The sequence below is a fragment of the Mesorhizobium sp. M1342 genome (assembly GCF_040317955.1).
Classification (GTDB): Bacteria; Pseudomonadota; Alphaproteobacteria; order Rhizobiales; family Rhizobiaceae; genus Mesorhizobium.
This window is the reverse complement of record NZ_JAMYLI010000026.1, coordinates 54,155-105,983: the sequence shown is the minus strand read 5'-3', so window position 1 is coordinate 105,983 and position 51,829 is coordinate 54,155. Positions and strand designations below refer to the sequence as shown.

Annotated in this window: 57 protein-coding genes (1 of these 57 only partly in view); 30 read left to right on the top strand and 27 right to left on the bottom strand. The window is 62.8% G+C overall.

Annotation, left to right across the window (positions count from 1 at the left end):
• Positions 1-145: 145 nt before the first annotated feature.
• The 3 genes from NKH06_RS24775 to NKH06_RS24765 are packed head-to-tail and all read right to left on the bottom strand — an operon-like array spanning position 146 to position 4,737.
• A complete protein-coding gene (locus NKH06_RS24775; RefSeq protein ID WP_352440018.1) occupies positions 146-1,297 on the bottom strand; it encodes an efflux RND transporter periplasmic adaptor subunit in 1,152 nt (383 codons plus the stop codon).
• Between the two features lie 15 nt (positions 1,298-1,312).
• A complete protein-coding gene (locus tag NKH06_RS24770) occupies positions 1,313-4,489 on the bottom strand; it encodes an efflux RND transporter permease subunit (RefSeq protein ID WP_352440017.1) in 3,177 nt (1,058 codons plus the stop codon).
• Positions 4,483-4,737: a hypothetical protein gene (locus NKH06_RS24765; RefSeq protein ID WP_023808708.1), complete on the bottom strand. Its 255-nt coding sequence runs from the start codon at positions 4,735-4,737 to the stop codon at positions 4,483-4,485. Before NKH06_RS24765 ends, NKH06_RS24770 begins: the two co-directional genes overlap by 7 nt.
• A gap of 243 nt (positions 4,738-4,980) precedes the next feature.
• Between NKH06_RS24765 and NKH06_RS24760 the strand changes: the two genes are divergently transcribed.
• A complete protein-coding gene (locus tag NKH06_RS24760; protein WP_023808707.1) occupies positions 4,981-5,571 on the top strand; it encodes a TetR/AcrR family transcriptional regulator in 591 nt (196 codons plus the stop codon).
• A gap of 329 nt (positions 5,572-5,900) precedes the next feature.
• Here NKH06_RS24760 and NKH06_RS24755 read toward each other — a convergent pair whose 3' ends face one another.
• The 5 genes from NKH06_RS24755 to NKH06_RS24735 all read right to left on the bottom strand — a co-directional run bounded on the left by NKH06_RS24755 (position 5,901) and on the right by NKH06_RS24735 (position 11,447).
• Positions 5,901-6,923 (bottom strand): LacI family DNA-binding transcriptional regulator, encoded by a 1,023-nt coding sequence (locus NKH06_RS24755; RefSeq protein WP_128302452.1) that lies wholly within the window; start codon positions 6,921-6,923, stop codon positions 5,901-5,903.
• Between the two features lie 190 nt (positions 6,924-7,113).
• Positions 7,114-7,905: an ATP-binding cassette domain-containing protein gene (locus tag NKH06_RS24750; protein ID WP_023808705.1), complete on the bottom strand. Its 792-nt coding sequence runs from the start codon at positions 7,903-7,905 to the stop codon at positions 7,114-7,116.
• A 3-nt stretch (positions 7,906-7,908) separates the two neighbouring features.
• On the bottom strand, positions 7,909-8,895 hold the full coding sequence (locus tag NKH06_RS24745) for an ABC transporter permease (RefSeq protein WP_128302453.1): 987 nt from the start codon (positions 8,893-8,895) through the stop codon (positions 7,909-7,911).
• Positions 8,896-9,009: 114 nt separating this feature from the next.
• On the bottom strand, positions 9,010-9,945 hold the full coding sequence (locus tag NKH06_RS24740) for a substrate-binding domain-containing protein (protein ID WP_013532868.1): 936 nt from the start codon (positions 9,943-9,945) through the stop codon (positions 9,010-9,012).
• A gap of 344 nt (positions 9,946-10,289) precedes the next feature.
• Positions 10,290-11,447: a fumarylacetoacetate hydrolase family protein gene (locus NKH06_RS24735; protein ID WP_023808702.1), complete on the bottom strand. Its 1,158-nt coding sequence runs from the start codon at positions 11,445-11,447 to the stop codon at positions 10,290-10,292.
• 236 nt (positions 11,448-11,683) lie between these two features.
• Between NKH06_RS24735 and NKH06_RS24730 the strand changes: the two genes are divergently transcribed.
• From NKH06_RS24730 to NKH06_RS24705, 6 genes are all read left to right on the top strand, one after another.
• Positions 11,684-12,964, top strand: coding sequence for an NAD(P)/FAD-dependent oxidoreductase (locus NKH06_RS24730; protein WP_023808701.1), 1,281 nt, complete (start codon positions 11,684-11,686; stop codon positions 12,962-12,964).
• A 102-nt stretch (positions 12,965-13,066) separates the two neighbouring features.
• Positions 13,067-13,951, top strand: a complete 885-nt coding sequence (locus NKH06_RS24725; RefSeq protein ID WP_023808700.1) for an ABC transporter permease — start codon at positions 13,067-13,069, stop codon at positions 13,949-13,951.
• The gene (locus NKH06_RS24720; RefSeq protein ID WP_023808699.1) at positions 13,948-14,817 is read left to right on the top strand and encodes an ABC transporter permease; all 870 of its coding nucleotides are present in this window, start codon (positions 13,948-13,950) and stop codon (positions 14,815-14,817) included. Before NKH06_RS24725 ends, NKH06_RS24720 begins: the two co-directional genes overlap by 4 nt.
• Entirely contained in the window at positions 14,802-15,872 is a 1,071-nt protein-coding gene (locus NKH06_RS24715) for an ABC transporter substrate-binding protein (RefSeq protein WP_023808698.1), read from the top strand. The genes NKH06_RS24720 and NKH06_RS24715 overlap by 16 nt, the downstream gene beginning before the upstream one ends.
• 69 nt (positions 15,873-15,941) lie before the next feature.
• Complete coding sequence (locus tag NKH06_RS24710) at positions 15,942-16,550, top strand: cupin domain-containing protein (protein WP_128302457.1); 609 nt, start codon at positions 15,942-15,944, stop codon at positions 16,548-16,550.
• Complete coding sequence (locus NKH06_RS24705; RefSeq protein WP_128302458.1) at positions 16,540-17,625, top strand: ABC transporter ATP-binding protein; 1,086 nt, start codon at positions 16,540-16,542, stop codon at positions 17,623-17,625. Before NKH06_RS24710 ends, NKH06_RS24705 begins: the two co-directional genes overlap by 11 nt.
• A 205-nt stretch (positions 17,626-17,830) precedes the next feature.
• Here the strand turns inward: NKH06_RS24705 and NKH06_RS24700 are convergent, their stop codons facing one another.
• Entirely contained in the window at positions 17,831-17,992 is a 162-nt protein-coding gene (locus NKH06_RS24700; protein ID WP_352894376.1) for a hypothetical protein, read from the bottom strand.
• 85 nt (positions 17,993-18,077) lie between these two features.
• Between NKH06_RS24700 and NKH06_RS24695 the strand changes: the two genes are divergently transcribed.
• Together NKH06_RS24695 and NKH06_RS24690 are read left to right on the top strand one after the other, a co-directional pair.
• Positions 18,078-18,329 (top strand): hypothetical protein, encoded by a 252-nt coding sequence (locus tag NKH06_RS24695; protein WP_352894374.1) that lies wholly within the window; start codon positions 18,078-18,080, stop codon positions 18,327-18,329.
• Positions 18,330-18,441: 112 nt separating this feature from the next.
• Entirely contained in the window at positions 18,442-18,795 is a 354-nt protein-coding gene (locus tag NKH06_RS24690; RefSeq protein ID WP_023808694.1) for a nuclear transport factor 2 family protein, read from the top strand.
• A 103-nt stretch (positions 18,796-18,898) separates the two neighbouring features.
• Here the strand turns inward: NKH06_RS24690 and NKH06_RS24685 are convergent, their stop codons facing one another.
• Both NKH06_RS24685 and NKH06_RS24680 read right to left on the bottom strand, forming a co-directional pair.
• Positions 18,899-19,378, bottom strand: coding sequence for an SRPBCC family protein (locus NKH06_RS24685; RefSeq protein ID WP_023808693.1), 480 nt, complete (start codon positions 19,376-19,378; stop codon positions 18,899-18,901).
• Positions 19,375-19,731 (bottom strand): ArsR/SmtB family transcription factor, encoded by a 357-nt coding sequence (locus NKH06_RS24680; protein ID WP_023808692.1) that lies wholly within the window; start codon positions 19,729-19,731, stop codon positions 19,375-19,377. Before NKH06_RS24680 ends, NKH06_RS24685 begins: the two co-directional genes overlap by 4 nt.
• 159 nt (positions 19,732-19,890) lie before the next feature.
• On the opposite strand from NKH06_RS24680, the gene NKH06_RS24675 reads away from it, so the two are divergent.
• A complete protein-coding gene (locus NKH06_RS24675) occupies positions 19,891-20,238 on the top strand; it encodes an ArsC family reductase (RefSeq protein WP_352894369.1) in 348 nt (115 codons plus the stop codon).
• 222 nt (positions 20,239-20,460) lie between these two features.
• Here the strand turns inward: NKH06_RS24675 and NKH06_RS24670 are convergent, their stop codons facing one another.
• Genes NKH06_RS24670 through NKH06_RS24660 form a run of 3 tightly spaced genes read right to left on the bottom strand, consistent with a single transcriptional unit; the run spans position 20,461 to position 23,082 of the window.
• The gene (locus tag NKH06_RS24670) at positions 20,461-20,817 is read right to left on the bottom strand and encodes a DUF488 domain-containing protein (RefSeq protein WP_128302461.1); all 357 of its coding nucleotides are present in this window, start codon (positions 20,815-20,817) and stop codon (positions 20,461-20,463) included.
• Between the two features lie 19 nt (positions 20,818-20,836).
• On the bottom strand, positions 20,837-22,093 hold the full coding sequence (locus NKH06_RS24665; RefSeq protein WP_023808689.1) for an aminopeptidase: 1,257 nt from the start codon (positions 22,091-22,093) through the stop codon (positions 20,837-20,839).
• The gene (locus tag NKH06_RS24660; protein ID WP_352761224.1) at positions 22,090-23,082 is read right to left on the bottom strand and encodes a LysR substrate-binding domain-containing protein; all 993 of its coding nucleotides are present in this window, start codon (positions 23,080-23,082) and stop codon (positions 22,090-22,092) included. The genes NKH06_RS24665 and NKH06_RS24660 overlap by 4 nt, the downstream gene beginning before the upstream one ends.
• A 94-nt stretch (positions 23,083-23,176) precedes the next feature.
• On the opposite strand from NKH06_RS24660, the gene NKH06_RS24655 reads away from it, so the two are divergent.
• The 3 genes from NKH06_RS24655 (at position 23,177) to sbmA (ending at position 26,048) form a co-directional block, all read left to right on the top strand.
• Positions 23,177-23,398: a hypothetical protein gene (locus NKH06_RS24655; protein WP_128302464.1), complete on the top strand. Its 222-nt coding sequence runs from the start codon at positions 23,177-23,179 to the stop codon at positions 23,396-23,398.
• A 113-nt stretch (positions 23,399-23,511) separates the two neighbouring features.
• Positions 23,512-24,672 carry a YbfB/YjiJ family MFS transporter gene (locus NKH06_RS24650; RefSeq protein WP_352894365.1) on the top strand — a complete coding sequence of 387 codons (1,161 nt, stop codon included), beginning with the start codon at positions 23,512-23,514 and terminating at the stop codon, positions 24,670-24,672.
• Between the two features lie 113 nt (positions 24,673-24,785).
• Complete coding sequence (gene sbmA / locus NKH06_RS24645) at positions 24,786-26,048, top strand: peptide antibiotic transporter SbmA (RefSeq protein WP_352609399.1); 1,263 nt, start codon at positions 24,786-24,788, stop codon at positions 26,046-26,048.
• Between the two features lie 22 nt (positions 26,049-26,070).
• Here the strand turns inward: sbmA and NKH06_RS24640 are convergent, their stop codons facing one another.
• On the bottom strand, positions 26,071-27,069 hold the full coding sequence (locus NKH06_RS24640; RefSeq protein ID WP_352761254.1) for a polysaccharide deacetylase family protein: 999 nt from the start codon (positions 27,067-27,069) through the stop codon (positions 26,071-26,073).
• A gap of 214 nt (positions 27,070-27,283) precedes the next feature.
• Between NKH06_RS24640 and NKH06_RS24635 the strand changes: the two genes are divergently transcribed.
• On the top strand, positions 27,284-27,949 hold the full coding sequence (locus NKH06_RS24635) for a tetratricopeptide repeat protein (protein WP_023808683.1): 666 nt from the start codon (positions 27,284-27,286) through the stop codon (positions 27,947-27,949).
• Positions 27,946-29,382 carry a ribosome biogenesis GTPase Der gene (gene der, locus NKH06_RS24630; protein ID WP_352440008.1) on the top strand — a complete coding sequence of 479 codons (1,437 nt, stop codon included), beginning with the start codon at positions 27,946-27,948 and terminating at the stop codon, positions 29,380-29,382. The genes NKH06_RS24635 and der overlap by 4 nt, the downstream gene beginning before the upstream one ends.
• Before the next feature lie 28 nt (positions 29,383-29,410).
• Here der and NKH06_RS24625 read toward each other — a convergent pair whose 3' ends face one another.
• Positions 29,411-30,334, bottom strand: coding sequence for a LysR substrate-binding domain-containing protein (locus NKH06_RS24625; RefSeq protein WP_352894360.1), 924 nt, complete (start codon positions 30,332-30,334; stop codon positions 29,411-29,413).
• Positions 30,335-30,453: 119 nt separating this feature from the next.
• On the opposite strand from NKH06_RS24625, the gene NKH06_RS24620 reads away from it, so the two are divergent.
• The 7 genes from NKH06_RS24620 to NKH06_RS24590 all read left to right on the top strand — a co-directional run bounded on the left by NKH06_RS24620 (position 30,454) and on the right by NKH06_RS24590 (position 36,036).
• The gene (locus NKH06_RS24620) at positions 30,454-31,752 is read left to right on the top strand and encodes an MFS transporter (protein ID WP_352609403.1); all 1,299 of its coding nucleotides are present in this window, start codon (positions 30,454-30,456) and stop codon (positions 31,750-31,752) included.
• A gap of 144 nt (positions 31,753-31,896) precedes the next feature.
• Positions 31,897-33,081, top strand: coding sequence for a cell wall hydrolase (locus NKH06_RS24615; protein ID WP_023808679.1), 1,185 nt, complete (start codon positions 31,897-31,899; stop codon positions 33,079-33,081).
• 254 nt (positions 33,082-33,335) lie between these two features.
• Positions 33,336-33,743, top strand: coding sequence for an AtpZ/AtpI family protein (locus NKH06_RS24610; protein ID WP_023808678.1), 408 nt, complete (start codon positions 33,336-33,338; stop codon positions 33,741-33,743).
• Positions 33,744-33,802: 59 nt separating this feature from the next.
• Positions 33,803-34,561, top strand: coding sequence for a F0F1 ATP synthase subunit A (locus NKH06_RS24605; protein WP_023808677.1), 759 nt, complete (start codon positions 33,803-33,805; stop codon positions 34,559-34,561).
• 85 nt (positions 34,562-34,646) lie between these two features.
• Positions 34,647-34,871, top strand: a complete 225-nt coding sequence (locus tag NKH06_RS24600) for a F0F1 ATP synthase subunit C (RefSeq protein ID WP_006206606.1) — start codon at positions 34,647-34,649, stop codon at positions 34,869-34,871.
• A gap of 63 nt (positions 34,872-34,934) precedes the next feature.
• Positions 34,935-35,534: a F0F1 ATP synthase subunit B gene (locus tag NKH06_RS24595; RefSeq protein ID WP_352894355.1), complete on the top strand. Its 600-nt coding sequence runs from the start codon at positions 34,935-34,937 to the stop codon at positions 35,532-35,534.
• A 10-nt stretch (positions 35,535-35,544) separates the two neighbouring features.
• On the top strand, positions 35,545-36,036 hold the full coding sequence (locus tag NKH06_RS24590) for a F0F1 ATP synthase subunit B (RefSeq protein WP_352894352.1): 492 nt from the start codon (positions 35,545-35,547) through the stop codon (positions 36,034-36,036).
• Positions 36,037-36,170: 134 nt separating this feature from the next.
• On the opposite strand, the gene rnhB is transcribed toward NKH06_RS24590, so the two are convergent.
• Together rnhB and NKH06_RS24580 are read right to left on the bottom strand one after the other, a co-directional pair.
• The gene (gene rnhB, locus NKH06_RS24585; RefSeq protein ID WP_352894349.1) at positions 36,171-36,866 is read right to left on the bottom strand and encodes a ribonuclease HII; all 696 of its coding nucleotides are present in this window, start codon (positions 36,864-36,866) and stop codon (positions 36,171-36,173) included.
• A gap of 151 nt (positions 36,867-37,017) precedes the next feature.
• Complete coding sequence (locus NKH06_RS24580) at positions 37,018-38,172, bottom strand: PA0069 family radical SAM protein (RefSeq protein WP_023808673.1); 1,155 nt, start codon at positions 38,170-38,172, stop codon at positions 37,018-37,020.
• Between the two features lie 149 nt (positions 38,173-38,321).
• Between NKH06_RS24580 and NKH06_RS24575 the strand changes: the two genes are divergently transcribed.
• Both NKH06_RS24575 and NKH06_RS24570 read left to right on the top strand, forming a co-directional pair.
• Complete coding sequence (locus NKH06_RS24575) at positions 38,322-38,846, top strand: glycosyltransferase (protein ID WP_023808672.1); 525 nt, start codon at positions 38,322-38,324, stop codon at positions 38,844-38,846.
• A gap of 143 nt (positions 38,847-38,989) precedes the next feature.
• Positions 38,990-39,964: a hypothetical protein gene (locus NKH06_RS24570; RefSeq protein ID WP_023808671.1), complete on the top strand. Its 975-nt coding sequence runs from the start codon at positions 38,990-38,992 to the stop codon at positions 39,962-39,964.
• A 7-nt stretch (positions 39,965-39,971) separates the two neighbouring features.
• Here the strand turns inward: NKH06_RS24570 and NKH06_RS24565 are convergent, their stop codons facing one another.
• From NKH06_RS24565 to NKH06_RS24535, 7 genes are all read right to left on the bottom strand, one after another.
• Positions 39,972-40,394, bottom strand: coding sequence for a GFA family protein (locus tag NKH06_RS24565; RefSeq protein WP_352894346.1), 423 nt, complete (start codon positions 40,392-40,394; stop codon positions 39,972-39,974).
• Between the two features lie 137 nt (positions 40,395-40,531).
• Positions 40,532-41,086: a molybdenum cofactor biosynthesis protein B gene (gene moaB, locus NKH06_RS24560; RefSeq protein ID WP_352440004.1), complete on the bottom strand. Its 555-nt coding sequence runs from the start codon at positions 41,084-41,086 to the stop codon at positions 40,532-40,534.
• Positions 41,073-41,972, bottom strand: coding sequence for a 4-(cytidine 5'-diphospho)-2-C-methyl-D-erythritol kinase (locus NKH06_RS24555; protein ID WP_023808668.1), 900 nt, complete (start codon positions 41,970-41,972; stop codon positions 41,073-41,075). The genes moaB and NKH06_RS24555 overlap by 14 nt, the downstream gene beginning before the upstream one ends.
• 20 nt (positions 41,973-41,992) lie before the next feature.
• Entirely contained in the window at positions 41,993-42,178 is a 186-nt protein-coding gene (locus NKH06_RS24550; RefSeq protein WP_352894343.1) for a hypothetical protein, read from the bottom strand.
• A 128-nt stretch (positions 42,179-42,306) separates the two neighbouring features.
• A complete protein-coding gene (locus tag NKH06_RS24545; RefSeq protein ID WP_023808666.1) occupies positions 42,307-43,170 on the bottom strand; it encodes a S49 family peptidase in 864 nt (287 codons plus the stop codon).
• 79 nt (positions 43,171-43,249) lie between these two features.
• Complete coding sequence (locus NKH06_RS24540; protein ID WP_352772275.1) at positions 43,250-44,050, bottom strand: tRNA1(Val) (adenine(37)-N6)-methyltransferase; 801 nt, start codon at positions 44,048-44,050, stop codon at positions 43,250-43,252.
• Positions 44,050-44,274 (bottom strand): putative signal transducing protein, encoded by a 225-nt coding sequence (locus NKH06_RS24535; protein WP_063167652.1) that lies wholly within the window; start codon positions 44,272-44,274, stop codon positions 44,050-44,052. Before NKH06_RS24535 ends, NKH06_RS24540 begins: the two co-directional genes overlap by 1 nt.
• A 221-nt stretch (positions 44,275-44,495) precedes the next feature.
• Between NKH06_RS24535 and NKH06_RS24530 the strand changes: the two genes are divergently transcribed.
• Positions 44,496-45,512, top strand: a complete 1,017-nt coding sequence (locus NKH06_RS24530) for a polyprenyl synthetase family protein (protein WP_023808663.1) — start codon at positions 44,496-44,498, stop codon at positions 45,510-45,512.
• Positions 45,513-45,533: 21 nt separating this feature from the next.
• On the opposite strand, the gene NKH06_RS24525 is transcribed toward NKH06_RS24530, so the two are convergent.
• Entirely contained in the window at positions 45,534-46,970 is a 1,437-nt protein-coding gene (locus NKH06_RS24525; RefSeq protein WP_352894337.1) for an MFS transporter, read from the bottom strand.
• 100 nt (positions 46,971-47,070) lie between these two features.
• Here NKH06_RS24525 and NKH06_RS24520 point away from each other — a divergent pair, with 100 nt between their 5' ends.
• The 5 genes from NKH06_RS24520 (at position 47,071) to NKH06_RS24500 (ending at position 51,593) form a co-directional block, all read left to right on the top strand.
• Complete coding sequence (locus tag NKH06_RS24520; protein WP_352894334.1) at positions 47,071-47,673, top strand: TetR/AcrR family transcriptional regulator; 603 nt, start codon at positions 47,071-47,073, stop codon at positions 47,671-47,673.
• 77 nt (positions 47,674-47,750) lie between these two features.
• Complete coding sequence (locus NKH06_RS24515; protein ID WP_352891074.1) at positions 47,751-48,419, top strand: GntR family transcriptional regulator; 669 nt, start codon at positions 47,751-47,753, stop codon at positions 48,417-48,419.
• Between the two features lie 107 nt (positions 48,420-48,526).
• Positions 48,527-49,120 carry a biotin transporter BioY gene (locus NKH06_RS24510; protein ID WP_352761236.1) on the top strand — a complete coding sequence of 198 codons (594 nt, stop codon included), beginning with the start codon at positions 48,527-48,529 and terminating at the stop codon, positions 49,118-49,120.
• Positions 49,117-49,560, top strand: coding sequence for a DUF1284 domain-containing protein (locus tag NKH06_RS24505; RefSeq protein ID WP_352894331.1), 444 nt, complete (start codon positions 49,117-49,119; stop codon positions 49,558-49,560). Before NKH06_RS24510 ends, NKH06_RS24505 begins: the two co-directional genes overlap by 4 nt.
• A gap of 257 nt (positions 49,561-49,817) precedes the next feature.
• Entirely contained in the window at positions 49,818-51,593 is a 1,776-nt protein-coding gene (locus NKH06_RS24500) for a tetratricopeptide repeat protein (RefSeq protein ID WP_127290928.1), read from the top strand.
• A gap of 78 nt (positions 51,594-51,671) precedes the next feature.
• Here the strand turns inward: NKH06_RS24500 and NKH06_RS24495 are convergent, their stop codons facing one another.
• Positions 51,672-51,829, bottom strand: the 3' portion of a protein-coding gene (locus tag NKH06_RS24495; protein ID WP_023808656.1) for a GNAT family N-acetyltransferase. It continues 304 nt past the right edge of the window; only the last 158 of its 462 coding nucleotides appear in the window; its start codon lies beyond the right edge, outside the window; its stop codon occupies positions 51,672-51,674.

Below are 51,829 nucleotides of genomic sequence, written 5' to 3'. Positions count from 1 at the left end.
GTGAATCCCTACTTTGGGTTTATTCCGCGGGCAATGGCCGACCTCGCGGATGTTTCCGGTCTGGTGTAACTGCTCAGTCTTGCGGCGCCGGCTACCTGTGGGAAGGTCGGGGCGCCGCGCTGAAGCCGGGTCCTGACGGGGGTGTTCAGGTGGCCGGCTTTTCCGGTATCGGCGATACAGGCGCTCCGGGTCCGATCTTCTGCAGATTGCCCGTGATCACCTGGTCGCCCTCGGCGACGCCGCTGAGGATGGCGACCTGATCGCCGCTCGTCGGTCCTAGCGAAACCAGCCGCTGGTCGACGGTGTTGCCCTTGCCGACGACATAGAGATATTTGCCGAGCTGGCTCGAGCCCAGCGCCGTCTGCGGCACCATCAGCGCGTCGGCCTGCTCTCTCACATGCAGCCGGACACGAACATATTGGCCCGGCAGCAGCGTGAACTTGCCATTGCCGATCGTCGCGCGCGCGGTGATGGTGCCGGTCGAGCGGTCGATCGAATTGTCGATGAAGGTAAGCTCACCCTTTTGGCTGGCCTCGGTCTGGCCGGGGAGCAGGACCTCCACTTCGATCGGGCCGTTGGCACGGGCTTGCTCGATCTCGGCCAGATCCGTCTCGCTCGGGTTGAAGGTGACGTAGATCGGGTCGAGCTGCACCAGCGTGTTGAGCACGGTACCGGCAACGCTGACCAGCGTTCCGACCGAGGCCTGGTTGCGGCCCAGGCGCCCGCCAAACGGCGCGCGGATTTCGGCATAGCCCAGATTGAGCTCTGCCGTGCGGACCGCCGCCTGGTTGACCGCCAGCGACGCCTGCGCTTCGCGCAAGGTGCTGGTGCGCTGGTCGAACCCGTCCTTGGCGAGGTAGCCGCTCTTGGCGAGCTCGGTGCCGCGACCGAGATTGGACCGGGCATAGTCGAGCGTCGCCGTGTCGCGCTGCACTTGCGCCTTGGCCTGGTCGAGAGCCGCCTGGAAGTCGTCAGGCGAGATCTTGTAGAGAAGGTCGCCTTGCCGGACATCGACACCGTCGTCGGCGGCCTGCTCCTGCAGATAGCCTGGAATCCTGGCCTGCAAGGTGATGCTGCGGATCGGTTCCGTCCGCGCGGCGTAGTCCAGGTAGATCGGGATCGTCTTCTTGACGACGCTGACCACCGGCACCGGCATGACGAATGCCGCCGGAGCAGGCGTCGCTGCGGCCGTGCCGGCATTGAGGCTGAGATTGCCCATGTCGAGCAGGTGGACGCTGGCCACCGAGATCGCTCCCAGTGCGACGGCCGTTCCCAACGCGATTTTCCATTTACGCATGATCAGTCTCCAATCTTATTCGGCCGCTTCCGCCAGGGGCGGGATAGCGTGCTCAGTCGTTGGTTCATTGTCTTGAGAGGCGGGCTCGTCACTGCCGCGGCGTTCGCGCAGCTGCTCGATGACCGCGTAGAACACCGGCACGAACACCAGCGACAGGATGGTCGCCGCGACCATGCCGCCGAACACGGTGGTGCCGATCGACTGCCGGCTTGCCGCACCGGCGCCGGTCGCAAACATCAGCGGCAGCACGCCGAGGATGAAGGCGAAGGCCGTCATCAGGATCGGCCGCAGCCTGAGCCGTGCCGCCTCCATCGCCGCGTCGACGATGCTGAGGCCTTCTTCGCGCCGTCGCCTTGCGAACTCGACGATCAGGATCGCGTTCTTGGCCGCCAGGCCGATCAGCATGACGAAGCCGATCTGCGAGTAGACGTCAATCTGCATGCCACGCAGCAACAAGGCCACGAAGGCGCCGAACAGGGCCAGTGGCACCGCCAACAGCACCATGAACGGCATCGCCCAGCTCTCATACTGCATCGCCAGGATCAGGAAGACGAAGACGATGGCGAGGCCGAAGACGACGGACGCGATCGATCCTGCCTTGAGCTCCTGGAAGGTGATGCCGGTCCATTCGAAACCGAAATCCCTTGGCAGCGCAATGGCGGCGGCCCGTTCCATCGCGGCAACCGCCTGGCCTGAGGAAAAGCCGGGTGCGGCACCGCCATTGATCGAGGCCGAGGCATTGTTGTTGTAATGCGGCACGGTCTCCGGGCCGACGAAGGGCACGAGTTTGCCCAGCGTCGAGAGCGGCACCATGCCGCCGGAGGCATTGCGTACATAGAGCCGCGAAATGTCGGCGGCACCCGCACGTGCATCCTTGTCGGCCTGGATGGTCACCCGGAAGGTGCGGCCGAACAGGTTGAAGTCGTTGACGTAGAGCGAGCCGAGATAGATCTGCAGCGTGTTGAAGACATCGGGCAGGTTGAGGCCGAGCAGTTTGGCCTTGCTGCGGTCGAGGTCGTAGTTGAACTGCGGCGTCGAGGTCGAGAACGGCGAGAACAGCTGCTGCGGGTTGATTTCCGGCTGCTTGCGCGCCTCGGCGATCACGGCTTGCGTCGCATCGTTGAGGGCTGAACTGCCGCGGCCGGTCAGATCCTCGACGACGAATTCGAAGCCGCCTGTGGTGCCGATACCCGGGATAGACGGCGGATCGAAGCTCAGCGCGAAAGCTTCCGGGATCTGCATCAGCTTGCCGCGCACATCGGCGACGAGCTTCGACGCGCTCTGGTCGGGGCCGCGCTCCTCCCAGGGCTTCAGGATGGCGAATTCGACCGCCGAATTCGACTGCGCCGCACTGGTCAGGAAATTCAGGCCGCTGATCGAGCCGACAATCTCGACGCCGGGCGTCGCCTGCAGGATGTCGCGCGCCTTCTGCGCCACCGCGTCGGTGCGTTCCAGCGACGCGCCGTCGGGCAACTGGATGACGACGAAGAAATAGCCCTGGTCCTCGACCGGAAGGAAGGTCGAGGGCAGCCGCTGCCAGACGAAGTAGGTGGCGACCAGGCCGGCCGCGAACAGGCCGAGCATGATCCAGCGCAAGCGGATGAGAATGCGTACGCCATTGGCGTAGGCGTGCGATAGCCTGTCGAAGCCGGCGTTGAACCAGCGGAACGGGGCGAACTGCGTCTCGCCGCGATGGCGCAGGAAGGCCGCACTGAGCGCGGGACTGAGCGTCAATGAGTTGAAGGCGGAGATGCCGACGGAGATCGCCACGGTCAGCGCGAACTGGTTGTAGAGCTTGCCGGAGACGCCGGGAATGAAGGCGACCGGCACGAACACCGCCATCAGCACCGCGGTGGTGGCGATGATCGGTCCGGTGACCTCGCGCATTGCGGCCTTGGTCGCCGCAAGCGGCTTGAGCCCGGCCTCCAGCTGTCGTTCGACATTCTCAACCACGACGATGGCGTCGTCGACGACGAGGCCGATCGCCAGCACCATGCCGAGCAGGGAGAGCATGTTGAGCGAGAAGCCGAGCATCTCCATGACGACCAGCGTCGCCACCAGCGACACCGGAATGGCGATGGTCGGGATGATCGTCGTGCGCCAGCTTTGCAGGAAGAGGAACACCACGGCGACGACCAGCACCAGCGCTTCGCCGAGCGTGATCAGCACGTCATGCATCGATGCCGAGACGAAGCGCGTCGTGTCGTAGTGCATCGCATAGGACACGCCCTTCGGGAAGCGGCCCGACAGCTCCTGCATCTTGTCCTTGACGCGCTGCTGCAGATCGAGCGCGTTGGAGCCGGGCATCTGGTAGACGGCAAGCACCACGGTCGGGTCCTTGCCGAAGAAGGCCGACGACGAATATTGCAGCGCGCCGAGCTCGATGCGGGCGACGTCGCGCAGCCTGACCAGCGAGCCGGTGTCGGTATTGGCGCGCACGACGATGTCGCCGAATTCCTTTGGATCGCTCAACCGGCCGACGGCGTTGACCTGCATCTCGAAGGCGGTGCCGGCCGGGGCCGGCGATTGGCCAATCTTGCCGGCCGCCACCTGGACATTCTGCTCGGCGATGGCGTTCTGCACATCGACGGCGGTGATGCCGAGATTGGCGAGCTTGTCGGGATCGAGCCAGACGCGCATCGAATAGCGCCGCTCGCCGAAGATCTGCACATCGCCGACGCCGGGCAGCCGCTTCAGCGGATCGACCACCTGCAGATAGGCAAGGTTGCTCAGTGCCACCGGATCGACCGAACTGTCGGGCGAGGTCAGGTTGACGATGAGGACGAAGTTCGGATTCTGCTTCTTGATCGTCACGCCGCCCTGGTTGACGATCGCCGGCAGCGACGAAGCCGCCTGCGAGACGCGGTTCTGCACGTCGACGGCGGCGGTGCTCAGCGAATAGCCGACATCGAAGGTGATGGTGATGGTCGAGGAGCCGTCATTGGAGCTCGTCGACGACATGTAGGTCATGCCCTGCACGCCGTTGATCTGCTGCTCCAGCGGCGTCGTCACCGTATCGGCCACCACTTGTGCGCTGGCGCCTGGATAGTGGGCGCTGACCACGACCTGCGGTGGCGTGATGTCGGGAAACTGCGAGACGGGCAGCAGGAAATAACAAATCGACCCGGCGAGCACCATGATGATGGCGATCGCCGAGGCGAAGATCGGACGGTGGATGAAAAAGTTTACCACGAGACGCAAGCCTCCCCGGCTGCTCTTGCCCGCCCGAAGGCGCTGGCGACGCTGGACAGTCTTTGACCGCGCTTGTCACCGAGGTCGTCCCGCGAATGCAGCAACGGCACCTCGTTGCGCTGCGCATCGGCAAGCGAGCGCAGCATCGTCTCGAAGGCGCGCGGGTCGACGCCATCGGCTTTCATGACCAGCCGGATCATCGGATCCCGGACGGCCTCATCTATGGTAAGATCGCGGCGCTGTGGCATTGGCCGGCTCCTTGTCTGTCGATTCGCAGCCCATGCTCGCGAACCGTTTTTAATCTCTTCACCGGCCGAGGCCGCATGATTGGCAGTTTCTCGCCCCTCTCGTCTGGCAGGGCCGTTCACGGCCTTGTTATTGACGGTGGACGATATAGGTGTTACCAGTAAGTAACATTCTGGAAGTTACAGACCGGTAACACCCTAGTCAAGAGGTGGCCGAGGGTTTTTTGGAAACGAAAGGAGATCATGATGACAGACGGCATCGTGGAGCGCTCTCGTCCCCGGGATCGGATCCTGGAGACGGCACGCGACATGTTCCACAAGCATGGCATCAAGGGCGTCGGCGTCGACGCCATCACCGAAGCTGCCGGCACGAACAAGATGACGCTCTATCGTCACTTCGAATCCAAGGACGAACTGATCGTCGAATGCCTGCGCGCCAATGCGGCCAAGGCCGGCGCTATGTGGGATGCGTTCGATGCCGAATTTCCTGGTGACAAGCTTGCCCAGCTGCATGCCTGGGTTCGCAAGGCGGCTGCCATGCTCAATGCGGACGGGCGCGGCTGCGACATGGCCAACGCCGCCGCTGAACTGACCGAGCCGGACCATCCGGCCAGGCTGGTGATCAAGGAACTCAAAGAAGCCCAGCGCGAGCGCCTTGTGACGCTATGTCGGGACGCGGGCATCGGCCAGGCTGAACTGCTCGCCGATACGCTGTCGCTTCTGCTCGAGGGTGCGCGGGTTAGTGTACAGACCGTGGGTTCGGAAGGTCCGAGCACGCAGTTCGTGCGCATGGCTGAAGGATTGATCGCTTCTTTCCGGGGCGCCGCCGCCGGTTGACGGGACCCGTGGCCTGTCAACGTGCGTCATTCCATCTGCGATGACTGGGCGTGCTTTGGTGTCGCTGTACCGCCATTCCTGCCGGCCAAACGAAAAAAGCCCGCTGCCGGGAGGAGGTGGCAGCGGGCTCGATTTTCGAATGTGGCGCGGGAGGAGGTGCACCCCATTCAGCGTCGGCATCGCATCTGGGAGGAGTAGATGGCCGACAACCAGAACCTACGAGTTGCCCAACGATTCGGCAACAAAGAAACTTGCATAGCTGCTGTGCAGATTTGCCGTGCCAATTATCGTACAAATCCGGAAACCCGGTTTAGCCAAGCCATTTCGCATTATTGCACGGGGACGTTTTCCCTGAAGATCAAGCGCGGTTCGATGAACTTGCGCGTCAGATAGGGTGCCGAGGAGGCAATCGAGCCGAGCAGGCGAATGACCGACTGTTCCGCGATCAGCCTGGCATTCTGGTCGATGACGACATCGAGCAGGTCGTCGACGAGATGACCACGCGTGTCCTTGGTCAAGTCGTGGCAGATGAACACCGGCTTGCGGTTCGGCCTGGCCTCGCGGATCGCCTTTGCAACGCCCGAATGCCCAGCTCCGACGCAATAGATGCCGAGCAGCTCCGGCTCGTCGTGCAGCGCCTTCATGGTCTCGGTGTAGCTGGCATCGGGCTCGTCGTTGACCTCGACGGCGCTGCTGACGGTCAGATTGGGAAACTCCTCACTGAGCACCGAGCGGAAACCCATTTCGCGTTCCTCGTGGCCGCGATAGGAACGTGAGCCGACGACCATCGCCAGATGACCGATTCGGCCGCCAAGGAAGCGTCCCATCAGCAGCGCCGCCGTTCGTCCCGCCACCCGGTTGTCGATGCCGACATAGGCCGCGCGCGGTGCCGCCGGAACATCGGACACCAGCGTCACCAGGCGCATGCCGGCATCGACGATGTCGTGCAGGATGTTGCGCGTACGCGGATGATCGACGGCGATGACACCGACGCCATTGGCCCTGAGCGAAAGGTTTTCGACAGCGCTCTGCAGCGCGTTCGGCGAGATACCGGCGAGGTTATGGATCCGGCACGAGGCAACAAGCGGCAGGCGCGCGGCGTAGTCCTCGATGTGCCCGGCGAGATCGCGCATGAAGGCATTGCTGCCGATCGGCAGCAGGAATTCAAGGTGGGCGGGCCGCGAGGGTAGCGTCACCTGATCGGCGACCGGCAGATAGCCGACTTGCTTGGCCGCCTCCATGACGCGCTGGCGGTTGGCCGCACTCGCACCCGGCCGGTTGTTGAGCACCCGGTCGACCGTTGCGGTCGATAGCCCGCAGCTACGAGCGATATCGGAGACAGTGGCTTTCATGCCGTAACCCACAGCGCGCAGCTACGAGCGATATCGGAGACAGTGGCTTTCATGCCGTAACCCACAGCCCGCAGTTGCGTGCGGTATCCGAGACTGTGGCTTTCATGCTGCAATCCTGTTCGCCATGCGATGGCGCGTCAGACAAGCGATGCGATCTGAGGTGACGGGTGATTGCCGCCCATCACCATTCTCAGTGCGATGGCTTGCCATCGGCGATGGCATCGCGGATCTCCTTGTCCGACATGCCGGTAATGATCCGTTCGACCTCCGCCACGCTGGTCTTCTTGGGGTCTATGTCGTCAGCAACCACCTTGCCCCGGCGCATGACGACGATGCGGTCGACCACCTGGAAGACATGGTGGATGTTGTGGGCGATGAAAATGCAGGAATGGCCGGAATCGCGGGCGCTGCGCACGAAGCTCAGCACACCCTGTGTTTCGGCGACGCCGAGATTGTTGGTCGGCTCGTCGAGAATGATCAGGTCGCTGTCGAAATGCATGGCGCGCGCGATCGCCACCGCCTGGCGCTCGCCGCCGGAGAGCGAGCCGATCGGCGTCGTCGGCGGGATGTTCTTCGAGATGCCGACCTGCTTGAGCAAGTCGCGGGCAACCGTGTTCATCGCGTCCTGGTCCATCCGGTTGAGAAAGCGCGGCGACTTGATCGGCTCGCGTCCGAGGAACAGATTGCGGGCGATCGACAGTTGCGTGACCAGCGCCGAGTCCTGGTAGATGGTCTCGATGCCGTGGGCGATGGCGTCGCTGGTGCTGCGCAGGCTCACCTTGTTGCCGCGGATGAAGATGTCGCCGCTGGTCAGCGGAACGGCACCCGAGAGCACCTTGATCAGCGTCGACTTGCCGGCGCCATTGTCGCCGAGCAAGCCGACGATCTCCCGTTCATTGACGTGGAAATTGGCATCCTCCAGCGCCTGCACGCGGCCGTAGGACTTGCGGATGTTCGTCATGCGGATCAGTGGCTCGGCCATGGTTCAAGTCCCTGCCTGATGCCGGCGTTCCAGCCATGAATGCAGCGCCATCATGCCAAGGATGATGGCGCCGATGAAGATGTTGTAGGCAAGACCGGGCACGCCGATCAGCACGATGCCGTTGCGCATCACGCGCAGGATCAGGATGCCGAGCACGGTGCCGATGATCGTGCCGCGCCCGCCGGTCAGCGCGGTACCGCCGATCACCACCATGGCGATGACTTCCAGTTCATAGCCGGTGCCGCTGTTGGGGTTGGCCGCCGAGGTGCGCAGCGACGAGATGACGCCGGCAAGCGAAGCCATGACCGACGACAGCACGAACAGGCCGATCTTGACGCCGCTGACATTGACGCCGCGCGCCCTTGCAGCACTCGGGTTGCCGCCGGCCGCCTGGATCCAGTTGCCGGTGCGGCTTTGCGTCAGCACATAGCCGAGCGCGATCGCCGCGGCGATGAACCAGAACAGCGACATGTAGATGCGGAACGGTCCGATGAAGAAATCGCCGACCAGCGCTTCGGCCAGCCAGCTGCCCTCCGCACTCCAGGTGCGCTGCGGAAAACCGTCGGTGACGAAAAGGGCGGTGCCGCGCACCACAAGCAGCATGCCGAGCGTCACCAGGAAGGATGGGATCTTGAGCTGCGTCACGAACCAGCCATTGACCAGCCCGATGATGGCGGCGACCAGCAGCGCGGCGACAAAGCCGACCTCAAGGGAGGTCAGGCCGCTGTTGAACAGGGTCCACATCAAGACCGGCGAGAAGCCGAACAGGGAACCGACCGAGAGGTCGAACTCGCCCGACGTCATCAACAGCGTCATCGCCAGCGCGATCAGGCCGAGCTCGACCGTGAAGGCCAGCGTGTTGGAGATGTTCTGCGGCGACAGGAAGTCGTGGTTGAAACTCCAGAAAACGGCGATCTCGACGACGAGCAGCACGAAAGGGCCGAATTCCGGCCGTGCGATCAGGCGTTGGACGAGCGAATGATTTTCCACAGGCAATCCGCGACATGAGTGGAAGGCTGAGCGTTGCACATCGCGTGCGAAGGGCTCGGCGAAATGGAGAGCCAGTCGCGACCGTTGGGCGGCCGCGACTGTCGAGATTGGATGTTACTTGCCGGACAGGATGTCGTCGTAGATTTGCGCGGTGTCTTTTTCGTAGAGCGCGCCGGTGATGACGTTGAAGCCCGGAGGAATGCCGCCGGCGGCCATATTGGCCAGCGAGAGCGCGACATAGCTGGTCGCCTGCGGGTCCTGCCACTGGCCGGCATTGACATAGCCGTTCAGCACTTCCTGGGTGGTGTCGAGCGAGTTGCCCCAGCCGACAACCGGGATTTCGCCCGGCTTGATGCCGACCTGGTCGAACACCCGCTTGATCGAGCCGGTGACGAGATCGCCCAGGCCGATGATCGCCTTGACCTTGGCCTTGTTGGCAGTGAGGTAGTCGACCATGCGGTTGATCACTTCAGCCTGGTCGAGCGTCGCTTCGGTGATTTCATAGGTGATGCCGAGCGGCTCGAAGACGCTCTTGATGCCTTCCTCTTCCTGCACGCCGTAGGTGGCGCCGGGGATCTCGACCGGCATCCAGACGAAGTCGCCTTTCTTCACCAGGCCTTTGTCGACCAGATACTGTGCCCAATGCTTGCCGAAGGTGACATTGTCGCCGCCGACATAGGCGTTGAAGTCGGCTTTGGGGTCGGGCGTGTTGAAATTGATGATCGGCACTTTCGCCGCCCGCGCTTCCTTGACGATCTCGATCAGGCTGCCCGGATCGGGGCTCGTGGTGACGATGCCGTCGGCCTTGGCGGAGAGGGCGGCGCGAACCGCTTCCTGCTGCGAGGCGACATCGCCATTGTGGAACGAGGTGTTGACCGTGTTGCCGGTGTCCTTGGCCCACTGCTTGGCGCCGGCCAGGAAGTAGGTCCAGACCGGATCGGCCGGGCCGCCATGCGAAATCCAGTAGAACGTCTTGGCCTGTGCCGCTGCTGGTACCACCATCAGCGCCACCAACAGGCCGTATAGAACGAGTCTTAGCCGTGTCAGCATTTGATTTCCTCCCGTTTGTAGATGGTCAGTTCAAAATCCGTCCCTTGTTCCGCGTCTTTTGCCAGCGCCGGTTGAATGCGTCAGAGCATCCCCTTTTTCGACGGATGGCAAGCCTCCATCTGCCAAGCCTCCATCTGCAGGTGTAGTGGGCGCCTGACGGGTCGTCATCAGCGGTCCCATCAGATTGCATCAGTTGAGGTGATTTTCCGACTGTCGGATAATTGGTGTGATTGTTTCGGGTCGCGCGAACGCGGCCTGCGTCGACAAGGGTCACGCCGGCGATCATCCTACGCCCAGGGGACCAGGTCCGTAGCGCCCTGGCAGGGCGTCGACGATACCAGTTGCTAGATCAGATCGGCTCTGGCTAGCTCCCGCATCAGATGGCTGGCGCCATAGGTCCAGTGCGGGCAGTCGGGCGAGAGCCGCACCCGGTTGACCAGCGCACCGAATTTCTCCGACGAGATGGTGACGATGTCGCCGACCTTGTGAGTAAACCCCTTGCCCTTCTCGCCTCGATCCTTGGACGGAACGAACATGGTGCCGAGATAAAGCGCCAGCCCGTCCGGATACTGGTGGTGCGGCCCCATGGCCGCGGCGACCAGTTCCTCCGGCGAGCGGCTGATCTCGGCCATCGAGCTTGCGCCCTCCAACGAGAACCCGTCCTCGCCCTCGACTTTCAGGCGCACGACGGCGCGCTTGACGTCATCGATGGAGAATTTGTCGTCGAACAGGCGGATGAAGGGGCCGAGCGAGGCCGAGGCATTGTTGTCCTTGGCCTTGCCGAGCAGCAGCGCCGAACGCCCTTCGACGTCGCGCAGATTGACGTCGTTGCCGATGGTCGCGCCGACGATCCTGCCGCTGGAGGCGGCGATCATGGCGATCTCGGGTTCCGGATTGTTCCAGGTCGACACCGGGTGCAGCCCGACATCGGCGCCGAAGCCCACCGAGGCCATCGGCTGGCACTTGGTGAAGATTTCGGCATCGGGGCCGATGCCCACTTCCAGATATTGCGACCAGGCGCCGCGCGAAATCAGCTTGGCCTTGATCTCCATCGCTTCGGGCGAACCGGGCTTCAGCTTCGACAGATCGTGGCCGATCAGTCCTGCAATGTCGGCGCGGATGGCATCGGCTTTTTCAGCCGAACCGCGCGCCTGTTCCTCGATTACCCGTTCCAGCAGGCTGACGACGAAGGTGACGCCCGATGCCTTGACCGCCTGCAGGTCGACCGGTGAGAGCAGGTAGGGTTTTGCTGGATCGCGCCCGGTCTCAAAACTGTTGGCGGCGATGTCATCGAGCGATCCGATCGGTCTGCCCTCGGCCGAGCGGACATGCCCAGCGGGGTCGGCCATCTCGCAAAGGTCTCGCATGGTTGGTGCCGCACGCGAGGTGATGTCGAAGACTGTGCCATCGCGCACCGTGACGACCAGCGGGTATGCGGCATCGCTACCTCTGGCGCGTCCGACAAAAAGGCCCTCGGTGGGCAGGTGGGTCGGGTTCGTCATAGCGCTCTGTCCTCTGAGTGATCGACAATGTGGCGAAGTGATCGTCAATGTGGGCGGCCGGATCGGCGCGGCACTTTCACCGGATTCCCGTCAAAGGTCTATCCCGTCGCAGGCGATCGGAACTCTGGGTCTCCGATCGCCTCGGCGGCAGTCCACAGACGAAAGCCGGAGTGCTCTTTCAAAAATGTGAAATTCTGACTAGGATTTTCACCAATCGCAGCGCATTCAGGTGACCCTTGGCGACAGCATTCTCCGATCCGATCTGGCTCAAGCCACAGGCAGCTTCCACGTTTCAATCGCTTCCCAATGGCGAACGTGTCGATCTCGCCATTGTTGGCGGTGGCATCATGGGCTTATCGACCGCCTTGCATGCCGCCCGGCTTGGCCTGTCGGTGCAGGTGCTGGACGCCGGCGAGATCGGCCAGGGCGCATCAGGCTTGAATGGCGGTCAGGTCATTCCCGGCCTGAAATACGATCCGGAATGGCTGCTGGAGCATTTTGGCCTTGAGCGCGGCGAGGCGCTTGTCAATTTTGCGGCGTCGACCGCCGATGCGGTGTTCGAGCTGATCCGCGACGAGAAGCTGGCGGTGCCGTTCGTTCGCAATGGCTGGATCCAGGCGGCGCACACCGAGGCCGCGCTGAAGGCGGCGGGAAACCGTGACCGGCAATGGCGCGCACGGGGCGCGGATGTCCAGTTGCTGAACGCAGCGGAGATCGCGGCCAAGACCGGTGCGCAGGGCTATCTCGGCGGCTGGCTCGATCGCCGCGCCGGTGTTATCGATCCGCTCGCTTACACATCTGAACTCGCCCGTGTCGCGACCGCGGCTGGCGTGAGGGTAGCCGAGCGCGAAAAGGTCGTGCGGCTCACCAAGACCGCCGGCGTTTGGCGTATTTCGACCGAAAATGGCCTGGAATTGCAGGCAAAGGCGGTCGTTCTGGCGACCAACGCCCATACGGACGGTCTGATCCCCGGCCTTGCGCAGACGATCGTGCCGCTGCATTCTTTTCAGATCGCCACAGCACCGCTGTCGTCCGGTCAGGCGGCCCCGATCCTGCCGGAAGGGCAGGCGGTGTCGGACTCCAGGCGCATCCTCGTCTACTACCGCAAGAGCGCCGACGGCCGGCTGGTGCTTGGCGGGCGGGGTCGCATGGCGCTGCCGACGAGCGCCAGCGACTGGGCGCATCTCGAGCGGGCGCTGCGGCGGCTCTATCCCATGCTGTCCGGCATCGCCATCGAGAAGCGCTGGTTCGGCCGCGTGGCGATGACGCCGGACCATCTGCCGCACATCCACGAGCCGGAGCAGGGCCTGCTCGCCGTGGTCGGCTGCCAGGGTCGTGGTGTCGGCCTGATGACCGCTCTTGGCGAGCGCATCGCCGGCTATCTCCAAAGTGGCGACGCCAGGCATTTGCCCTTCCCGGTCTCGCCGATCCGACCGATCCCGTTTCACGCCTTCCGCCAAGTCGGCGTCGCCGCGACCATCGCCTGGTACCGGCTGCTCGATGCGTTGGAGCGCTGACCAAAGCAATTCCTGTCAATGGGTTTCCGTTTGGGATTCCGCTTGACAGTTTCATGGATATGAAAAACTCTAAGCCAATTTCAAATTCCGATAGGCAGGTCGATGTCGACCCTAGTTGCAACATCAGCGCCAGAGGCCCGGTCTTCTCAGGGCTTCCGGGTCGCCATGCTGCTCCCGGGCGCTCTGGTCACTTTCCTGCTGATCCTGTTTGCCCTCGGCCTCGTGCTTTTCCTCGCCTTCCGCAACAATGACGGTTCGCTGCTCGGTGCCGGTTTCAGCTTGGCGAACTTCGCAACTGTGGTGTCCGATCCGCTGTACTGGACGGTGACGCTGCGTTCGCTGATCATTGCCGCTCTGGTCACGCTGGCGACCGTCGTCACTGCCTATCCCGTCGCCTACTATCTTGCCTTCCACGCCGGCCGGCGGCGCGGCCTTCTGCTGTTTCTGGTGACGCTGCCATTCTGGACCAGCTATCTCCTGCGCGTCTTCGCCTGGAAGATCGTGCTCGCCTACAATGGCGTTTTGAACTCGGCGCTGATCGAAAGCGGCATCTGGTCCGAGCCGACATTGGCCTTTCTCAACACGCCGGCCGCCGTCGTCGTCACGCTGGCGCACGCCTACGCGCCTTTTGCCATCCTGCCGATCTACGTGGCGCTGGACACCATCCCGAAATCGCTGATCGAGGCCGCTTCCGATCTCGGCGCGCGGCCCTTCACCTCTTTCCGCCGTGTCGTGCTGCCCAATTCGATGCCGGGCGTGCTGGCGGCAGCCCTTGTCGTCTTCGTGCCGACGGTCGGTGACTATGTCACGCCGGCGCTCGTCGGCGGCCCGGCCAGCACCATGATCGGCACGCTGATCCAGGCGCAATTCGGCAAGGCCAACGATTGGCCGTTTGGCGCCGCACTCTCCGTCGCCGTCATGCTGGTCATCCTGTGCGTGGTGCTGGTCGCGCGTTTCGCCGACCGCAGATTTGGCAGCCGCACATGAGCGCTGCACGCACGCAGGGAGGCGGCCGCTGGCTCGGCGTCTACGTCGTCGCCTATCTGGTCTTTCTCTATCTGCCGGTGCTGCTGATCCCGCTGTTTTCCTTCAACAACTCGATCCAGGCAGCGTTTCCGCTGCAAGGCTTCACCTTGCAATGGTACGCGACTTTGTTCGGCAATTCGGCGCTGACCGGTGCACTCCTGAACAGCCTCGTCATCGGCGCCATTGCCGCCACGAGTGCGACGCTGTGCGGCATCACCGTATCCTACATGGACCTCTACGGCCGCTCGCCGCTGGCCGCCACCATCAGCGCCATCGCCCGGCTGCCAATCCTGATCCCCGGCGTCATCGTCGGCATATCGCTGCTGATCCTCATCAATCTCATTGGTCTGGGGCCATCGCGCATCGCCATCGTTCTCGGTCACATATTGGTGGCGCTGCCGACGACCGTGGTGATCATGCGCAGCCGCTTCGCCGCCATCCCGAAAACCATTCGCGAGGCGGCGCTCGATCTCGGCGCCTCCGACTGGACGACGTTCCGGCGGATCATGCTGCCGCTCAGCCTGCCGGCCATCGTTTCGGCCTTCATGCTGGCCTTCCTGATCTCCTTCGACGAATTCATTGTCGTCTTCTTCCTGGCCGGCACCGAGCCGACGCTGCCGCTCTACATCTGGAGCCAGCTGCGTTTTCCAAAGTCGCTGCCGACGGTGATGGCGCTGGGCACGTCGATCCTGGCTGTGTCCTTCATCATCGCTGCAGCGGCTGAAATCCTGCGCCATCGCGGCTTGTCCGCCACGGCGCCAAAGCCCGCGGATCCGTCACAACCAAAACAAACCAAGAGAGGAGAACTGCAATGGCATTCGACCTGAAATCGATCTCTGCAAAGACTGTTTGCGCTGGATTGACGGCGTTCGCGCTGGCGCTGTCGTCGACCGTCGCTTTCGCCGGCGACAAGCTGCAATATTTCACCTGGTCGGGCTATGAACTGCCCGATTTCAACAAGAGCTTCCTCGCCGCGCACCCCGACGGCGTCGAGGCCTCGATCTTCGGTGACGACGATGACGCCTTCACCAAGGTCAAGGCCGGCTTCCGCCCCGACATCGCGCATCCCTGTTATGACAAGGTGGCGCGCTGGAACAAGGAAGGCCTGCTGCAGCCGATCGACACCAAGCGGATCAAGAACTGGGACTCGATCTTCCCGGTGTTCAAGAACCTGCCCGACCTGCAGGCCGGCGACGGCAAGGTCTGGATGGTGCCATGGGACTGGGGCAACACCTCGATCCTCTACCGCACCGACCTGGTGAAGAACCCGGAAGCGAGCTGGAACCTTTTGTGGGACAAGCAGTATGCCGGTCGCATGGCGACGATCGACGCGGTGCACGACACGCCGGTCGTTGCCGCACTGCTCGCCGGCGTTAATCCGTTCGACATGACGCCGGAGCAAATGGACAAGGTGGCCGAGAAGCTGCGCGAGCAGCGCCCGCTGCTCTCCAATTACACCACCGACATGACCTCCGTCGAACAGGCGCTGGCCAGCGGCCAATTGGTCGCCGCCATGACCTGGAACGCGTCGGCCACCTCGCTGAAGAAGCAGGGCGTGCCGGTCGAGTTCATGAAGCCGAAGGAGGGCATGCTGACCTGGGCCTGCGGCTTCGTCATGCTCAAGGACGCCAAGAATGTCGACCTCGCCTATGACTTCATCAACAGCCGGCTGGAAGCCGACTCCGGCAAATACCTGATCGAGGCCTATGGCTATGGCAGTTCGCTGAGCTCCGCTTTTGCCACCGTGCCGAAGGAGGAGCTGGAGAAATTGCAGCTGCCATCCGACCCGGAAGTGATGCTGAAGACCACCATCTTCACCGGACCGATGAAACAGAATGACGACCTCGCCAAGATGTTCGAAAAGGTCAAGGCAGGCGGCTGAACCCTAGAGCACCGCGCGGCGTCAGCCACGCGGTGTCACCCGAGACACTGCAAACGAGGTCGGGAATTGATGGACATACTGGACGAAGCTGCTGAGAAGCCGAAGGACGATGCCGATGTGCGGGTCGGCCGGCGCGTGCGGGCGCTGCGGCTGGAGCGCAACCTGTCGCTGGCCGATCTTGCGGCAAAAGCCGGCGTGTCGATCGGTGCGTTGAGCCAGATCGAACGCGGCATGTCCTCGCTGCGCGTCAAGGTGATCTGGCCGCTCGCCGCCGCCCTCGACATCGAGCCGTCGGCGCTGATCGCCGACGGCAACGATGCCGTCAACGATCTCTATTGCGTGCGTGCCGATAAGCGACGGCAAATCCCGGTCAAGTCGGAAGGCATTGCCAAGGCGCTGCTGTCGCCGCCGGGCGCGACGCTGACCGGCATGCTGGTGACGGTGGAAGCCGGCGGCGGCACCGCGGAGGCCTATGCGCATGCCGGTCATGAATTCGGCTTCGTGCTGTCGGGCGAGGTCGAACTGGTGGTTGATTCGACAAATTACGTGCTGAAGACCGGCGACAGTTTTGCGTTCAAGAGCACGCTTTTGCATGCCTTCCGCAATCCAGGCGCCGAGCGTTGCCAGATCCTCTGGGTCAACACCACGAAGCCATCCGAGGTTCGCGATGGCGCCTGATCCACTTGTGCGGCTACAGGCTGTCTCGAAGATTTTTCCTGGCGGCATCGTCGGGCTCGACGCCGTCGATCTCGACATTGTCGGCGGCGAGTTCATCACGCTGCTCGGGCCGTCGGGTTGCGGCAAGACCACCAGCCTGCGCGTCATCGCCGGCTTCGAAAGCCCGACGACCGGCAAGGTGTTGCTCGATGGTCGCGATATCACGGCACTTCGGCCGTTCGACAGGCCGGTCAACACCGTTTTCCAGGATTACGCGCTGTTCCCGCACATGAATGTCGCCGAAAATGTCGGCTTTGGCCTATCGCTGCGCAAACTGTCTGGAGCCGAACAGGCAAAGCGCGCCGGCGAAGCCCTTGACATGGTCGGCCTCGCCGACAAGCTTGGCGCCCGCGTCTCCGAACTGTCGGGCGGCCAGCGCCAGCGTGTCGCACTGGCGCGTGCCATCGTCTGCGAACCACGCGTGCTACTGCTCGACGAGCCGTTGTCGGCGCTCGATGCGCATCTGCGTGAACAGATGCAGGTTGAACTGAAGCGGCTGCAGTCGCGGCTCGGCACCACCTTCGTCATGGTCACCCACGACCAGACCGAAGCGCTGTCGATCTCCGACCGCATCGTCGTCATGAACAAGGGCCGCATCGAGCAGATTGCGCCGCCGGCCACACTTTATGACCGGCCCGCCACGAAGTTTGTGGCGAGCTTCATCGGCACCATGAATCTCCTGCAATCGCGCTTCGTCGGCCGAGACGGCGATCGCCTGCGCTTCGCCGCCGGCGCCCTACCGCTGGAGGCCATTTCTGAAACCGGCGAAGCTCTCGCCGAGGACGCCATGCACACCGTCGGCGTGCGGCCGGAAGATCTCCTGGCGATGACCGAGGCCGCGCCCGGCACAGCGCCGGCACGCGTCAACAGCATCGTCTTTCACGGCCGCACGTTGCGTCTGCACGCTGAACTCGGGCAGGGCGCACCTGTTGTCATAGACGCGCCGCGCCAAGCCGAGGGTTTTCAATTCCAGGTCGGCGACGTGGCGCATATCAGCCTGCGCCGTGGTGCCAACTGCCCGGTGCTACCAGGTTAGTTTCATCGATCAAATCCACGCTTGACTCCAAGGATTGTTCCTGTTTTGTTCTAACCGTAGATGAGAAACAGGAGCGTTCTTCGCCGGGCGTATGGGTATGTATCGGCAAGGTGAATTCGATTTCGGCATACCAGAGCCTCCGTGGCAACCGAAGCGGCCGGATCGTGCCTTCTTCGGGTTGTTCTTGCAGCCGAAGGACTATGGTTCATTCGCCAATCTGCAGACGCAGCTTTGTCATCGACATGAAGTCGGTGAATCGCTGCTGTCGGCTGAACGGTTCCATCTGAGCCTGCAACATGCCGGCGACTACAAGCGGCTGCGGTCCAAGACCGTCTTTGCGGGATCTCGATCGGGTCAGCGTGTCCACATGCCTGCTTTCGAGGTCGTTTGGCCACGTCGGCAGCTTTCCCGGTCGCCCGGCAACAAGGGGCAGGCCACCTCATCGCCCATTTGTGCTTCTCGCCGATGATGGACCGGTTTTTGAACTTCACAAATTGCTTGGTGTCGAGATGCTCAGGAATGGGCTCAAAGCGTCGGATCATTTCGTTCCGCATCTGACACTTGCCTACGATCAAAAGTTCATCTCTCGGCAGCCCATCGAACCGATCAGCTTCGTTGCCCATGACTTCATCTTTGTTCACAGCCTGCGCGGCCTGACAAAATACCTCTTCCTGGATCGTTGGCCTTTGCCGTTGGCATCGTAGTTCGCAAGCTGGGCGATCCGTCCTGACACGGATTGTCAGCTACCGCACGTTCCGACGATGGAGGCCAGCAAGCTGTTCCCCATTTGCAGTGCGTCTGACAGGAGGAATACAAATGACCATCGCGGAAATTGCCAAGGATTTCACCGAGCTGCTCAAGCAGGGCGATAACGAAGCTGCTGCCGAGAAGTACAACGCCGATGATATAATCAGTCTCGAAGCCATGGCGGGGCCGATGGCCATCTCCCATGGCAAGGAGGCGCTCAGGCAGAAGGGCCAATGGTGGCAGGAGAACAATGAAGTGCATGGCGGCTCGGTCGAGGGCCCCTACGTCAACGGAGACCAGTTCGCGGTGCGCTTCAAGTTCGACATAACGCCCAAGGCTACCGGCGAGCGTGTCACCATGGATGAAGTTGGCCTCTACACGGTCAAAAACGGCAAGATCACCGAAGAGCGCTTCTATTATTGAGGCCGTGAAATACCATCGGCTTGCGGGAGCTCGGTCTCGTCGCTGAAGGTTGAAAAATAAGCATGGCGGCCGGGACGATGTCCCAGGCCGCCATGTGAGAGGCTCAAATGGTCTTCACGTACTGCGCAAGCTGATCGGCCACCGTGCCCCAGCCGTCGAAGAAACCCATCTCTTCATGGTTGTTGCGGGTCGCCTCGTCGCCATGGATGGCGGTGGCGGTGTAGCGCGTGCCCTTGCCGTCCGGCTGCAAGGAAATGACAGCGGTGATGAAGGGTTCCCCTGACGGCCGGTAACCCGGCAACAATGCATCCGTCCACACCAGCCGCTCGTTCGGCACGATTTCGAGATAGCAGCAATGGCGGTCGTTGACCTCATTGCCGTCGGGCGACTGCATGCGCGTCCGGAACAGACCGCCCGGCCTGAGGTCGATCTCGCAGTCGGTGATCATCCAAGGCCTAGGCGTGAACCATTGCTTGACATGCTCAGGCGTCGTCAAGGCGCGCCACAGCAATTCGCGCGGCGCATCGATGACGCGCTCCAGCACGAGGTCCAGCCTGGGATCCGGCTTGAGGGGATAGATCATTTTTCTGTCTCCTGGAGGGTCATCACATAGGCGTCGAACTGGTCGAGGCGGCGCTCCCACAGCGTGCGCTGTTCGGCCAGCCAGTTTTCGGCAAGCTTCAGCGGCTCGGGTGCCAGTTGATAGGTCCTGACCCGGCCGGTCTTTTGCGAGCGCACCAGCCCGCAACCTTCGAGGATTTTGAGATGTTCGATGAAGGAGGGCAGGGCCATGTCGAACGGTTGGGCAAGCTCGCTGACCGAGGCAGGGCTGCGGTTCAGCCGCTCCACCACGCGTCGCCGCGTCGGATCGGACAGTGCGCGAAAGATGCCGTCGATCGGTGGACGGCTCGGAGTTGTGGTCTGAAGGCTTGTCATTGGTCATCCCGGGTGTCGTCGAAAGCGGCTCGAAAATACTTAGGAAAATTCCTTAGTGTTGACAAGCCCAAAAACACTGGGACACCGGTGCGACCGCTGGCAAAGCGCGCAGAGCGTCCTTAATCTGCGGTCAGATTCGAAATCGGAAGGGCCGCTGTTTTGACGATCATCATCTACGGCTTCACCACCTGCGACACCGTCAAGAAGGCGCGCGTCTGGCTGGAGGGCCATGATGTTTCCTACCGTTTTCACGATTTCAGGGCAGAGGGGCTGGACGCCAAGCGTCTTGACGGCTGGGTTGGCAAGGTCGGCTGGGAAAAGCTGCTCAACAAGGCGAGTACGACGTTTCGCGAACTGGCGGAAAAGGACAAGCAGGGCCTGGATGAAAAGAAGGCCAAGGCGTTGATGCTGGCCAAGCCGACCGTGATCAAGCGGCCGGTGCTGGAGATCGGTGATCGGATTCTGGTGGGGTTCAAGGCTGATGTTTATCAGGCGGCGGTGAAGTAGCGTAGCGAGAAGGCGACGCTGCCAATCTCCCCCCTTGCGGGGGATGGCCGGCAGGCCAGAGGGGGGTGTGAAGGATCGCCACCCTTTGACTGTTCGTCTCAGAATTTGGCCGGTGATTGGCTGACAGGTCGGCGGGACAGCACCCCCCTCTGCCCTGCCGGGCATCTCCCCCGCAAGGGGGGAGATTGGCCAATCGCCGACCTTACAGATTGTGGGCGCCCTTCAATCCGTCTTTCTGAGAAATGCCGCCAGCGCCACCGCATTGTTGTGCTTCTCATCATGCGCGCCGTAGAGCAGTGTCACCTTGCCGTGGCGAAGCAGGCCGCGCAATTCACCCACCGCATCTTCATTCCCGTCCAACTCAACTCGGTACTGCTTCTGAAACTCAGCCCAGCGCGCCGCCTCATGGCCGAACCATTTGCGCAGATCGTCGCTCGGCGCGATGTCCTTCAGCCACAGCGCCAGCGCGGCGTCCTCCTTGCTGACGCCGCGTGGCCAGATTCGGTCGACCAGAACCCGTTGCCCGTCATCGGGCGCGGGTGGCTCGTAGATACGCTTGACCGCTAGGTCGAAGGCCATCGGACCCTCCGTAAGCGGGTCAGGCCCACTCGCCCTTGCGCATGACGGGCACGCGGGCGCCGTCCTTGTGAACGCCATCGATGTCGATCTTGTCCGAGCCGATCATCCAGTCGATGTGGATTAAACTCTTGTTGCCGCCGCGCGCCGCGATCTCGTCCTGGCTGAGCGAGGCGCCGTCGACGAAGCACTTCGAATAGCACTGGCCGAGCGCGATGTGGCAGGCGGCGTTCTCATCGAACAGCGTGTTGAAGAACAACAGCCCGCTCGCCGAGATCGGCGAGGAATGTGGCACCAGCGCCACCTCGCCGAGGCGGCGCGCGCCCTCATCCGTATCGAGCACCTTCTTCAGCACGTCCTCGCCCTTCGATGCCTTGGCCTCGACGATCCTGCCTTCTTCGAAACGCACCGAAATGTCGTCGATCAGCGTGCCCTGGTAGGACAGCGGCTTGGTCGAGGAAACATGACCCTCGACCCGCCTTGCGTGCGGCGTGGTGAAGACCTCCTCGGTCGGGATGTTGGGGTTGCAGGTGATGCCGTTCTTGGCGGTCGAGGCGCCGCCCATCCATTCATGGCCGTCCGCCAGCCCAACGGTCAGGTCGGTGCCTGGCCCGGTGAAATGCAGCGCATGGAAATTATGGCCGTTGAGCCATTCGGTGCGGCTGCGCAGCGCTGCGTTGTGCGCTTTCCAGTTGCCGATCGGGTCCTCCACATCGACCCGCGAGGCGGCGAAGATGGCATCGGCAAGCTTCACCACGGCAACGTCGTCGGCATCGCCGGGGAAGACCTGTCTGGCCCAGGCGAGGTCCGGATAGGCGACGATGTTCCAGTTGATGTCGAAGCCGGTGATCTTTTCCAGCGCCGGCTGATACGCCATCGAATTCGCCTTGTTGGCGCGCGCCACCTTCGCCGGATCCTGAGCCGACAACAGCGATGGATCCTCGCCGCGCACGGCAAGCCTGGCCGCATTGTTGGCAAAGGCTTTCGCCATGCCCTCATAAAGCCAGCCGGCGGCGCGGTCGAAGCTCGCGTCGGCGCCGAAACGGTAGCGGGCCAGCGTCATCTCGTCATCGTTGAAGATTGGCGTCACCAGCCCGGCGCCGGCCTTGTAGGCATGCTCGACGATCCGCCTGGTCAACGGCAGTGCCGCGATCGACGAAGTCAACACCAGATCCTGGCCTGGCTGCAATTGCAGCCCGACCTTGATGGCGACTTCCGCCAGCCTGTCGAGCTTCACCGGGTCGATCGATGCGGAAACGCCGCGCGAATGTGTGGTCATGATCCTGCCTGTCGTAGTTTGATGTCCGACTCTACATAGCTCGGTGCCTCCGTCCTTTCCACCGCGATCGCGACGGTGGGTTCTGCGTTCGCGGACCCGAACCGCGCCATGGTTGCCTCGATCTCTTCCCTGATCCAGAGCTTGAAATCCCGGACCTTGCGGCTTTCCGCCTTGACGGACGAGGTCACCAGCCAATAGCCGAGCCCGCTCTGGGCGCGGATTCCGAAAGGCGCCACCAGCCGCCCGTCGGCCAGCGCATCCGCGGCGAGCAATTGCCAGCCCAGCATCACGCCATGGCCGGCAATCGCCGACTCCAGGCACAGCATCGGGTCGGTGAAACGCGCACCCTTGAGGAAGGTGACAGGTGGGACACCGGCCGTTTCGAACCAGCTTTCCCAGTTGATCATCGCCCGCTCGTCGGTAATCGCGCAGGTCTGGGCAAGGTCCTCGATCGATTTCAGTTTTTGGGCGATCGCCGGCGCGCAGACCGGGAAGACTTCCTGCGCCAGGAGCAGTTCCGTGCGCCCGCCCGGCCATTTGCCGTCGCCGAGCCGGATGGCGATGTCGATGTCCGAGTGATCGAGATTGGCCAGCCGCACCGAAGCGTCGATGCGCAGCAGCACGTTGGGATGCCGGTCGAAGTGGCGAGATAGTCTGGGCAACAGCCACTTCGAGGCAAAGGCCGGCGCCACCGAAACCACCAATGTGCATTGCGTAGCCTCGTCGGCCAGCGCCACGGCCTGGGAAAGCTCACGAAATCCAGCACCAAGGCGGGCCGCGAAGACGGTGCCGAACTTAGTCAGCACCAGACCGCTCGCCGTTCGCTCGAACAGCGCCTGGCCGAGCTGTTTTTCGGTACGGCTTATCTGCTGGCTGACGGCGCTGACGGAAACGTTGAGTTCACCGGCCGCCGCCGCCAGCGATCCGAGCCGGGCAACGGTTTCGACGGCGCGGAGGCCGTTGAGATGGACGCGGTTGAGCATGGCCATTGAGTTTTTCTAAACTGATCCGGCTGAAATCTCAATTGAAAGGCATGTCTAAACGGCAGATTTTGTCGGGAGAGACAGACCCGTGGAGCCGGAAATGCTGAGGATCTTGTCGTCATCGCTGAGGGTCTTTTTCGCTGCGACTACTTCGCATGAGCCGCGCCAGGACAGCGAAACGCAGAGATGGCTGATCGATCCGCTTTCGCATCCGGTGCTGAACACCATGTCGGAGCGCGAACTGGGCGATGTGCCGTTCAGGCTGACGGCACGGCGGACAGTGCACGAGACGGTTCCACTATGCGCCGGCGGTCGCTGCTGAGCAGGTGCCAAGCGTTCCGGCTCGAGGAAAGTCGAGGCGAGCACGTCCCGCGTACGCACTGGCCCAACAGATGGCGATTGTTTCAGCGATCCCTGCACTTATTGTGCAGTGCAATGACATCAGCCACCTCGACAGCGCTGCGGTTCGCTCTCGCGGGCATGATTGCCATGGCGATTGCCATGGGCATCGGCCGTTTCGTCTACACGCCGATCCTGCCCGGGATGATGCAGGAACTGCATCTGTCGCCTGCCGATGCCGGCTGGATCGCGTCGGCCAATTATCTCGGCTACCTCGTCGGCGCGTTGGCAGCGGCGGGCGGCTGGGCGCATGGGCGCGAGCGCCTGCTGATGCTGGCGGGGCTTGGCGCCAGTGCGGTCCTTGCCGCGCTGATGGGGCTGACCGAAGCGATGGCGGCCTTTCTCGCCATCCGCTTTCTGGCCGGTCTGGCCAGCGCCTTCGTCATGGTATTCATGGCCAGCATCGTGTTCAGCCATATCGCGGCTGCCGGTCGCAACGACCTGCAGGCCTGGCATTTCGGCGGCGTCGGGCTCGGCATAGCGGCATCGGCGGCGATGATGGCGGTGCTGGTCGCCGAGCATTCGGGCTGGGCGGCAGGCTGGCTGTGGTCGGCGACGATTTCGGCCTGTGGTTTCGTCCTCGTCGCTCTGTTGGTCAATGAGGGTCCGCTCGGCAACGGCGAAGTCACCCGCGAGCCGGCACTGCGGATGGACCGGTCGTTGGTCAAGGTCATCATCGCCTACGGCCTGTTCGGCTTTGGCTATGTGGTGACGGCGACATTCCTGGTCGCCATCGTTCGGCAAGGCGGCGGCAGCCGCATCTTCGAGGCCATGGTGTGGATGGTCGCCGGTCTTGCGGGCTTTCCCTCCGTCTGGCTCTGGCAGAAGATCGCGGCCCGGACCGGCCTCTATGCCGCCTATGCGCTGGCGTGCTTCATCGAAGTTGCCGGCGTCACCGCCAGCGTCGCCATCGGCGGAGCCACCGGGCCGCTGCTTGCCGGCGTGCTGCTCGGCGGCACCTTCATTGCCATCACCGCCTTTGGCCTGCAAGCCGCCCGGCAGCAGGCGCCAAGCGCGCCGCGGCGGATCTTTGCCCTGATGACGGCTGCGTTCGGCCTTGGCCAGATCATCGGGCCGGTCGCCGCCGGATTTCTGGCGCAAATGTCCGGCGATTTCTTCCTCGCCTCGATCACCGCCGCAACCATGCTGGTCGTCTCCGGCGCCATCACATGGTCGGCTGCGCCAAAATCGCCATGATTGTGGGCTTGCTGTGCCGGGCATCGGGCACGGGCATTTTCTTTCCCACTAATGTGTGACTTTATGCCCGCCGTAGTCAGCTGATTTGCGCCCAGATCGAGGAATTCGCCACAGTGTTCGTATCGTTTTTTCCAAAGCCGAAGCTGTTTTTTAGCTCGGCGGTCGTCTGGAGCCTGCTTGCCGTCTTGCTCTGGTTCTACGCAGGGGAACGTTTTGGTGGTGTTTTCGGTATGCCTCCAGCTGCTCCCGATGCGCCGCCGATCATCGGTGTCTCATCATTCTGGTCACTGCCGTTTCTATGGTTCTACATATATTTTGCCGTCGTAGTGGCGCTCTTCTACGTCTTTTGGGCTTGGTATTCGCCACACCCATGGCAGATCTGGTCCATTCTCGGCTCTGCGCTGATCCTCTTCATCACCTATTTCCAGGTTCAGGTGAGCGTTGCCATCAACAACTGGTACGGGCCATTTTGGGATCTGATCCAGAATACCATTTCGGGCAAAATAAAGATCACCGCTGCCGATATCTACTGGCAGATTGCTACATTCATGGGAATTGCCGGTGTAGCCGTAGTGGTCAGTGCGCTTACTGTATTTTTGGTAAGTCACTATGTCTTTCGTTGGCGCACTGCGATGAACCAGTTTTACATGGAAAACTGGCAGAAGCTGAGGCATATTGAGGGTGCCTCACAGCGTGTCCAGGAAGACACGATGCGTTTCTCCACGATCATGGAGCAACTCGGCGGCAATTTGATTGACTCGGTGATGACCCTCATCGCCTTCACTCCGCTGCTCATAGCCCTGTCGGTTCACATCACGGAATTGCCGATCGTGGGTGTGATACCGCATCCGCTGCTATTGTCGGCTATTTTTTGGGCCTTGTTTGGCACCGTGCTTCTGGCTGTGGTCGGCGTTAAATTGCCTGGGCTTCAGTTCCGGAACCAGCGCGTTGAGGCGGCTTATCGAAAAGAATTGGTCCTTGGTGAAGATGACCCGAATCGAGCACAGCCACCTGCTGTGAGGGAATTGTTTGAAAATGTAAGAAGAAACTATTTTAGGCTGTATTTTCACTACGTGTATTTCAACGTATTTCGCTACCTCTATTTGCAAACGAACAACATATTCTCTTTGATATTGATGGCGCCGTCCATTGCGGCTGGTGCGATCACTTTAGGTTTGTTGAATCAAATCAGCAATGCGTTCTCCCAAGTGACATCGTCGTTCCAGTATCTTGTAAACTCGTGGCCAACTGTGGTTGAGCTGATCTCGATCTACAAGCGTCTGCGCGCTTTCGAAACCACTCTGCATGGCGAGCCGCTGCCGGAAATCGACCAACGCTATCTCGACCGCCAGGCACAGGCGCCCGATCCAGCTTGACTGGGATGTGAAAGTTGGCGGCTCAGCCGCCGACCGAGACCTGCCTTTGGCCAGCATCCTGGCGCGAAACATAGTCGCGAAAACTGATGCATTCGACATCCGCCTTGACGCAGACGTCGCCGGCAAAGCGCTCCAGCGCGTTCCAGTAGGCGCCGTCATTCATCAGCGCGAAGTGGAAGCCGAGTTCCAGCGGAATGCGTTTTCCCGCATACTGCCTGTCGAAGGCGGCGCGGAAGGCAGCATAGGTCCGGTTGGCGAACTCGCCCGCTTGGCTTGGCCGCTCGAAGCCGCCGGAATGCCTGACATAGAGATTGTAGTCCATGGCAATCACCGGCCGCGACTTCGGTCCTTCGGGAATCTGAGGCAGGGAAAAGTGCATGATGCCGTTGCTGGCCGTCGGTCGGGCAGGGCCTTGCGAGACGCCGCTGGCATCGAATTGATATCCGGCCGCCGGCAGCGCTTCGTAAAGCGCTTTGCTGGTCGACAGGTACGGCGCGCGAAAGCCGACCACCGCATGCCGCGCGAAATCGCGCCAGCCCTGTGGTTCGGGTGCAATGCCGTTGATCTCATAGGCGTTTTCGAGAATGTGCTCGAACGAACTGAACTCTTTCAGCCAGTCCGCCTTGCTCCAGTCCTTGCCGTCGAAATGGCCGCAGCCATGGCTGGCGATGTCGTGGCCTTCATGCGCGGCAAGGCCGATCTGTTCGAGCCGCTCGGTGACTTCCTGCTTCGAGGCGGCAAAGCCGATGTTGGATTTGCCGGCGCTTTTGCCGGGTGCGGTGTACTCCTTGCGTGTCTCCGTCGACAGCAGGAAGACGCAGGACAGAAAATAGGTGAAATGCGCGCCGGTGCGCTCAGCCAATGCCCGGCTGCGTTTCCATTGCGAAATATCGCGGGCGCTGTCGAATGAGATGATGACGACCTGTTTCGGCTTTGCCGGCACCGGCGGATCGGCCAAAGCCCCGCCACCAGTGGTGAGCGCGGCAAGCGAAAACGCAACAACGCGGAACGGACGAAGCATAGGCAATCTGATCTTCACTCGGGGAACGTCTGCAAGCCGGCTATCGCCTAAATGTGGCGTGGGTGCGATGAGCCTTTTCGGCTGCTTGTCCGGGGCAAACATCCGTTTGCCCCGGACAATAGGCGATTTTCCGGTTGAACCCCTTCCATGCCGGCAAAATTTCGCTAAAACGCGGGCTGACAAAGGCCCGACGGGGCAGGAATGGTTTGATTTGATGTCCGACGACAGTTTCATCCGTGAAGTCAACGACGAGATCCGTCGCGAACAGGCGCAGGCGCTGTGGGACCGTTTTGGCCCCGCTCTGATTGTCGTTGCGATCCTCGTGGTGCTCGGCACCGCCGCCTTCGTCGGCTACCGCTATTGGGACGAGACGCGCGCCAACCGCTCGGGCGATGCGTTCTCGCAGGCGCTGAAGCTCGCCAATGACGGCAAGAACGATGAGGCGCTGACCGCGCTCGATCAGTTGGAGAAGGATGGCTACGGCGCTTATCCATTGCTCGCCCGCATGCGCGGCGCGACCGTCAAGGCGAACAAGGGTGACGTCCCCGCCGCCGTCAAGGATTTCGACGAAGTCGCCGCCGATACGGCCATTCCCCAGGGCATTCGCGACATGGCGCGCCTGCGGGCAGCACTGCTGCTTGTCGACCACGGCTCCTTTGCCGACGTCTCCAGCCGTGTCGAAGCGCTCACATCCGACACCAACACGCTGCGCCACACGGCGCGCGAGGCACTCGGCCTTTCCGCCTGGAAGGAAGGCAAGACGCAGGATGCGCTGAAACTGTTCGACCAGATCGCCGCCGATGACGGCGCCCCGCGCAACACCCGCGAGCGCGCAACATTGATGTCCGAGCTGATCCGCGGGTCGGGCAGTGCGTCGTGACCTTCAAAGTCGCCATCATCGGCAGACCTAACGTCGGCAAATCGACTCTTTTCAATCGGCTGGTGGGAAGGAAGCTGGCGCTCGTCGACGACACGCCGGGCGTCACCCGCGACCGTCGCGTCCATGCCGCCAAGCTCTACGACCTGCATTTCGATGTCATCGACACCGCCGGCTTCGAGGACGCTGGCGCCTCGACCTTGCCCGGCCGCATGCGTGCGCAGACCGAGATCGCCATCCGCGAAGCCGACCTGATCTTCTTCACCATCGACGCCAAGTCCGGCCTGTTGCCTGACGACAGGACCTTCGCCGAGATCGTGCGCAAGTCCGGCAAGCCGGTCGTGCTGGTCGCCAACAAGGCCGAGGCGAAGGGCGCCCAGGGCGGCATGCTGGAAGCCTGGGAGCTCGGCCTTGGCGAGCCGATCCCGGTTTCGGCCGAGCATGGCCAGGGCATGCCCGATTTGCGCGACGCCGTGATCGGCGCGCTCGGCGAAGCGCGCGCCTTCGGCGAAGAAGAAGATGGCGAAGACGAAGACGTCGCTGCCGGCGAGGTGCTGATCGGCGAGGATATCGCCGATCCGGATGCCGAGCACGCCTATGACGACACCAAACCGATGCGCATTGCCGTCGTCGGCCGCCCCAATGCCGGCAAGTCGACGCTGATCAACGCGCTGATCGGTGAAGAGCGGCTGCTCACCGGACCGGAAGCCGGCATCACCCGTGATTCGATCTCGGTCGATTGGGATTGGCATGGCCGCCGCCTGAAACTGTTCGACACGGCCGGCATGCGCCGCAAGGCCAGGATCCACGAAAAGCTGGAAGTGATGTCGGTGCAGGACGGTCTGCGCGCCATCCGGTTTGCCGAGATCGTCATCATCGTCCTCGACGCCACCATCCCCTTCGAGAAGCAGGATCTGCAGATCGCCGACCTGATCATCAGGGAAGGCCGGGCGCCGGTGATCGCCTTCAACAAATGGGATCTGATCGACCATCCCCAGGAGCTTCTGGCCGAACTGCGCGAGAAGACGGAACGGCTTCTTCCCCAGGCGCGCGGCATGCAGGCCGTACCCGTCTCGGCCGAGACCGGGCGCGGCCTCGACAAGCTGATGGATGCCGTCATCAAGACCCACAAGGTGTGGAACAGCCGCGTCTCGACCGGCAAGCTCAACCGCTGGCTGGAGGGCATCCTGGCGCATCATCCGCCGCCTGCTGTTGCCGGGCGCCGGCTGAAGGTCAAGTACGTCACCCAGGCCAAGACCCGTCCGCCGGGCTTCGTCGTCCAGTGCTCGCGGCCCGACGCGATGCCGCAATCCTATGTCCGCTACCTCTCCAACAGCCTGCGCGAAGCCTTCGACATGCCCGGCGTGCCGATCCGCATTGCGCTGCGCACGTCGGACAACCCGTTCGCCGGCAGGTCAAACAAGAAACGCAGCTGATCGTCGGCGCCCACCTGGCGCTTCATGATCACGCCACGTTGCGCAGGCCGTTGTCGCTGACCCGCGCATTTTCGGGCAGCGCTTGCCGTGCGGCGTCCAGCAGGATATCGCCGAGGCGGGCCGCCACCGGCTCCGCCTCGGCGTCCTTGCGATGCAGGAACAACGCCATCTTGGGCAGGGCGGGCAATCCGGCGATCTCCGGCGTTATTGCGCTGACGCTGGCCGGCAGGCCGATGTCGGTGCGGATCGTCAGCCCCAGCCCCGCAGCAACCGCGGCCCAGATGCCGCCAAGGCTTGGGCTGGAAAAGGCCATCCGCCACGACAGGCCGGCACGGTCGAGCGTTTCAGTTGCAACCGTACGCAAAAGGCATGGCGCCTCGAGCGCCACCAGCGGCAGTGGCTCACCGTGGCGCAGGCTGGTCTCGATGCGCTTTGCCGGCCCGATCCAACGCATCGGCACATCGGCGACATGCTGGCTGTAGGGCAGCGTTTCGCCGCAGTGCCAGGCGAGCGCGATGTCGAGACTGCCTGACATGACCCTTTCGGCAAGGTCGTGGCTGCGTGCGATCCTGGCTTCGATCTTGACCTTGGGGTGCGCCCGGGCAAATCGGCCGAGCACGTCCGGCAGCACCGCCTCGCCGAAATCTTCCTGCAAGCCGAGCCGTACCCAGCCTTCCAACTCGACATCATGGATGGCGGATGCCGCCTCGTCATTCAATTCGATCAGCCGGCGCGCATAGCCGAGCATAGTCTCGCCGGCCTCGGTCAAAGCGAGGCCGCGTCCTGATTTGCGGAAGATCGGCGTCGCTGCCTGTTCTTCCAGTTTCTTCAATTGCGCGCTGACCGCCGACGTCGACCGGCCAAGCCGGTCAGCGGCCTTGGCAAAGCTACCCAGTTCCATACCGGTGACGAAACTGCGCAGGACGTCGAGGTCGAAAGTTACGCGTCGCATGTGTGAAGTCCCGATTTTCAGGATTGTATGTCAAAAACTTCCTGATTTTCAGGATGAAACTATGGCGGTAGGGACAGATCGTCAAGGCGGGACCACTGGCCAGCACGGGAAATGAAGTCATGTCCGCCATTGTCAATTGCGCCGACCGGCAGCCGTCAGAACTCCTGGAAGATACGGCAGCCGGTTCCGCCGAAAGGGTATTCAAGCCCGGCCATCGCTGGAAGGTTCTGGGCATCGGCGTCGCCGCCAATGCCGCCTTCTCGGCTACGTTCTCCGGCATCCCGGCGACGGCGGTCGTTCTTCGCCAGGGCTATCACCTGGGCAATGCCGAGCTCGGCCTGGCGCTCGGCCTTCTCGGGCTGGGGGTCGCGCTCAGCGAACTGCCCTGGGGCCTGCTCACCGATCGCTGGGGCGATCGCCGCGTGCTCCTGATCGGGCTCGGCGCGACGGCGGTGTGGCTCCTGGTCATGGCGATGCTGGTTGTGCCGACAAAGGCCGGTACTCCCGGCGTCACGCTGCTCGCCGCGAGCCTGCTCATCACCGGACTGCTCGGCGGCAGCGTCAACGGTTCGAGCGGCCGCGCCATCATGGGCTGGTTCCGGGAAAACGAGCGCGGCTTTGCAATGAGCATCAGGCAGACGGCGGTGCCGCTCGGCGGCGGCCTTGGCGCCCTCATACTGCCCTCGCTTGCTCTGGCTTTCGGCTTTGGCGCGGTGTTCGGGGTCCTGGCGGGTGCATCCGCTCTGTCTGCCCTGTTCGCCTGGCGCTGGCTGCACGAGCCGCCGACGGCGGGCAAGGATCATCTCGCTGCGGCTTCTGTGGCCGGACCGGCGCCGCTGCGCAATCGCGATGTTTGGCGTATCGCGACCGCCATCGGCCTGCTCTGCTTTCCGCAGGTGGCCGTGCTCACCTTCGCCTCCGTGTTCCTGCACGATTTCGTTGGATTGGGAACGGCGGCGATCAGCGCGAGCCTCGCCGCCGTTCAGATCGGCGCCATGGTCATGCGCATCTGGAGCGGCCGCTTCACCGACCGTCACGGCAACCGCCGCCAATTTCTTCGCTTGTGCAGCGCGTTCAGCGCCCTTGCCTTCGCCATGCTTTGGCTGCTGGTCCTGTTCGGCCCAACCGTTCCGGGCGGCCAGCTCATCTGCTTGGCGGTCCTTCCAGTCGTGCTTATTGTCGCAGGCATCTCCGTCTCCGCCTGGCACGGCGTCGCATACACCGAGCTTGCCACCCTTGCCGGCGCTAGCCATGTCGGGACCGCGCTCAGTCTTGCCAACACCTTTGTTTTTGTCGGCTTCTTTCTGGTACCGGTGGCCATTCCGGGGCTCTTGCACCTCTGGTCCTGGTCCGGCGTCTGGCTGGCGGCCGCCATCTGCGCGCTGATCGCCCGGCCGATCTTCCTGCGTCCGGCCTGAATAGTCGGCCGCAAAATCGCCTGACTTCGCAACCACCACCTCGGGCCGACCGGGAAAACCCGATCGAACCTGTTAACGTCCCATCAAGGTTAATGCATCATTTTGCTCTCCAGTGGGGTTAGTCGCGTTCCTGGAGAGTGTTCCGTGCATCGACGTGTGTTGAAGCGGCTGGTTGCCGCCGCCGGTGAGAGAAAACGTGGCTTTCTGGCTCCGCTCGTCATCGGTTTCGGCATCTGGATCGGCTTTCCGACGGTCGCCGCCTATCAGGACATGACGAGCCTGGTTTCCGGCCTCGAAGCATCGAGCACGCGCTGGAATTCCTATGTCGAGAAATCCGTCGCCGGCTCGACCCATGCGGCCGAGATGCCCTTTGCCGATTCTGATGTCACCGGCTCCATCTCCGGATCGGGTGTCCACCTGGCCGGTGTCGGCAACGTGTCGTTTCGCGGCAAGGGCGGCAAAGTCAGCGGCACGCCCGATGAGGACCGCGTCGTGCGCGCCGAGAAGAAAGGGCGCATCGTCCAGATGTCTCCCGTCGCACCGCCGAAGAACTTCAACGCCGGCTCGATCTTCGAGCGCACCTCCTCCTTGCTGCGGCCCAGCATGGACAGCGGCCTGAAAATGGCTTTCGCCAAGCCGCAGATCAAAGGCAAGGAAATCCAGATCGCCGCGGCATTCCATGCGCGCGAGGACAAGAAGCCGGATCCCGGCGTGCCGGCCATGCTGGCAGCGCTGGTCAACAACGACCATCCGGACGTGCTGGCCACCGCCTACGCGCAGTCCGAGCCTGATTATGCCAAGGCATCGCCCTTCGAAGCCCTCCTTCAGGACGAGCAGCCCAATGAGGGCCGCTTCATTCCGCCGATGGCCAAGGGCGATCATTCGTGGATCCAGAACCCGCTGCCCGCCAGTGTCTTCTCCCAAAAGGAGCAGGCATGCCTTGCCAACGGCATCTATTTCGAGGCGAGGAGCGAATCCGTGCGCGGCCAGGCCGCCGTCGCCCAGGTCATCCTCAACCGCGTCCGCAATCCGACCTATCCGAATTCGATCTGCGGCGTCGTCTACCAGAACGACAGCTGGTTCAACCGCTGCCAGTTCTCCTTCGCCTGCGACGGCAGGAAGAAGCGCATCGATAGCCCAGCCGCCTACAAGACCGCCCAGGAGATCGCCATGGCCGTCACTGCCGGCAAGATCTTCATCCCGGAGGTCGGATCGTCGACCCACTACTATGCCCAATATGTCCATCCCGGCTGGGCGCGCACAATGCAGAAGATGACCAAGATCGGCCTGCATATCTTCTATCGGACCTATGGCGGCGGCTGGAGCTGAGTGCAGAGCAGCCGCTGATCTTTGATGTGGCGCGCAGCCTATCGAAGAGCCATTGCGCAGGGGATTCGCGCCATGCATCCTCGTCATCATGGCGGGCACGATGTCGCACCTTTCTAATTGATTGATTTTATTGCCTAAAATACATGGCAATGAACTTCCGCCCGTGGCTTGACGGGCGCAAACCCTCTAACTATGTTGCCGGCGACTTTAGAAGCGGACGGACGGTGACGGTCTGACCGGGCAGGGGGGTTGCGATGGCCGACAAGAATGGGCCAGACGGAACCGGAAAAACCGGCCGCGGCAATCAGCATGAACCCGATATCCGCGACGACGATCTTGAGCGCCGCCGCCGTGACCTTGAAGCTTCGCTTGCGACAAGGCGGCCGGGCCGGCTCGAGGGGAAAGACGACGCGAAAGCGGGCAGTGTGGCCGGTTATGGTCAGGCGCTCAAACTCTCCAGCGAGTTTATCGCCGGGGTGGTGGTGGGTGCCGGCATCGGCTGGATCATCGACCGTCTGGCGGGGACATCGCCATGGGGTCTGATCGTGTTTCTGCTGCTTGGTTTTGGCGCCGGAGTGCTCAATGTGATGCGTTCCGCCGGCGTTGTGGCAGAATTTGGACAGGGCGATAAATCGCGCCGTGACCAAGACGACAAGAAATGACCGCGCTTCATGTGCGGTAATGGTAACGAGGCCGTACGCGGCATTGACGGGGTTTGAACGTGGCAGCTGACAAGGTCGATCCGATCCACCAGTTCCATATCAACAAGCTGATTCCGATCGACATCGGCGGCTATGACCTGTCTTTCACCAATTCGGCGCTGTTCATGGTCGCAACCGTGATCGTCGCGGCTGGATTCCTGTTTCTCACGACGTCGAGCCGCAGCCTGGTTCCCGGGCGGCTTCAGTCGGTCTCCGAGATGGCCTACGAGTTCGTCGGCAACATGTTGCGCGATGCCGCCGGCACGCAAGGCATGAAGTTCTTCCCTCTCGTGTTCTCGCTGTTCATGTTCGTGCTCGTCGCCAATCTGCTTGGCCTGTTCCCGTATTTCTTCACCGTCACCAGCCACATCATCGTCACCTTCGGCCTTGCCGTGCTGGTGATCGCAACCGTGGTCGTCTACGGCTTCATGAAGCATGGTTTTGGCTTCCTGAAACTGTTCGTGCCGCATGGCGTGCCGGTCTTCCTGCTGCCACTGGTGGTGCTGATCGAAGTGATCTCCTTCGTGTCGCGCCCGGTCAGCCTCTCGGTTCGTCTGTTCGCCAACATGCTCGCCGGCCACATCACGCTGAAGGTGTTCTCCGGCTTCGTGGTCAGCCTGAGCGCGCTCGGCGCGGTCGGCGTCGCCGGCTCTATCCTGCCTCTGGCGATGGCGGTGGCGCTGACGGCACTGGAACTGCTGGTCGCCTTCCTGCAGGCCTACGTCTTTGCCGTGTTGACCTGCATGTATCTCAACGACGCCCTGCACCCCGGGCACTAGGTCCAAAAGTTTCCGGCCCAGGAATTTCCAACATTGGCGCCGGATGGAATCGCAACGGAATTTTAGATCCAAAGGAGTTGAACAAATGGACGCAGAAGCAGCAAAGTACATCGGCGCCGGCATCGCTTGCCTGGGCATGGGTGGCGCGGGCATTGGCCTTGGCAACATCTTCGGCAGCTACCTGGCGGGCGCACTGCGCAACCCGTCGGCTGCCGATGGCCAGTTCGGCCGCCTGATCTTCGGCTTCGCCGTGACCGAAGCTCTGGGCATCTTCTCGCTTCTCATCGCGCTTCTGGCCCTGTTCGGCTGAGCACTCGGGAAGATTGGACAGGCCGGCCGCGCGAGCGGCGGGCCTGAATTTCGGGGATAGTCCATGTTCGTGACATCTGCCTTTGCGCAAGAGTCCGCGCCATCAGCCGATACCAGCCACGCTGCGACGGAAGGCGGCACGCATTCCAGCACCAGCGTGCCTGCTGAAGCGCATGGCACGTTTCCGCCATTCGATCCGGCGACGTTCCCGTCGCAGCTTCTGTGGCTGGCGATCACCTTCGGGCTGTTCTATCTCTTCCTGAAGCGGGTGGTGATGCCGCGCGTCGGCGGTATCATCGATGTCCGCAACGATCGCATCACGCAGGACCTTGACCAGGCGGCCAAGTTGAAGGGCGAGGCCGACGCTGCCGTTGCTGCCTACGAGCAGGAACTGGCGGAAGCCAAGACCAAGGCCAACGCGATCGGCCAGCAGGCCAATGACGCGGCCAAGGCCGAGGCCGACACCGCTCGCAAGAAGGTCGAGGCCGCGCTCGACGCCAAGCTTGGCGAAGCCGAGGCCCGCATTTCTTCCATCAAGGCTAATGCCATGAAGGAAGTCGGCAGCATCGCCGAGGACACCGCTTCGGCGATTGTCGAAGCCCTGGTCGGCGGCAAGGCCAGCAAGGCAGAGATCGCGGCCGCGGTCAAATCCGTGGCCCGGTGAGGAGCGCATCATGGAAGCCACATCTCTCGCGACGCTCTGGGCCACGGTTGCCCTGGTCATCTTTCTGGGCATTGCCGTCTACATCAAGGTGCCTCGCCTGATCGCCAAGGCGCTCGACGCCCGCGCCGCCAGGATCAGCAACGAGCTCGACGAAGCACGCCGGCTGCGCGAGGAGGCTCAGCAACTGCTTGGCCAGTATCAGCGCAAGCGCAAGGAAGCCGAGCAGGAGGCCGCCGACATCGTCGCCGCCGCCAAGCGCGAAGCCGACTTGCTTGCCGCCGAAGCGCACAAGAAGACCGAGGACTATGTTGTCAGGCGCACCGCGCTTGCCGAGCAGAAGATCGGCCAGGCCGAGCGTGACGCCATCAGCGAAGTCCGCGCCAGCGCCGTCGACATCGCCGTAGAGGCAGCGCGCGCGCTGCTTGCCGGCAAGATCGACGCCAAGGCCGGTGCCGATCTGTTCAAGGCATCGCTCGCGGACGTGAAGTCGAAGCTGAACTGAGCCCTCACAGCCCCCATACAATTAAAGCCGCCCGGGCAACCTGGCGGCTTTTTTGCTTGGAGAGTGCGTGAGACGCCGAAGCGGCCAATCTCCCCACAACAAGGGGGAGATTGGCTTGTCGCCGCCGCCGTTGTTCAATCCAGCCCAGCAAAGCTCTCTTCTTCAACCACTTCAGCGCCACCCAGCCTGAACGGCGAAAACGATACGCGATGCAGCCGCGCCACCGGGCCATGCGCTTCGATCGCGGTGCGATGGCGAAGCGTGGCGTAGCCCATATGGACTTCGAACCCGTAGCGGTCGTGGTGGTTGCCGCATCCGCACATCATGCGGTCCCGCATCACCTTGGCGACGATCGAGGCGGCAGCGATCGATTGCGAACGCTGGTCGCCCTTGATCAGCGCGCGCCCCGCGCAAGGCAGGCCCGGCGGCACGTCGCGTCCATCGGCAAGGGCAAGCTTCGGTCGGACCGACAGCCCTACCAGGGCGCGGCGCATGGCTTCCAAGCTTGCCTTGAGGATGTTGCTGCCGTCGATGCCCTCGGCGCTGATGGAGGCCATTGAGACCGCCTGCGCAGAGCCGAGAATTCGCAGGAACAAGGCTTCACGCTGCAAATGGCTGAGGCGTTTGGAATCGTCGAGGCCGTCGGGAATGTTGGCGGGATCGAGCACCACGGCCGCGGCGACCACCGGCCCGGCCAGGGGGCCACGGCCGGCCTCGTCCATCCCGGCGACCGGCCACAGGCCCTCCGCCATCGCCTTCGTCTCGAAGGAGAAGTCAGGCTTCTCGATGATCTCAAAGAGAGGCGGAGAATCAGAACGCGCGCGAGCCATGTTGCGGCGAGGTTCGCATCGGCTCTGATTCTCCGCAAGTCCCTCCGGGTCGGGTGGGGCGCCGGACCGGGAGGGCACCGTCTGCAGGCCGGGGCAGGCCGGACGGGATTCTGGTGCCGCGACGGATCAAACCATCGCGACGAATTGTCTCTCAAAGCAGCGTCAGCTGCACCTGGTCTTTTCCGGCGGCAACGAACTGGTCGGTTCGCAACGTGCGCCGTTCGGCATTGAGGCCGAGCCGCTTGGCTGTGATCTCGAAGCGCCGGCCGATCTGCCAGGCGTAGGGACCGGCGCCCTTCATGCGCTTGCCCCATTCCGAATCGTAGTCCTTGCCGTCGCGCATCGAGCGGACCAGCGACATCACATGGCGGTAGCGGTCGGGATAATGGCGCAGCAGCCAATCCTTGAAGATCGGGCTGACCTCCAGCGGCAGGCGCAGGATCACGTAGCCCGCTTCGCGCGCGCCGGCCGCACGTGCGGAATCGAGGATGCGTTCCATCTCCGGATCGGTCAGGCCCGGAATGATAGGAGCCACCATGACCGACGCCGGAATGCCGGCATCGGAAAGCTGCCGGATCGCTTCCAGCCGCTTGGTCGGTGTCGACGCGCGCGGCTCCATGGTGCGCGCCAGCATACGGTCGAGCGTCGTCACCGACAGCGCCACCTTGGCGAGCCCGCGTTCGGCCATGCGTGACAGGATATCGATATCGCGCGTCACCAGAGCGGACTTTGTCACGATGCCGACTGGATGGCCGCGCGCTTCCAGCACTTCGAGAATTTCGCGCATGATCCGGTATTGCTTCTCGATCGGCTGGTAGGGGTCGGTGTTGGTGCCGATGGCGATGGTGCGCGGCTGGTAGCTGTCTTTCGAAAGCTCCTTGTCAAGCAAGCGCGCCGCATCAGGCTTGGCGAACAACTTCGATTCGAAATCCAGACCCGGCGACAGGCCCATGAACGCGTGCGTCGGGCGGGCAAAGCAATAGACGCAGCCATGCTCGCAGCCGCGATAGGGGTTGATGGAACGGTCGAAGGAAATGTCGGGCGATTCGTTGCGGGTGATGATTGTGCGCGGCTTCTCGACCTGCACTTCGGTCTTGAAGGGCGGCAGTTCCTCCAGCGAATTCCAGCCATCGTCGAACACGTGCCGGCTGACCGGCTCGAACCGGCCGGACGGATTGATACCCGCTGACCTGCCGCGGTTGCGGTCCGGGCGGACACGCATGCCGCTCTGCTCGACCATCGCGTTGGCCATCTCGGCTCTTCCTGCTCCGAAAGCTGCAATGTCGGCGCGCACGATCTGTTCCATTTTCGCCCGCTCCCAGGGACTGTCCATGTTGTGTCGAATCGCTCTGCTCATGAAATTATTCCTATTTCGTTGATAAGAACAAAGCAAGAACTTTCTATGGTGCGATGCAAAACTGGCGCTGCCGGACGCTTTCCGCTATTCGGCTAAGGATGCTCAGTGTTCTCATCGAAACCCGCAACGACGAGGAGGGCCTCGCCCGCACGCTCGCCTCGCTGATTGGCGGCGCGGTCGAAGGCGTGGTGCGTGAAGTCATCGTCTGCGACACAGGCTCTACCGACCAGACGCATCATGTGGCCGAGCATGCCGGCTGTCAGTACGTGACGGGCGGTGTCGCTGCCGGCATCCGCCAGGCCAAGGGGGATTGGTTGCTGCTCCTGGAGCCGGGCGCGCGGCTGGTGGAGGGCTGGATCGATGAAGTTGTCGCCCATACGGCCAGGCAGACCATGGCGGCACGGTTTTCGCGCACGCGAGCCAGTCGCACGCCATTCCTGGCCCGGGTCTTTTCGGGAAACCGCGCCTTGGCCGACGGATTGCTGATCAGCAAGCGTCAGGCGGCGGCCGCGGCAAAGAGCGCCGGCAGTGCCGAGGCCATCGCCCGCGGCCTCGCGACGAAGCGGCTCGACGCCGAAATCTGGATGGCGCCGGCCAAGCAGGAGCGCCGCCCCTCGACGTGATTTTTTGCAGTTGCTCAGGTCATTGTGCATTGCACAAAATTTGACGCGGGGTTAGCTTCCGTTCAAGCGGGAATTGGGTTTGGGTCATGCCGAGAGGCGAGCACCGATGCGGCATCGGTGGTGCTCTCATAGCCGAGGACCCAATGAAGCTTTCAACCCCCGACACATCCGGCGCGGCCAGTCTCGAGGCCATTGCGCGCAACGGCAGCCTGCTGCGGCGCATCGCCGTGCGTATTCCAACCTATCTGACGGACCTGCGTGAGAACCCTGCCTGGCTGCCGATGTTCGTGTTGGCGCGCACCATGCCCGGACGCCGCATGCATTGGCTCGGCGCAAAGCGCGCCCGCCCGGTCGCCAATGCCGGGGATACGATGTTTGCCGGTGTCGAACGGGGAGCGGTCGTCGATGCGTTGCGCTCCGACGGGCTGTTCTCAGGCCTGGTCCTGCCGCCTGATATCCATGAAGAGATCGCCGACTTCGCCGGGCGCACGCCTTGCTTCGGCAATTTCGACCGCCGTCTCGAATTCATGCCGGGGGAACATGCCGAGGCCGAGAAACGCCTTGGCCGCTCGCTGCTTAGCGGGCATTTTTTCGAGCGCATCCTCGACTGCCCGGCGGCGCTTGCCATCCAGCGCGATCCGCTGCTTCTGGATATTGCCGCGCACTATCTCGGCGGCCAGGCGAAACTGATCACGACGCGGGTCTGGTGGAGTTTTCCCACAGGTGCCGCTTCGGATGCCGACAAGAACCTCGCCTCGCTCGGCAAGTATCATTTTGACCTCGACGACTGGCGCATGCTGAAATTCTTCTTCTACCTCAAGCCGGTCGACGCCGACACCGGTCCGCATGTCTATGTCAGGGGCAGCCACAAGCGCCGCAGCCTCAAGCATCAGCTTACCCTTCTGGTCGGCCATCCCGCGCAACAGGTTCTGGATGTCTATGGCGAGCAGAGCCCGGTGACGCTGACCGGCGAGGCCGGTCTCGGCTTCGTCGAGGACCCCTTTGGCTTTCATATGGGCACCGTGCCGGCACGCACGCCGCGACTGATGATGGAAGTCGGCTTCGGCGTATCGCCGCCGTCGCGCCGACGGTTTCATGGCGAGCCGGTCATCCGCTGAGAGCTGCCTATCCGAAGCTCATCTCGACAGGCGTCCAGTGAGCGCGGCGCCTGGCTTGGCGCTGTGCCCGGCTTTCGGCATCGAAGTCGACACGAGCCGGCTCCTGATTGAACCGCTCTCGGTCGTCCAGGGCGTTGATGATGACGATCGCCCTTGCGTCATCCTCTCCGGCGATTGCGGCGACATGGACGCCGCAATCCCGGCAGATCAAATAGTCGGCCGTCCTCAGCCCGAACTGATATTTTCGCAATCGCGCCTCATCCTTGACCGAGATGGTCAGTCTGCCGTCCGGATCGGCAATGGCGCGCGAACCATGTCTGACACAGAACGAGCATTGGCAGGCGCGAACTTCGATTTGCGATGGGTCGAGTTCGGTTGAAAATGCAAGGCGTATGTTGCCGCAATGGCATCCGCCGGTATGCGTGGTCATGGTTCTGCCTTGTCGTGATGGCGATGATCGCCTTCAGGCAAGGTACTTTTCCGAGGTTCGGTTTGGAATGGTGTTTCGAAGGCACCGGTGCTGTTCTGCCTGCAAAAGCGGCGTGGAACCGACGCTTTGCCTGGCTTTTACGAAGCCGATTTGCCGCGCCGTAAATGCTCGTCCAGGCGCGGCATGATCTCGACGAAGTTGCACGGCATGTGCCGGTAGTCGAGCTGCGCTTTCAGGATGCCGTCCCACGCGTCCTTGCAGGCGCCTGGCGAACCCGGCAGCACGAAGACGAAGGTGGCGTTGACGACGCCGCCGGTCGCCCGACTCTGGATCGTCGAGGTGCCGATCTTGTCGTAGGAAATCCGGTGGAACACTTCCGAAAAGCCATCCATGCGCTTTTCGAAGATCGGCTCCAGCGCGTCCGGCGTCACGTCACGGCCTGTGAAGCCGGTGCCGCCGGTGGTGATGACGACATCGATATTCTTGTCCTGTGACCACGCCAGAACCGTGTCGCGGATTTTCTCGCGGTCGTCGGTGACGATATTGCGGGCCGCCAGCAGATGGCCGGCCTCGGTGATGCGGTCGGCCAGCGTCTGGCCGGATTTGTCGTCGGCGAGGCTGCGCGTATCCGAAACGGTCAGCACCGCGATGCGCACGGGAATGAAGGAGCGGCTCTCGTCAATTCTGGCCATCTGCGCCCTCCGATGCGATGCTGCGCGTCGCGGCAACGAACCAGTCGGGCTGGCGGCCGCGGATTTCGGCGGCGGCGCGCTTGGCGACATTGCCGGTTTCGAACAGGCCGAAACATGTCGCGCCGGATCCCGACATCCGCGAGAACCCCGATCCGGCCTTGTTCAGCCAGGAAAGCGCCCTGCCGATTGCGGGTTGCACCTCCAGCGCCGCGGGCTCGAGATCGTTGCGGGTGATCTCCAGCCAGTTGCGCAGGCTGTGAAAATCGATGCTGCGCGGCAGCGGCGGCAAGGCCTCATTGTCGCGCCGGGAAAGCGCTGCAAAGACATCCGCCGTCGACACCGGGGTGCCTGGATTGACCAACACCAGGCCAAGCGCCGAAAAATCCGGCACCATCGACAGTTCATCGCCGATGCCACGCGCCACCAGCGGCTTTGCCGCCAGGCACATCGGCACATCGGCGCCAAGCGAAAGGCCGATCCGCGCCAGCTCGCTGCCATCGATGTCCAGCGCCCATGTCTCCACCAGTCCGCGCAGCACGGTCGCCGCGTCGCTCGAACCGCCGCCGACGCCGGAGGCAACCGGCAGGTTCTTTTCCAGCCGAATAGCGACCGGCGGTGTTCTCTCGTGCCCGGCTGTCTGCCGCAGGGCATCGCGCGCCTTGAGCACCAGATTGCTGGCGTCGAGAGGAACGGCCGGGGCGTAACGGCCGGATACGGTAAACTCATCGCCGTCGGCGGGCGCGATTTCGACCCTGTCGCCAAACCGTGTGAACACCGCCAGGCTCTCGATCAGATGATAGCCGTCAGGGCGCCTGCCGGTGACATGCAGCGCAAGATTGATTTTGGCGTGTGCGTGCCAGCTACGCGACCCGATGTCGGTGTCCACAATCGTCTGCGGGATGATGCTCAGTCCTTGGCCAGCCGGTATTCGCCGGTCTTCGGATCCCTGACCAAAGTGCCGATCGCGCCGTTGGCCGTTTGCTTTTCTGTGCGCCGCACCTTGGCGGTCACGCGCTCGGCTTCCCTAATGAATGTGCGGTAGCCGAAATAGGCGGCAACGCCAACGACGGCGAAGAAAATGATCTGCGGCATGCCAAAACTCCTCCCACGCTGGGCCGGCGAAGGCGGCCGGTCGGGTCGGTTGATGCATGTCGACCCGCTTTTGGGAACACGACATGCATGAAACTCAAGCTCTCATGCTAGACGGTTTTGCCGGGTTTTCAAAGCCCGAAGCGAGACCACAATGCGCGCTCTTCCGCCGCATCGATCACGCCGCTGGCGGCAGCGGCTGCGATATCGGGCGCTGAAAAGCCCTTGCTTGAGCCGAACAGGCCGAAGCGGCTAAGGAAACCGCGCGGTGTCGTGATCAGCCTGAGTTGGGTTTTCGCCCCGAAACGGGTCTTGAGCACAGTGCGCATGTCGCCGAGCGCATCGACCAGCCCGAGTTCGAGGCCCTTGATGCCGGTCCAGAACAGGCCGGTGAACAGGTCCGGATCGTCCTTCAGTTTCGTGCCGCGCCGCTCCTTGACGAGGTCGATGAAGGTTGCGTGCACCTCGAGCTGCAGCGCCTTCAGCCGCTCGACATCTTCCTTTTTCTCGGGCTTGAACGGATCGAGCACCGCCTTGTTCTGGCCAGCGGTGTGGACACGTCGCTCGATGCCGATCTTCTTCATCAGTTCCGGGAAGCCAAACGAAGCCGAGACGACGCCGATCGACCCGACGATGGAGGACGGGTCGGCAAAGATCTCGTCACCGGCGACCGCGATCATGTAGCCGCCCGACGCCGCGACATCCTCGACGAAGACCAGTACCTTTTTGTTCTTTTCCGTGGCCAGGTCACGGATGCGCTTGAAGATCAGCCTAGACTGCACCGGCGAGCCGCCCGGCGAATTGATCGAGATGGCGACCGCCGGCGCGTCGTAGGAAAACGCCTTCTCGATGAGGCCGGCGGTGGAAGCCAGCGACAGGCTCGGCCGAAACTGGCCACCGCCTGCCATGATGGTGCCGTGCAGCCGGATGACCGGAATGGTGACGACGGTGGAGCGCCAGGATTTCGGCAACAGGCGGTTGATGAGTCGTTTCACGAGGGCGCGGTCTCCGGTCGATAGGTTGCAGGCATGTAGGGATTTCCCGGCCAACGGCAATGTGGCCGGGCAGAATAGCTCAATCTCCGAACAGCGAGGCGAGGCCGTTGGTGATCATTTCGCTGCGCTCGTCGGGGCCGTTGCCTGATTGCGCGTGCAGCATCAGGGGCGGGCGGATGGCAAGCTTTCCCCGTGTCCCGAGCGCTGCCCGCACGACGATGCGGATCGCCGCCGCATCGGGACGAGGGTGGACGGCGAGCATCTCGGCATCGCCGAAGCGGCCGGCGATCGCATCGAGAATGGCGCCGAGCTGTTCGGGCCGGGCGATTACGGCGAGCCCGCCGCGCGGCCTGACCACCGCCGCCGCACTGCGGATCCAGCTCTCGAACACCCCGTCCTCCATGACATGGGCCTCTTTTCTGAGGCGATCGGGGGAGGCGCGGTCCCGGGGAGCGTTGAAGGGAGGGTTCATGATGACGAAGTCGAAGTCGTTGTCGGCGAGGCCGGCGGCCGCCCGCGCCCGGCCCGATACGGTGACATCGGCGACCAGCACGGATGCGCGATCGCTGAGATGGGCATTGCCGGGATGGGCAAGCGTCGCCGCCGCGAAGGCCGCCATTTCCGGCGCGCGTTCGACAAGCACCGCCTCTGCCGCCGGGCAGCGTGACAGCACCGCCAGTCCGGCAGCTCCGGCTCCGGCGCCGAAATCGGCCAGGCGCCCGCTAAAGGTCGATGGCACGGAGGCCGCCAGCATCATCGCATCCATGCCGGCGCGATGACCGCCATGTTTGGGCTGCACGAGCCAGAATCGGCCGCGATGGAAAGCGTCGACCGTATGGGCCGGCGTGTCCGGGACAAGGGCGGCGGGCGCGGCGGACATTATTTTCCGCGGATTTCGTTGGCGATGCCGGCATCCCTGAGGATGCGCCGTGCCGCGTCGGCCTGGTCGGCATCGACCATGACGCGTTTCTGCAAAAGGCCGATCGACCCTTCTAGAATGCTCATATTCTGATCGGCGACAAAGCAGGCGATGCCGGCGTCGCGCATCAGCGATTCAACAAAGGAGATGATCACGGCATCGTTGGTGCGGACAAGTTCTATCATCGTATGAAACTCGCAGTTTGCGCTATTGATGTAAACGGGGAGGGGATTCCGAGGCAGAGCCCCGTTCCCTCTCGGGTCCCCGTTCCCTCTCGGGTCGTTGACATTCCGTCATCGACGCCGCGCCAATTCGCCACTTGCCGTGGCCATGTCCGCCGCCCTAGAGTCCATGCAGGGACTAAGGGTGCCGTCGCACGCTCTATACCAAGACGGGAGTGATTGTTGTGGGTGTCGTTCTCAACATCGAAAACGGGAAGCGGGAGCCCGCCTCCATCAAGGATCTGATCGATCTGACAGTGGCGGATATGGGGCGCGTCAATGAATTGATCCTGTCCAAGGCCGGCTCCGACGTCGAGATGATCCCGGAGGTCGCCAACCATTTGATCTCGTCCGGCGGCAAACGGCTGCGGCCGATGCTGACGCTGGCCGCCGCGCAGATGTTCGGCTATGCCGGCGAGGGCCACGTCAAGCTCGCCACCTCCGTCGAATTCATGCACACGGCGACGCTTCTCCACGACGATGTCGTCGACGAGAGCGGCATGCGGCGCGGCAAGAAGACCGCCCGCATGATCTGGGGCAACCAGGCAAGCGTGCTGGTCGGCGACTTCCTGCTCGGCCAGGCTTTCCGCATGATGGTCGATGTCGGCTCGCTCGAAGCGCTCGATATCCTGTCGAGTGCTGCCTCCATCATCGCCGAGGGCGAGGTTATGCAGCTTGCCGCCGCCAAGAACCTCGAAACCACCGAGGACGAGCATTTCGCCGTCATCAAGGCCAAGACCGCCGCACTGTTTTCGGCTGCTGCCGAGGTCGGCCCCGTCATTGCCCAGGCGACCCGCAACGATCGTGCGGCGCTGCGCTCCTACGGCATGAATCTCGGCCTTGCCTTCCAGCTGATCGATGACGCGCTGGACTATGGCGGCACCAGCAAGGATCTCGGCAAGAATGTCGGCGACGATTTCCGCGAAGGCAAGGTGACCTTGCCGGTCATTCTCGCCTATCGGCGGGGCACGAAGGCCGAGCGCACTTTCTGGAAGCGTGCCATCGAGGACAATGTCACCGATGACGCCGGTCTGGAAAAGGCGATCGGCCTGATGACTCGCCATGGCGCCATTGCCGACACGATCGGACGCGCCCGCCATTTCGGCGAGATCGCCCGCGACGCGCTGGCGCCGCTGGAAGCGACGCCGCAGAAATCGGCGCTGATCGACGTCATCGATTTCTGCATCAGCCGGGTGAACTGAGCGGCGTCACCCGGTTGCCGGCTACTTCGCCTTTCCCGGCAAAGCGATTGCGGCAAGCAGGCTGACAACGATGCCCGCCGCCGCCAGCCAGAAGGCGATCTGTATGCCGTCGGCTATCGCGGCCTTCAGTGCATCGCCGCTCAATCCGCCGACATGGCTGTTGGCGATCGCGATCAACGTCGCCATGCCGATCGCGTTGCCGATGTTGAGCGTCGTGCAGGCCATCCCCGAGGCGACGCCCTGTTCGTCGTGAGCCACGCCCGACGCGGCCGCGATCCACATGGCGGTCCAGACGATGCCCTGTCCGACACCGGAGATGATCAGCCCTGGAACGAGAGCCAGATAGAAGCTGTTGGCTGATGCTCCAAGGACCATCAGCGCCGTGCCGGCCGCCCCTATGACCATGCCGCCGACCAGGGTCGAGCGGGTTGAAAAGCGCGTTGCCAGGCGTTCACCGAGCTGCGTGCCGGCGGCGATGGCGATCGACGGCACCAGGAAGGCGAGGCCGGTTTCCAGCGCGGTAAAGCCATGCACGGTCTGCAACAGGACGGTGAGGAAATAGGGCAGGGCCCCGAACGTTCCCATGAACAGGAAGGTGATCGTCATGCCGGCGACGAGGCTGCGATTGCGGAACAGCCGCAGCGGCATCAGAGGGTCGGCGCTCCTTGCCTCTATCAGCGCGAAGGCGATGATGAAGATCGCTGCCAGCGCGGCGCTGGCGATGATCGCTGGCGAACCCCAGCCATATTCAGGTCCCTGGACCAGCGTGAAGACCAGCAGCGTGGCGCCCGCAGTGACGGTCAGCGCGCCAGGCAGATCGAAGTTGCGGCGCTGGTGCCGCTTGGGATCGCGTGGAATGATGGCAAATGCGGCGATGATGGCTATGCCAGCCAGCAGCACATTGACGTAGAAGACCGACGACCAGCCGAAGGCGCCTGTCAGGAATCCACCGGCCAGTGAGCCAAGGGTGAGGCCGCTCGCGCCGGCACCGCCCCACACCGCCAGCGCCCTGTTGCGTTCCGGTCCTTCGGCAAACAGGCGGTTGATCAGCGAGAGCGTCGCCGGGAACAGGAAAGCGCCGCCGATGCCTTGTACAGCGCGGGCAGCGATGATGATTTCCGGCGACCAGGCGAGGCCGCCGACCAGCGACGAAAGCGCATAGAGCCAGAGAGCGAAGATGAAAATGCGGCGCTGACCGATAAGGTCGGCGGCTCGGCCGCCGAACAGCAGAAAACCGCCGGTAAACACGGTGTAGGCGCTCACCACCCATTGCAAGGTCTGGCCGGAAAAGCCCAGTCCAGCCCCGATTTCGGGCAGCGCCACGAAGACGATGTTGATGTCGAGAGCGATGATAAGCTGGGCGAAGGCGAGCAATGCCAGCGTAGCGCCGCGCTTCGCGCCAACCTCTCCCTGTGTCGCCATGGCGCCGAACGGCAGCCCTTGATCGAATGAACTCATGCCAATCTCCTTTTGGTTCTTTATCGATCGACAAAGAATTGAATTTGCAATCCGGAGTCAAGCGGATTATTTGTGGATCGATAAAGAAATGGAGGCTGCAATGGCGGGACGGCCAAGGGAGTTCGACAGAGCCCAGGCTCTGCAGAAAGCGCGTGATGCCTTCTGGATGCGCGGCTACGAGGGCACCTCGATGGCCGACCTCGTCTCCATGCTTGGCCTAGCATCGGCGCGCATCTATGCCGCCTTTGGCTCGAAGGAGGATCTGTTTCGCGAAGCCGTTGTTCTCTACGAAACCAGCGAAGGAAGCTTCGCCACCAGCGCGCTTGCCGAGGAGCCGACCGCAAGGCGGTTTGTCGAGCGGTTGCTGCGCGATGCGATCGATATCTACACAAGGCCGGACTTGCCGAAAGGCTGCATGGTCGTCTCGGCCGCCACCAACTGCGCCACGGAAAACGATAACGTGCTGCACTGGCTGGCCGAGCGCCGACTGGCGCGCAATGCGTTGATTGTGGAGCGCTTGAAAAAGGGTGTTCGCGACGGCGACCTCAAGCCGAATACTGATCCGGAAGCGCTTGGCGACTACTACACCACACTGTTGTTTGGCCTCTCTGTGCAGGCGCGCGACGGGGTGCCGAAGAAGCGGCTGCATGACCTGATCACCGTGGCGATGCCGGCGCTCGACGGTTTCGTCTTGCAGCCTTGAGTCTCTCCGGGGGAGCATTCGCGATTTTGCGTGTGATCGTCTCGACAAGCCGCCCCGCCGCAAATTATCTATAAAACATGGCAAAGGGCACGGACGACACCATCGCGGTGCGCATTAGCAAGGTGCTGGCGGACCGCATCATCTCGGGCGCAATCGAGCCGGGGGCCAGGCTTCGGCAGGACCATATCGCCGAGGAATTCCAAACCAGTCATGTTCCCGTGCGCGAGGCCTTCCGCCGCCTCGAGGCGCAAGGCCTGGCCATCAGTGAACCGCGTCGTGGCGTGCGCGTGGCGTCTTTCGATCTGGGAGAGGTCAAGGAAGTCGCCGAAATGCGGGCGGCACTCGAAGTGTTGGCGCTGCGCCACGCCGCGCCGCACCTGACATCGGCCATTCTCGATCTCGCCGAGGAGGCGACCAAGGCCGGCGACAAGTCCCGCGATGTCAGGTCGTGGGAAGAGGCCAACCGCGCCTTCCACCGCTTGATCCTGTCGCCATGCGGCATGCCGCGCCTGCTCGCGACCATCGACGACCTGCACGCAGCAAGCGCCCGTTTCCTGTTCGCGGCATGGCGGTCGGAGTGGGAGACGCGCACCGATCAGGACCATCGCGCGATCCTCTCCGCCTTGCGGCAGGGAAACACCGAATCCGCGGCCGTCACACTGGGGCGGCACGTCCAATGGATTGGCCGCAAGCCGGTCAGGACGGCCTCCGGGACGACGCGCGAAGCTTTTGCCATCGTGGGTTAGACGGCCTCCGCCAAAGCCAGGGCTTGCAATCCCCAGGGAAGTGTGGATTCGATAATAGATCGAAAACAGAAATTATCTATAATTTGCAATCGATCGAAGGAACCCCAATGACAGACGTCGCATTCTCACCCGGCAAGCCGTCGTTCAGTCCGCTCCGGCTCCAGGATCGTTCTCTTGCCTGGCAGGTTGGAGCCGTCGTGCTTGGCACGCTGTTCCTGGCGCTGGCGTCCTATATCGAGGTGCCGATGGTGCCGGTCCCGGTAAACATGCAGACCTTTGCGGTGACCCTAATCGGCGCCCTCTATGGCTGGCGGCTTGGCGCGCTCACCATCGCCGCCTGGCTGGTCGAGGGTGCGGTCGGCTTTCCGGTTCTGTCCGGAGGGGCAGCGGGTGCGGCGCATTTCGTCGGGCCGACGGGTGGCTATCTCTTCGCCTTCCCGCTTGTCGGCGCACTGGTCGGCTGGCTGGCCGAACGCGGCTGGAACGGCAAAAGGGTGATGCTTGCCTTCGTCGCCATGCTGCTTGGGAACCTTGCCTGCCTTGTGCTGGGCACAGCATGGCTTGCCGTCATGATTGGAGCCGAACAGGCCGTTACCTTCGGCCTCCTGCCGTTCATCGTTGGCGGCTTGCTCAAGTCAGCGCTGGGTGCCGCGACCCTCATGGCCCTTCCCGGCGGCAAGGCGAAGCCGGCCAATCCGTGACGATCAGGCTGCGCGCCCATCACCTCCTTTGCCTGCTCACCTATGTGGGCAAGGGATACAGCCCCGCCTTCATCGCCAATTATGATCGCGTCGCGGAGCGCCTGAGCCGGGGCGAGGAGATTCTCCTCGTTTCCGGCCCCGACGATGTCTGCGCTCCCTTGCTCGACGAACCGGAACCGCATTGTCTCAACGAGAGTGTCGTCGAGCGGGACCGGCTCGCCGCGCTGGATGTAGAGGAATTGCTGGCGCGGCCAATCCGTGTCGGCACCCACCTCGATCTCGACACGGGGACCTTAGCCCGGATGCGGCAGGCGTTTTCGGCTGGCCTTGTACGCAAGGCTTGCGGCGGCTGCGAATGGAACGAACTGTGCAGCACGATAGCGGCCGGTGGATATAGCGACACGCTGGTGCAGCGGTCCGCCTCGCCAGCCGAGGGCTGATATTGGCCCCGAGCCTTAGCGGTCGAAGCCGAGCTCAAGGGTCGAAGCTGTGATTATATTCGGCGCTGCGCAGGGCCATGGCCGAAATTCAAATCGGAAAACTGCCCCCTGTCGCCATGGTTTGTTAATCGGGTGCCCGGATTGTGAATTCGAGGCGGATTGAAGCGCGACCCCAAAAAGGCCATGCTTTGCCTGGAAAGATCGAGTCTACGCCGATCCCGCTGACGCGGAGATGGCGCCTGGCTGAAAGGGATACGATGCGGCAAGGATGTGCGCGCTGGCTGACAAGGCTGGCAATTGTGACAGGCATGGCGATCTCGGCTTTGCCGGCCTATGCCAAGCAGACCAGCGAACCGGTCAAGATCACGTCGTTTTCGGGCGCCTATCTGGCAGCCCGGATCGCCGAAGGCGATAACGACCTCGACAGCGCCATCGCCTACTACAAGCAAGCATTGGCCTTTGACCCGAGCGACACCGGCCTGCAGCAGAGCCTGATGCTGTCGCTGATCGCGCAAGGGCGCTTCGACGAGTCCCTGGTCTATGCCGACAAGCTCAAGGAAGTGCCTGACGTCGAGCGTTTCTCGCGGTTGGCGCTCGCCGTCGATTCCTTCCACAAGAAGGATTTCACCAAGGCGCAGTACTGGCTCAAGCTGTCGCTGGAATCCGATCTCGACCGGTTGATCTCCGGGGTGATGTCCGGCTGGGCGCAGCAAGGCGCCGGCGAGCCTGCCGATGCGATGGCGTCCATCGACAAGCTGCAGGGGCCGGATTGGTTCGGCCTGTTCAAGTCGTTCCACCGCGCCCTGATCGCTGATGCATCCGGCATGCCCGAAAAGGCCGAGGCGATCTATGCCGCGACCATGCAGGATACCGCCGCCGGCGGTGCCGCTCCCGAAACCTGGATGCGCAATGCCCAGGCCTACGCCTCGTTCCTGGTCCGCAAGGGCGACAAGACCAAGGCGCTGTCGGTGCTCGACCAGGCCGAGGCGTTCTCGCCGGGCAAGCTGGAAATCGTCGCCTTGCGCGACCGAATTGCAAAAGGCGACAAGATTGCGCCGCTGGTTGCCGGTCCATCCGATGGCGCCTCCGAAATCCTGCTCGACCTCGCCACCGCGCTCAACCGTGGCGGCGGCGAGCCCTTCGTCCGCCTCTATCTGCAATATGCGCTTGCTTTGAAGCCAGATAGCGACGCTGCCCTTGTGCAACTCGCCGCCGTGTCCGAGCAATTGAAGGACGGCGAAGGTGCCATCGCGCTCTATCGCCGGATTCCCGCCGCTTCGCCGCTGAAGGAGCTTTCGGACCTGCAACTCGGCCTCAATCTTGCCGACCTCGACCGTCACGAAGAAGCGATCACCCATCTGAAAGCCTTGGTCGACGCCCATCCCAATGACATGCGCGCCTATCTGGCGCTCGGTGGAGTCTATTCCTCGAAGGACGATTTCCGTTCGGCCGCCACTCTCTACGATAAGGCCGTCGAGGTGCTGAAGGCGCCGACCGCGGCCAACTGGAACATCTTCTACCAGCGCGGCATCGCCTATGAGCGCCTGAAGGAATGGCCCAAGGCCGAGCCGAACTTCCGCAAGGCGCTGGAACTGTTCCCCGACCAGCCGCAGGTGCTGAACTATCTCGGTTATTCCTGGGTCGACATGAACATGAACCTCAAGGAAGGCCTGGCGATGATTCAAAAGGCCGTCGACCTCAGGCCGAGCGACGGTTACATCGTTGACTCGCTGGGATGGGCTTATTTCCGCCTTGGCAGGTTCGATGACGCGGTGCGTGAAATGGAACGCGCCGTGTCGCTGAAGCCGGAAGATCCGGTTCTCAACGATCACCTCGGCGATGCCTACTGGCGCGTCGGCCGCAAGCTGGAAGCCACCTTCCAGTGGAACCAGGCTCGCGACCTGAAGCCGGATCCCGATGTGCTGGCCAACTTGCAGCAGAAACTGATGAAGGGCCTGCCGCCGATCGAGTCCAACACGGCGCAGGAAACTCCGAAGGTCAAGCCGGAGCCGGTGCCCGCCCCGAAGGGATGAAGTCAGCCATTTGAATTCAACGCAAGCGGGGCTCTTTCGGAGTCCCGTTTTCGTTTGAACCGTATTAGGCTGGCTGCCTCAGAAGAGCTTGCGATAGACGACGAAGCCGGAGTGTTCGGCGACCTTGTCGTAAAGCTTCATCGCCGTGTGATTGGTCTCATGCGTCAGCCAGTACACGCGGCCCGAGCCGGCCGCCTGGGCGCGCTCGTAGACGCCCTCGATCAGCGCCCGTCCGA

What these genes read in the sequence shown, in the direction of transcription:
- NKH06_RS24775 (WP_352440018.1), bottom strand. Translation starts at nt 1,297, where the DNA reads ATGCGTAAATGGAAAATCGCGTTGGGAACGGCCGTCGCACTGGGAGCG.
- NKH06_RS24765 (WP_023808708.1), bottom strand. Translation starts at nt 4,737, where the DNA reads ATGCCACAGCGCCGCGATCTTACCATAGATGAGGCCGTCCGGGATCCG.
- NKH06_RS24760 (WP_023808707.1), top strand. Translation starts at nt 4,981, where the DNA reads ATGACAGACGGCATCGTGGAGCGCTCTCGTCCCCGGGATCGGATCCTG.
- NKH06_RS24755 (WP_128302452.1), bottom strand. Translation starts at nt 6,923, where the DNA reads ATGAAAGCCACTGTCTCCGATATCGCTCGTAGCTGCGGGCTATCGACC.
- NKH06_RS24750 (WP_023808705.1), bottom strand. Translation starts at nt 7,905, where the DNA reads ATGGCCGAGCCACTGATCCGCATGACGAACATCCGCAAGTCCTACGGC.
- NKH06_RS24740 (WP_013532868.1), bottom strand. Translation starts at nt 9,945, where the DNA reads ATGCTGACACGGCTAAGACTCGTTCTATACGGCCTGTTGGTGGCGCTG.
- NKH06_RS24735 (WP_023808702.1), bottom strand. Translation starts at nt 11,447, where the DNA reads ATGACGAACCCGACCCACCTGCCCACCGAGGGCCTTTTTGTCGGACGC.
- NKH06_RS24725 (WP_023808700.1), top strand. Translation starts at nt 13,067, where the DNA reads ATGTCGACCCTAGTTGCAACATCAGCGCCAGAGGCCCGGTCTTCTCAG.
- NKH06_RS24720 (WP_023808699.1), top strand. Translation starts at nt 13,948, where the DNA reads ATGAGCGCTGCACGCACGCAGGGAGGCGGCCGCTGGCTCGGCGTCTAC.
- NKH06_RS24715 (WP_023808698.1), top strand. Translation starts at nt 14,802, where the DNA reads ATGGCATTCGACCTGAAATCGATCTCTGCAAAGACTGTTTGCGCTGGA.
- NKH06_RS24710 (WP_128302457.1), top strand. Translation starts at nt 15,942, where the DNA reads ATGGACATACTGGACGAAGCTGCTGAGAAGCCGAAGGACGATGCCGAT.
- NKH06_RS24705 (WP_128302458.1), top strand. Translation starts at nt 16,540, where the DNA reads ATGGCGCCTGATCCACTTGTGCGGCTACAGGCTGTCTCGAAGATTTTT.
- NKH06_RS24690 (WP_023808694.1), top strand. Translation starts at nt 18,442, where the DNA reads ATGACCATCGCGGAAATTGCCAAGGATTTCACCGAGCTGCTCAAGCAG.
- NKH06_RS24685 (WP_023808693.1), bottom strand. Translation starts at nt 19,378, where the DNA reads ATGATCTATCCCCTCAAGCCGGATCCCAGGCTGGACCTCGTGCTGGAG.
- NKH06_RS24680 (WP_023808692.1), bottom strand. Translation starts at nt 19,731, where the DNA reads ATGACAAGCCTTCAGACCACAACTCCGAGCCGTCCACCGATCGACGGC.
- NKH06_RS24670 (WP_128302461.1), bottom strand. Translation starts at nt 20,817, where the DNA reads ATGGCCTTCGACCTAGCGGTCAAGCGTATCTACGAGCCACCCGCGCCC.
- NKH06_RS24665 (WP_023808689.1), bottom strand. Translation starts at nt 22,093, where the DNA reads ATGACCACACATTCGCGCGGCGTTTCCGCATCGATCGACCCGGTGAAG.
- NKH06_RS24660 (WP_352761224.1), bottom strand. Translation starts at nt 23,082, where the DNA reads ATGGCCATGCTCAACCGCGTCCATCTCAACGGCCTCCGCGCCGTCGAA.
- NKH06_RS24655 (WP_128302464.1), top strand. Translation starts at nt 23,177, where the DNA reads ATGCTGAGGATCTTGTCGTCATCGCTGAGGGTCTTTTTCGCTGCGACT.
- NKH06_RS24650 (WP_352894365.1), top strand. Translation starts at nt 23,512, where the DNA reads ATGACATCAGCCACCTCGACAGCGCTGCGGTTCGCTCTCGCGGGCATG.
- NKH06_RS24640 (WP_352761254.1), bottom strand. Translation starts at nt 27,069, where the DNA reads ATGCTTCGTCCGTTCCGCGTTGTTGCGTTTTCGCTTGCCGCGCTCACC.
- NKH06_RS24635 (WP_023808683.1), top strand. Translation starts at nt 27,284, where the DNA reads ATGTCCGACGACAGTTTCATCCGTGAAGTCAACGACGAGATCCGTCGC.
- NKH06_RS24625 (WP_352894360.1), bottom strand. Translation starts at nt 30,334, where the DNA reads ATGCGACGCGTAACTTTCGACCTCGACGTCCTGCGCAGTTTCGTCACC.
- NKH06_RS24620 (WP_352609403.1), top strand. Translation starts at nt 30,454, where the DNA reads ATGTCCGCCATTGTCAATTGCGCCGACCGGCAGCCGTCAGAACTCCTG.
- NKH06_RS24610 (WP_023808678.1), top strand. Translation starts at nt 33,336, where the DNA reads ATGGCCGACAAGAATGGGCCAGACGGAACCGGAAAAACCGGCCGCGGC.
- NKH06_RS24600 (WP_006206606.1), top strand. Translation starts at nt 34,647, where the DNA reads ATGGACGCAGAAGCAGCAAAGTACATCGGCGCCGGCATCGCTTGCCTG.
- NKH06_RS24595 (WP_352894355.1), top strand. Translation starts at nt 34,935, where the DNA reads ATGTTCGTGACATCTGCCTTTGCGCAAGAGTCCGCGCCATCAGCCGAT.
- NKH06_RS24590 (WP_352894352.1), top strand. Translation starts at nt 35,545, where the DNA reads ATGGAAGCCACATCTCTCGCGACGCTCTGGGCCACGGTTGCCCTGGTC.
- rnhB (WP_352894349.1), bottom strand. Translation starts at nt 36,866, where the DNA reads ATGGCTCGCGCGCGTTCTGATTCTCCGCCTCTCTTTGAGATCATCGAG.
- NKH06_RS24580 (WP_023808673.1), bottom strand. Translation starts at nt 38,172, where the DNA reads ATGGAACAGATCGTGCGCGCCGACATTGCAGCTTTCGGAGCAGGAAGA.
- NKH06_RS24575 (WP_023808672.1), top strand. Translation starts at nt 38,322, where the DNA reads ATGCTCAGTGTTCTCATCGAAACCCGCAACGACGAGGAGGGCCTCGCC.
- NKH06_RS24570 (WP_023808671.1), top strand. Translation starts at nt 38,990, where the DNA reads ATGAAGCTTTCAACCCCCGACACATCCGGCGCGGCCAGTCTCGAGGCC.
- NKH06_RS24565 (WP_352894346.1), bottom strand. Translation starts at nt 40,394, where the DNA reads ATGACCACGCATACCGGCGGATGCCATTGCGGCAACATACGCCTTGCA.
- moaB (WP_352440004.1), bottom strand. Translation starts at nt 41,086, where the DNA reads ATGGCCAGAATTGACGAGAGCCGCTCCTTCATTCCCGTGCGCATCGCG.
- NKH06_RS24550 (WP_352894343.1), bottom strand. Translation starts at nt 42,178, where the DNA reads ATGCCGCAGATCATTTTCTTCGCCGTCGTTGGCGTTGCCGCCTATTTC.
- NKH06_RS24540 (WP_352772275.1), bottom strand. Translation starts at nt 44,050, where the DNA reads ATGTCCGCCGCGCCCGCCGCCCTTGTCCCGGACACGCCGGCCCATACG.
- NKH06_RS24535 (WP_063167652.1), bottom strand. Translation starts at nt 44,274, where the DNA reads ATGATAGAACTTGTCCGCACCAACGATGCCGTGATCATCTCCTTTGTT.
- NKH06_RS24525 (WP_352894337.1), bottom strand. Translation starts at nt 46,970, where the DNA reads ATGAGTTCATTCGATCAAGGGCTGCCGTTCGGCGCCATGGCGACACAG.
- NKH06_RS24520 (WP_352894334.1), top strand. Translation starts at nt 47,071, where the DNA reads ATGGCGGGACGGCCAAGGGAGTTCGACAGAGCCCAGGCTCTGCAGAAA.
- NKH06_RS24515 (WP_352891074.1), top strand. Translation starts at nt 47,751, where the DNA reads ATGGCAAAGGGCACGGACGACACCATCGCGGTGCGCATTAGCAAGGTG.
- NKH06_RS24510 (WP_352761236.1), top strand. Translation starts at nt 48,527, where the DNA reads ATGACAGACGTCGCATTCTCACCCGGCAAGCCGTCGTTCAGTCCGCTC.
- NKH06_RS24500 (WP_127290928.1), top strand. Translation starts at nt 49,818, where the DNA reads ATGCGGCAAGGATGTGCGCGCTGGCTGACAAGGCTGGCAATTGTGACA.